42 protein-coding genes, 1 rRNA gene and 5 pseudogenes are annotated in these 47,495 nt (G+C 36.6%); 44 read left to right on the forward strand and 4 right to left on the reverse strand.

Annotated elements, in window-relative coordinates; genetic code table 11:
- The 36 genes and pseudogenes from BGM26_RS19815 to hpf form a co-directional block, all read left to right on the forward strand.
- A pseudogene (locus BGM26_RS19815) lies at positions 1-2,106 on the forward strand (hypothetical protein); the annotation flags it as partial.
- A complete protein-coding gene (locus tag BGM26_RS19820) occupies positions 2,103-2,402 on the forward strand; it encodes an EscU/YscU/HrcU family type III secretion system export apparatus switch protein (RefSeq protein ID WP_217041999.1) in 300 nt (99 codons plus the stop codon). The pseudogene BGM26_RS19815 and the gene BGM26_RS19820, both read left to right, overlap by 4 nt.
- Before the next feature lie 58 nt (positions 2,403-2,460).
- A complete protein-coding gene (gene fliS, locus BGM26_RS19825) occupies positions 2,461-2,889 on the forward strand; it encodes a flagellar export chaperone FliS (protein WP_217042000.1) in 429 nt (142 codons plus the stop codon).
- Between the two features lie 25 nt (positions 2,890-2,914).
- Positions 2,915-3,274 (forward strand): annotated as a pseudogene (locus BGM26_RS22040) (flagellin N-terminal helical domain-containing protein); the annotation flags it as partial.
- An 801-nt stretch (positions 3,275-4,075) separates the two neighbouring features.
- A pseudogene (locus BGM26_RS22045) lies at positions 4,076-4,327 on the forward strand (flagellin); the annotation flags it as partial.
- 227 nt (positions 4,328-4,554) lie between these two features.
- Positions 4,555-4,992, forward strand: a complete 438-nt coding sequence (locus tag BGM26_RS19835) for a YaaR family protein (RefSeq protein ID WP_217042002.1) — start codon at positions 4,555-4,557, stop codon at positions 4,990-4,992.
- 221 nt (positions 4,993-5,213) lie between these two features.
- Positions 5,214-5,477: a flagellar biosynthesis anti-sigma factor FlgM gene (gene flgM / locus BGM26_RS19840; protein WP_217042003.1), complete on the forward strand. Its 264-nt coding sequence runs from the start codon at positions 5,214-5,216 to the stop codon at positions 5,475-5,477.
- A gap of 11 nt (positions 5,478-5,488) precedes the next feature.
- Positions 5,489-5,983 (forward strand): flagellar protein FlgN, encoded by a 495-nt coding sequence (locus tag BGM26_RS19845; protein ID WP_217042004.1) that lies wholly within the window; start codon positions 5,489-5,491, stop codon positions 5,981-5,983.
- A 13-nt stretch (positions 5,984-5,996) separates the two neighbouring features.
- Positions 5,997-7,610, forward strand: coding sequence for a flagellar hook-associated protein FlgK (gene flgK, locus BGM26_RS19850; RefSeq protein WP_217042005.1), 1,614 nt, complete (start codon positions 5,997-5,999; stop codon positions 7,608-7,610).
- A 5-nt stretch (positions 7,611-7,615) separates the two neighbouring features.
- Entirely contained in the window at positions 7,616-8,782 is a 1,167-nt protein-coding gene (flgL, locus tag BGM26_RS19855) for a flagellar hook-associated protein FlgL (protein WP_367949372.1), read from the forward strand.
- Between the two features lie 378 nt (positions 8,783-9,160).
- Positions 9,161-9,739, forward strand: a complete 579-nt coding sequence (locus BGM26_RS19860) for a DUF6470 family protein (protein WP_217042006.1) — start codon at positions 9,161-9,163, stop codon at positions 9,737-9,739.
- A 19-nt stretch (positions 9,740-9,758) separates the two neighbouring features.
- Entirely contained in the window at positions 9,759-10,208 is a 450-nt protein-coding gene (gene fliW / locus BGM26_RS19865; RefSeq protein WP_217042057.1) for a flagellar assembly protein FliW, read from the forward strand.
- A gap of 3 nt (positions 10,209-10,211) precedes the next feature.
- Positions 10,212-10,439: a carbon storage regulator CsrA gene (gene csrA / locus BGM26_RS19870; protein ID WP_217042007.1), complete on the forward strand. Its 228-nt coding sequence runs from the start codon at positions 10,212-10,214 to the stop codon at positions 10,437-10,439.
- A 158-nt stretch (positions 10,440-10,597) separates the two neighbouring features.
- Positions 10,598-11,653: a flagellin N-terminal helical domain-containing protein gene (locus BGM26_RS19875; RefSeq protein ID WP_217042008.1), complete on the forward strand. Its 1,056-nt coding sequence runs from the start codon at positions 10,598-10,600 to the stop codon at positions 11,651-11,653.
- A 157-nt stretch (positions 11,654-11,810) separates the two neighbouring features.
- Positions 11,811-12,404 carry a hypothetical protein gene (locus tag BGM26_RS19880; protein ID WP_217042009.1) on the forward strand — a complete coding sequence of 198 codons (594 nt, stop codon included), beginning with the start codon at positions 11,811-11,813 and terminating at the stop codon, positions 12,402-12,404.
- Positions 12,405-12,418: 14 nt separating this feature from the next.
- The gene (locus BGM26_RS19885) at positions 12,419-13,429 is read left to right on the forward strand and encodes a polysaccharide biosynthesis protein (protein ID WP_217042010.1); all 1,011 of its coding nucleotides are present in this window, start codon (positions 12,419-12,421) and stop codon (positions 13,427-13,429) included.
- Positions 13,430-13,531: 102 nt separating this feature from the next.
- Positions 13,532-16,399: a 6-hydroxymethylpterin diphosphokinase MptE-like protein gene (locus tag BGM26_RS19890; protein WP_217042011.1), complete on the forward strand. Its 2,868-nt coding sequence runs from the start codon at positions 13,532-13,534 to the stop codon at positions 16,397-16,399.
- Between the two features lie 181 nt (positions 16,400-16,580).
- Positions 16,581-17,753 carry an SDR family NAD(P)-dependent oxidoreductase gene (locus BGM26_RS19895; protein WP_217042012.1) on the forward strand — a complete coding sequence of 391 codons (1,173 nt, stop codon included), beginning with the start codon at positions 16,581-16,583 and terminating at the stop codon, positions 17,751-17,753.
- 313 nt (positions 17,754-18,066) lie between these two features.
- Positions 18,067-19,515, forward strand: a complete 1,449-nt coding sequence (locus BGM26_RS19900) for a CDP-glycerol glycerophosphotransferase family protein (RefSeq protein ID WP_217042013.1) — start codon at positions 18,067-18,069, stop codon at positions 19,513-19,515.
- Positions 19,516-19,606: 91 nt separating this feature from the next.
- Positions 19,607-19,918: pseudogene (locus BGM26_RS21610) on the forward strand (nucleotidyl transferase family protein).
- 13 nt (positions 19,919-19,931) lie between these two features.
- Positions 19,932-21,374, forward strand: a complete 1,443-nt coding sequence (locus BGM26_RS19905) for a CDP-glycerol glycerophosphotransferase family protein (RefSeq protein WP_217042014.1) — start codon at positions 19,932-19,934, stop codon at positions 21,372-21,374.
- Positions 21,364-22,053 carry a CDP-alcohol phosphatidyltransferase family protein gene (locus BGM26_RS19910; RefSeq protein WP_217042015.1) on the forward strand — a complete coding sequence of 230 codons (690 nt, stop codon included), beginning with the start codon at positions 21,364-21,366 and terminating at the stop codon, positions 22,051-22,053. The genes BGM26_RS19905 and BGM26_RS19910 overlap by 11 nt, the downstream gene beginning before the upstream one ends.
- A 119-nt stretch (positions 22,054-22,172) precedes the next feature.
- A complete protein-coding gene (locus BGM26_RS19915) occupies positions 22,173-22,841 on the forward strand; it encodes an HAD family hydrolase (protein ID WP_217042016.1) in 669 nt (222 codons plus the stop codon).
- A gap of 84 nt (positions 22,842-22,925) precedes the next feature.
- Entirely contained in the window at positions 22,926-23,885 is a 960-nt protein-coding gene (locus BGM26_RS19920) for an ATP-grasp domain-containing protein (RefSeq protein ID WP_217042017.1), read from the forward strand.
- A 48-nt stretch (positions 23,886-23,933) separates the two neighbouring features.
- Positions 23,934-24,659 carry a cytidylyltransferase domain-containing protein gene (locus BGM26_RS19925; RefSeq protein WP_217042018.1) on the forward strand — a complete coding sequence of 242 codons (726 nt, stop codon included), beginning with the start codon at positions 23,934-23,936 and terminating at the stop codon, positions 24,657-24,659.
- A 1-nt stretch (position 24,660) separates the two neighbouring features.
- Positions 24,661-25,707 (forward strand): UDP-2,4-diacetamido-2,4,6-trideoxy-beta-L-altropyranose hydrolase, encoded by a 1,047-nt coding sequence (pseG, locus tag BGM26_RS19930; RefSeq protein WP_217042019.1) that lies wholly within the window; start codon positions 24,661-24,663, stop codon positions 25,705-25,707.
- The gene (gene pseI, locus BGM26_RS19935; RefSeq protein ID WP_217042020.1) at positions 25,704-26,756 is read left to right on the forward strand and encodes a pseudaminic acid synthase; all 1,053 of its coding nucleotides are present in this window, start codon (positions 25,704-25,706) and stop codon (positions 26,754-26,756) included. Before pseG ends, pseI begins: the two co-directional genes overlap by 4 nt.
- Before the next feature lie 11 nt (positions 26,757-26,767).
- A complete protein-coding gene (locus tag BGM26_RS19940) occupies positions 26,768-27,709 on the forward strand; it encodes an SDR family NAD(P)-dependent oxidoreductase (protein ID WP_217042021.1) in 942 nt (313 codons plus the stop codon).
- 27 nt (positions 27,710-27,736) lie between these two features.
- Positions 27,737-28,918 carry a UDP-4-amino-4,6-dideoxy-N-acetyl-beta-L-altrosamine transaminase gene (gene pseC, locus BGM26_RS19945; protein WP_217042022.1) on the forward strand — a complete coding sequence of 394 codons (1,182 nt, stop codon included), beginning with the start codon at positions 27,737-27,739 and terminating at the stop codon, positions 28,916-28,918.
- 377 nt (positions 28,919-29,295) lie between these two features.
- Entirely contained in the window at positions 29,296-29,991 is a 696-nt protein-coding gene (locus tag BGM26_RS19950) for a hypothetical protein (protein ID WP_217042023.1), read from the forward strand.
- A gap of 559 nt (positions 29,992-30,550) precedes the next feature.
- On the forward strand, positions 30,551-30,943 hold the full coding sequence (flaG, locus tag BGM26_RS19955) for a flagellar protein FlaG (protein WP_254119785.1): 393 nt from the start codon (positions 30,551-30,553) through the stop codon (positions 30,941-30,943).
- A 19-nt stretch (positions 30,944-30,962) separates the two neighbouring features.
- Entirely contained in the window at positions 30,963-32,825 is a 1,863-nt protein-coding gene (gene fliD, locus BGM26_RS19960) for a flagellar filament capping protein FliD (RefSeq protein ID WP_217042024.1), read from the forward strand.
- A gap of 237 nt (positions 32,826-33,062) precedes the next feature.
- On the forward strand, positions 33,063-33,461 hold the full coding sequence (gene fliS, locus BGM26_RS19965) for a flagellar export chaperone FliS (protein WP_217042025.1): 399 nt from the start codon (positions 33,063-33,065) through the stop codon (positions 33,459-33,461).
- On the forward strand, positions 33,404-33,808 hold the full coding sequence (gene fliT, locus BGM26_RS19970; RefSeq protein WP_217042026.1) for a flagellar protein FliT: 405 nt from the start codon (positions 33,404-33,406) through the stop codon (positions 33,806-33,808). The genes fliS (BGM26_RS19965) and fliT overlap by 58 nt, the downstream gene beginning before the upstream one ends.
- Before the next feature lie 139 nt (positions 33,809-33,947).
- Complete coding sequence (locus BGM26_RS19975) at positions 33,948-34,148, forward strand: YjfB family protein (RefSeq protein WP_217042027.1); 201 nt, start codon at positions 33,948-33,950, stop codon at positions 34,146-34,148.
- 306 nt (positions 34,149-34,454) lie between these two features.
- The gene (gene hpf, locus BGM26_RS19980) at positions 34,455-35,006 is read left to right on the forward strand and encodes a ribosome hibernation-promoting factor, HPF/YfiA family (RefSeq protein WP_217042028.1); all 552 of its coding nucleotides are present in this window, start codon (positions 34,455-34,457) and stop codon (positions 35,004-35,006) included.
- 46 nt (positions 35,007-35,052) lie between these two features.
- Here the strand turns inward: hpf and BGM26_RS19985 are convergent, their stop codons facing one another.
- Complete coding sequence (locus BGM26_RS19985; RefSeq protein WP_217042029.1) at positions 35,053-35,331, reverse strand: YkvA family protein; 279 nt, start codon at positions 35,329-35,331, stop codon at positions 35,053-35,055.
- A gap of 717 nt (positions 35,332-36,048) precedes the next feature.
- On the opposite strand from BGM26_RS19985, the gene secA reads away from it, so the two are divergent.
- Complete coding sequence (secA, locus tag BGM26_RS19990; RefSeq protein ID WP_217042030.1) at positions 36,049-38,556, forward strand: preprotein translocase subunit SecA; 2,508 nt, start codon at positions 36,049-36,051, stop codon at positions 38,554-38,556.
- Positions 38,557-39,386: 830 nt separating this feature from the next.
- A protein-coding gene (gene prfB, locus BGM26_RS19995; RefSeq protein WP_217042031.1) for a peptide chain release factor 2 occupies positions 39,387-40,488 on the forward strand; the annotation gives its coding sequence in 2 pieces (ribosomal slippage) (positions 39,387-39,458 and positions 39,460-40,488; 1,101 coding nt in all).
- 92 nt (positions 40,489-40,580) lie between these two features.
- Here the strand turns inward: prfB and BGM26_RS20000 are convergent.
- Entirely contained in the window at positions 40,581-41,036 is a 456-nt protein-coding gene (locus BGM26_RS20000) for a hypothetical protein (RefSeq protein ID WP_217042032.1), read from the reverse strand.
- Between the two features lie 228 nt (positions 41,037-41,264).
- Here BGM26_RS20000 and BGM26_RS20005 point away from each other — a divergent pair, with 228 nt between their 5' ends.
- The 5 genes from BGM26_RS20005 to ftsX all read left to right on the forward strand — a co-directional run bounded on the left by BGM26_RS20005 (position 41,265) and on the right by ftsX (position 44,614).
- Entirely contained in the window at positions 41,265-42,092 is an 828-nt protein-coding gene (locus BGM26_RS20005) for a YitT family protein (protein ID WP_217042033.1), read from the forward strand.
- Positions 42,093-42,144: 52 nt separating this feature from the next.
- Positions 42,145-42,486, forward strand: coding sequence for a cytochrome c551 (gene cccB / locus BGM26_RS20010; RefSeq protein ID WP_217042034.1), 342 nt, complete (start codon positions 42,145-42,147; stop codon positions 42,484-42,486).
- A 77-nt stretch (positions 42,487-42,563) separates the two neighbouring features.
- The gene (locus BGM26_RS20015; RefSeq protein ID WP_217042035.1) at positions 42,564-42,731 is read left to right on the forward strand and encodes a hypothetical protein; all 168 of its coding nucleotides are present in this window, start codon (positions 42,564-42,566) and stop codon (positions 42,729-42,731) included.
- Positions 42,732-43,044: 313 nt separating this feature from the next.
- Positions 43,045-43,731 (forward strand): cell division ATP-binding protein FtsE, encoded by a 687-nt coding sequence (gene ftsE / locus BGM26_RS20020; RefSeq protein ID WP_217042036.1) that lies wholly within the window; start codon positions 43,045-43,047, stop codon positions 43,729-43,731.
- On the forward strand, positions 43,721-44,614 hold the full coding sequence (gene ftsX / locus BGM26_RS20025; protein WP_217042037.1) for a permease-like cell division protein FtsX: 894 nt from the start codon (positions 43,721-43,723) through the stop codon (positions 44,612-44,614). The genes ftsE and ftsX overlap by 11 nt, the downstream gene beginning before the upstream one ends.
- A gap of 407 nt (positions 44,615-45,021) precedes the next feature.
- On the opposite strand, the gene BGM26_RS22050 is transcribed toward ftsX, so the two are convergent.
- On the reverse strand, positions 45,022-45,723 hold the full coding sequence (locus tag BGM26_RS22050; RefSeq protein ID WP_483297829.1) for a methyl-accepting chemotaxis protein: 702 nt from the start codon (positions 45,721-45,723) through the stop codon (positions 45,022-45,024).
- A 111-nt stretch (positions 45,724-45,834) separates the two neighbouring features.
- Positions 45,835-46,209: pseudogene (locus BGM26_RS22055) on the reverse strand (protoglobin domain-containing protein); the annotation flags it as partial.
- A gap of 1,226 nt (positions 46,210-47,435) precedes the next feature.
- On the opposite strand from BGM26_RS22055, the gene BGM26_RS20040 reads away from it, so the two are divergent.
- Positions 47,436-47,495: ribosomal RNA gene (locus BGM26_RS20040) — 16S ribosomal RNA — on the forward strand; the annotation flags it as partial.

Consider the following 47,495-nt stretch of genomic DNA (forward strand, 5'->3'; position numbering starts at 1 on the left):
CGTGAACAAATTGTGCAGCATCCAAAAATGGACCGTGAAGTAGCGAAAAAAGTGGAGAAAGCCCTGAGTGAAGCTGCTCAGCTACAAAAAATAGACCAAGAATCATCCGGCCGTGAACGCCTACAACAAGCTTTAGCAAAAGCAGAAACGGAACTACTGGAAGCTCGTCATCCATCCCAGCCGATTCAGTCAACTCAGACTAATAGCGATACAATCGAGCAACGCGTGCTTCCGAAACAAGATTCCCAATTAAGAGAATCAATCAAACAAGTCCGCGAGCAAATACTAACCGAGCCTGATCCAAAGAAAATTTTACAAAAAGTTCAGGATCTAGTAACGAATAATAAAAACGTAGACCCAGAAATGTCACGCAATATCGAACGTGTAGCAAATCAGGCAAATCAATTGGACCAAGCGGGCCGTGAGCGATTAATAAAAATGCTGCAGCAAGTTGAGGCAACTATAAAACAGAACGAGACGCAAACCAAGCAGCCGGAAACCGCAATCAATCAACCTGTTAAACAGGGAGAACAGCCTAGCTTAAATAATATGCAGCAAAACAACTCTTTGAAAAATATCGAAATGACAGAACAGGCAAAACAAGCTGAAATCCGCCCTTCTGAATCAATTAAACAAGCCATAAAGCAATTTCAAAAAGAACCTGATTTAGAACAAGCACTCGACCAAGTACGGAAAGAAATCTCGAGCAATCCTAACATCGACATGAAAACAATCGATAAGGCTGAAAAAGCACTTAGCCAAGCCACAAAACTACAAGATAAAGGCCGTGAAATTGCAGCCCGACAACATATGACAAAAGCACTTACAGAAATTGAAAATGAAATTGTAAAATCAGAGCCAAGTCATCAACACGAACAAAAGGCAACACAAGACGCGCTACAATACGACCTAAATGAACAGCTGCAATCTTTATCAATCCAGTCAAAAGATATTTTAGTAACAAAAATCACGCAAAAACTGGCACAAGCAACCCATGATTTCCGTGAACTCAAACGAGAAATTTCTAGGAATCTTGACAATGTGGAGCGGCTAATTGATACATTCAAGAGAAATGCCTATCCACAGGCGAAACAAATGCTCGAAACAGCGATCAGCAAGCTTGATAACGCCATTTTAAAAAGTGAAATGATGTTGTTTACAGATATGAAAACGGAAAAGCAGCTTATGCATGCGAGCTCCCAATTAGCCGAAGCGAAAAAACTTCTTGCAAAAGGGGATCATTCCCAGGCAGGTAAAATAGTCAATGAGGTCAAAACTTTAATTGACAAAGTCATTTTCAAGCCATCAGATCAAAAGGTGATGCATTTTGTTAATAAAGAAAGCATGGCTATGGAAAATCGCTCACCGGGACAACAAATGCTGTCCCAATTTGGAGAAACAGCCAGTGGCTATATGAACCAAGAACCATCCGCTAGGCAAATGTTCGAAATGGTTCGATCACTCGGACTGAACCATGATAGCGATGTCGCAAATTCGCTCGTTTTCCAAAAAAATGATCAATCACAACAAGAACAGCATCAGCAACAGCAGCAAAATTTAAAAGCGGCTCTTTTGAAATTGGCCCAAGGAGAAGAAACAAATTCAAAGGTCGCCCAGCAAGCAGAACAAGCCTTAACAAACCTAACTGGCCAGCAATTATTAAGCAAATCTGATGCGAGCGGAACTTTACAAAGCATGTTTTTTAACCTACCCCTGCTGCTAGGTGGGAAGCCAGAAAACCTGCAAGTTTTTGTGAATTCTAAAAGCGAAGGTCAGCAAGTCGATTGGGAAAACTGCAATCTGTATTTCTTGCTGGAAACAAAGAAACTTGGCGATGTCGGAATCATGCTGAATTCAACTGATCGAAATTTATCCATTACCATAAAAAACGATCTGCCAGGCTTTAAAGAAAAAATGGAGCCATTAGCAGTTTTAGCAAAAGACAAGCTCCAGGAAGTTGGCTATAACGTCAATAGCATCAACTTTACAAGAATGAGTCCGATCAATAGCTCTTCCGTTTCCCAAAATGAGTCCGAAAATAAAGCTCATGAGACAAAACCATCAAGACCAGTCTTCACTGAGAAGGGAATGGACTTTAAAATATGAGAGTTTCAAGCTTTTATAACCAAAAAAAACGCAAAGAAATCAACGGTCCTTCCGCAGCTGTTATTAAATATGACGAAGAAACAGGAAAGTCACCAACTATAGTAGCCCAAGGAAAAGGCCAAGTTGCCCAACAAATTATTGCATTGGCGCAACAAAATAACATCCATATGCAAGAAGACTCTTCGCTTGTAGCAAACCTACTAGATATGGACTTGGGGGATAACATTCCCCCTCAGCTTTATTCCGTTATGGCGGAAATTCTCTTACTTATTGAAGAAATGGAAAAAAACTATTAAACACTTAAAATAATAGGCCGATAAAAGAAACAGGTAATCAATTTGGAGGTGCAAATACGTGACTGGTATTTTCACAGAGTCAGCCATCCATCAAAAATCACCTCAAGAAATTACAGCGCTCTTATATGAAGCCTGTTTAACGAACTTAGAGGAAGCAATCGAAGACATAGCCAACAAAGACTTAGTTTTTGCAAATAAAAAACTACAGAGAGCAAACGATATATTATTTCGTTTAGGAGCGGGACTCAACTACGAAGCCGGAATCATAGCTGACCAGCTTGATATGCTTTACAACTATATGGCAGATAAAATTGTCCAGGCAAACTTAACAAAAGATGTCACAATCATTAAAGAAGTCATCCAAACTCTAGAAGAGATAACAACTGCTTGGAACAAAGCAATGAAGAATAAATCTGCTAACCTTGCTGCAGGACTGCGGCAAAAGGCATTAGCCTATGAAAAAAGTGTATTAATGGAAGATAACTAATAAATAGACTTTAAGGAGCAAGAAAATGAGAATAAATCATAATATTCAAGCATTAAATGCATACCGTAACCTTTACCAAAACCAATTTAACACTTCTAAAAACTTAGAAAGACTATCTTCTGGTCTACGCATCAACCGCGCAGCTGATGACGCTGCGGGTCTAGCAATCTCTGAAAAAATGCGCTCACAAATCCGTGGACTAAAACAAGCAGAGAGAAACTCGCTTGATGGTGTCTCCTTAATGCAAGTGGCTGAAGGGGCAATGACAGAAGTGCATTCCATGCTACAGCGTATGCGTGAGCTAGCGGTACAAGCGGCGAATGATACGAATACGACTGACGATCGTACTGCAATTCAAAAAGAAATTGATCAACTGCTTTTAGAAATTGATAGCATTGCATCAAAAACAGAGTTTAACACTCGAAAGTTGTTAGATGGTTCAAGTGCTGCTGATACTCAATTTGCCGCAAATAACGACAGTAATTTAACAGTAGTTCCTGTCGTTACAAATTCTGCTATGGCAACAGGTAATTATCAAATTACTGTTGCTAGTGGAGTTAATTTAGTAACAAAGCTTACTCAACCTGAAGCTGGAGTTCAAAATACAACTGTTATTGCTAGTGATTTATCAGACTTTCAGGCTCAACAATTAAAATTAGGTGAGTACTCAATCGTAGTTACTAATTATGAGAGTGCAAATGGAAAAACAAGCGCTACAATAGAGGTTTTTGATCCAGATGGATTCTCATTAGGATCTAAAGCGGAGGAAATTGGTGCATCATCTGGAGCAACAACGATAGGCATTGGTGAAATTCCAAAACAGATTAAAATAGATACAACTCAAATAACAAAGGCTGGTACTGCTAAGGTGAAAGTTGAGTATGCAGCTGAAATATCAGTTCAGAGGGAAAATAGTGGTAATTATAATGACATCACATTTAATAAAAAAATTACAACTGAAAATGGAATCATAAAACATGGTGGATTAGAACTTAAATATGATACCAGTATGAAACAAGGTGAAACAGAGTTTACTTTAACAAATAAGGCACTAGCATTCCAAATCGGTGCGAATACAAACCAAAATGTTAACATTGATGTTCCGCAATTAAGTACCGTAAAACTTGGTATTGATGAAATTAGCGTTCTAGATCATAAATCAGCTAATGAAGTTATTTTTAAACTTGATAAAGCGATCAATCAAATTTCATCTACACGTGCAAAACTAGGAGCAACTCAAAACCGCCTAGAGCACACAATTAATAACCTACAAACAACACACGAAAACTTAACAGCTGCTGAGTCTCGTATTCGTGATGCAGATATGGCACTAGAAATGACTGAGTTCACGAAGAATAATATTCTTAACCAATCAGCACAGGCAATGCTAGCGCAAGCTAACCAGTTGCCACAAGGCGTACTTCAATTATTACAATAATCATTTTAATAAGGAGGCAAGTCCTACACTTCGGGCTTGCCTCTGTTTTTTTACCTGTTTGAAAACTAAATTGTCGTCGGATTCGGCAGAGTTTGTCCTTGTGTAAGAAGTAATCACTAGCGCAGTGAAATGAAGTCGACAACATTTATATACTCGGTTGAGATTGCAATATCAGAAATGTTTTGTGATAAAATAATTCTAAACCACTTGAAAAAGGCGTGAAGTTTATGGAAGTCCAAAAAATTAGCCCATTAGGAATGGATAAAATTCAAAGCAAAAACAATCTGCCTACAGAAAGCATTTCCTTTCAAGAAGTAATCGCCAAGAACCGTCAGCAAACGGTCTATGACAAGATGACTAAAATGGTTGCGGAAATTGAAGAACAAGGTAAAGCCTTAGCGGAAAACCGCACCGTTGATCATCTTCGGAAATACAAAAAAATGGTGAAAAACTTCATGGAAGAGGCTGTTCAAAACGGTCTGCAGCTTGAAGAACAGCGTGGATTTAATCGCCGTGGACGGACAAAGGTCTATAAAATTGTGAAAGAAATCGATAAAAAGCTAATTGATTTAACAAATGTTGTCCTTGATAAAGAGAAAAAGACGTTAGATATTTTAGGCATGGTCGGCGAGATTAAAGGTTTAATGATCAATATTTATACGTAAGGACTATTAGGAATAAGCCTAATGGTTCTTTTTATATTCAGAAGGCAATCAAAACTTATAATTATTGAGATAATCGCATCATAATATAATTGTTAAAATTTCTTCATTTATTTAATTATCAACCGATATAAAATACAAATAACAGATTTTTTCGTCCGAACTGAATTAGATTTTAGGGAAAGATAAAATATATGTAAAGAGAAGATAAAGGAGGGCACAAAGTGAAAATTAACAATATTGGCCGCGTCGGTATGAATCCTTATAATAAACAACTTGAGAAAATGGAAAAAGTCGCAAACACCAGTAAGAAGGACAAAATAGAAATTTCCACTGAAGCATTGGAGCTTCAAAAAGGAAACCCGATCGAAGCGCAGCGTCAGAAAATAGTGGAAGAACTAAAAGATAAAGTCAAATCGGGTGAGTACGAAATTGAACCAGCAAAAGTGGCGGAGAAAATGTATTCCTTCTGGAATGACAAGTTTTAGGAGGGAAATCAATGCCTCTTGAAAAAATGATGCATACCTTAGAAAAAACGCTTGTTTTGCATAAAAGCTTGAATGAAATTGCGAAGAAAAAAACAGACATAATCGTAAAAGGTGATATCGAATCCCTGCAAACGATTTTAAAAGATGAAAATAAACATATCCAGGTCATTAAAAAATTGAGCTTAGAGGTCTTGAAAGAGGGGGAAAGTTTTTTATTGCAAAACGGCATCTTAGATCCCCCTACACTATCGGCTATTATTGCATATGCCGAGGATATTGAAAAGGATCGACTTATTCAGTTGAAAAGAGAATTGGATGATCAAATCGCTATTTTACAATGGCAAAATCATTCGAATCAGGAACTTCTTCAACAATCCTTACAATTTGTTAATCTCTCACTCGATCTGTTAATTCCAGATTTAGATTCCTTAAATTATAGTAGATCGGATCATAACGCTCAGGATACTCAACAAAAATCTCGCTCAATTTTTGAATCAAAGGCTTAACGGAGGTAATAAAATGATTTCTACTTTTCATGGGTTAGAAGTTGCTAGAAGAGGGATGATGACCCAACAGGCGGCTCTTTATACGACAGGTCATAATATTGCAAATGCAAATACACCAGGATATACAAGGCAACGTGTAAATTTCACACAAACAGAACCGTATCCTCCAGCATCCATGAATCGTCCGCAAATACCCGGCCAAATGGGAACGGGGGTAAAAGCGGGCGATATCCAGCGAATTCGGGATAGCTTTACGGACATGCAGTTTCGAACAGAGAATAGTAAGCTGGGATACTGGCAAGCAAAGGCAGAGATGCTTACTCAAATGGAAGATGTAATGAATGAGCCATCCGATACAGGACTTTCTAGTACATTAGATCAATTCTGGAATGCCTTGCAGGATTTAGCTGTCCAGCCGCAAAATGATGGGGCGAGACGGGTGGTTCGTGAACGTGGGATTTCATTAGCGAATACATTTAACTATATGTCAAATTCCCTGAAGGCTATTCAAAAGGATTATCGGAATGAGATTGATGCATCCCAACAAAGAATTAATTCGATACTAAGACAGATAAACGCAATTAACAAGGAAATCGGTTCCATAGAGCCTCATGGATATTTACCAAATGATTTATACGATGAACGTGATCGCTTGATTGATGAGCTATCTAGTATGATGAATATTAGAGTAGAAGTGAAACCAAGTGGGGGATTAGCTTCTGCAAATGCGGAAGGAATCTATGATATTTATTTAGCTACTCCTCAAGGGGACAAATTAAATGAGATTAAGCTTATTGATGCTGAATTTGGAAAAGCTATAGGCATTCAAATTCAGTATCAGAATCCAGACGATTTAGATAGCCCAGTAACGTATATTGAGTTTTTGGAGCTTAATGATAAAGAGGGCTTTGCTAATTCAAACGATGTCAAAGCCACTTTAGAATTCAGTACCTTCAATACGAACGGAAAGTTAAAAGGATATATTGAAGGGTATGGTTATAAAGATGGTGCAGATGTAAAGGGAATATACAATGAAATGCTGGCTGATTTAGATGAGATGGCATTCGAATTCGCAACTAAATTCAATGAAGTACATCAATCGGGATGGAGCTTAAATGATATTCGCGAGAAAGTTCAAAGTGGACTTCCTTTCTTTGCCTTTGGATCCGGTATAACATCAGGAGATACAAAAGGGGCCGCAGCTAGTCTAAAAGTTGCTGATGAAATTTTAAAGGATGTACAAAATATTGCTGCAGCTGCAGCTGCAGCAGGCCCAGATGGTGAAGCTTTCATTGGAAACGGCTCAAATGCACTTAATCTAGCAAATGTGAAGGATATACCGATTGATTTTGGTGTGAAAAAAACGAATGTACAGTCTTTCTATCAAGGAATGATCGGTAAATTAGGCGATAATGCATCAGAGGCTCTTCGGATGACAAAAACGGCAGGGATCCTTAAAGATTCTGTTGAACTTAGACGCATGTCAATAAGCAGTGTTTCTTTAGATGAGGAAATGACGAATCTAATCAAGTTTCAGCATGCTTATAATGCAGCGGCTAGGAATATTACAATGATTGATGAAATGCTTGATAAAATTATCAATGGGATGGGCATTGTAGGAAGATAAGGTAGGTGAATCCATTGCGTGTTACACAATTAATGTTATCTAATAGCAACTTAAAATATATTAGTCAAAGCTATGGCCGATTAGGTAAATTGCAAGATCAAATTATGTCTGGTAAAAAAATCACAAAACCGTCCGACGATCCAGTTGTGGCGATGAAAGGAATGCGCTACCGAAGCCAAGTCGTTGAGGTCGATCAATTTAAGCGAAACTTGAATGAAGGCTTTAACTGGATGGATAATGCGGATGCGGCTCTTGATGAAACAACTCAGGTTTTACATCGAATCCGTGAATTAGTTGTTCAAGCCTCTAATGATAGCTATGATGCTGATGCACGGAAAAACATCTCAAAAGAGATTGAACGTCTGCAAGAGCACATTGAAGCACTTGCTAATTCGCGAGTTGGCGAGAATTATATTTTTAATGGGACAGACACGAGTGAAGCACCAATAAAGGAAAATCAATTTAATATGGACTTTAATACCTTTTTGACAAACGTAGCCACTAAGGCTGGTGATTATGTCCTTAGCTATAAAGGGCAAAGTTATAAATTCGATGATGTTCAAGAGATTAATGGTGTGGATTATCACATATTTAAAGCTCCATCTGGAGATAATTTAATTTTAGATGCATCTTCTGGAGTGATTAAACACGAATATGAAGAAGAGCAAAAACATATGGATGGCACTCCGATTTCTATTAAAGAAACAATAAATACTGATGATTTAATTGTTTCAAATAAAAATGCCGTTTCAACAAACACACAAGATGTTAGAATCGAAGTCATGAAAGGTGTTACCATTCCAATTAACATTAGAGCCCAAGATGCTTTCTCAATTGAATTATTTGGGAGCCTAGAATCAATTAAAAAAATGTTAACAAATCCAGATACAAAAGGATCGGAAATTACGAAAGCTTTAGATTCGATAGATGGATTCCTAGGTGATATTGTGTCAACAAGAGCAGAACTCGGTGCTCAAACAAACAGAGCGGAAATGGTACAAAGCCGTCTCCTTCAACAAAAAGTCGTGGCAGTCCAAACACTTTCAGATAACGAAGACATCGATTTTGAACAAGTTATTATCGATCTAACGATCCAAGAAAGTCTCCACCGTGCAGCTTTAGCAGCCGGGGCAAGAATTATTCAGCCAACTTTAATGGACTTTTTACGTTAAATGATTCCTAAGTCTATGGGACTGGGCAGTCGTGGACAAAAATTAGTATTTGTATATAAGAATAAGACATGAGATGAAGAGTTAGCTTCCTATTGGGGCTAGCTCTTTTTACGGATGATTAGCCGAATGGGATTAAACCCAGCGAAAATGTAACTCATTTATGGATTTTTTGAATCATACTTAAAGTTAAATGAAGAGGAAGAAAAACAGATGAGAGAAGAAATCACCAAGCCCCCACAAGAAGAAGCAAAAGATGTGCTTCGCCTGACGAATTCGTATTTTGAAAAGGGAATAGAATAAGGAATAAAATAAAGTTTTATTAAATCCACAACTTAGCTAAAATAGATATAAAGTCTCGATAATAAAGGAGGACAAGCCATGAAGCTTCCTTATCTACAAATAACCAATACAAATGCCCTAATTGGAATCCAGCAACATAGAGCGACTATCGAAATAAAACAACCAATGGCTGAAATAAAAATGAAACAGCCTCAGCCAGTAGTAGAAATAGATCAATCAAAAAGCGAATTAGAAATTGACCAAACAGAAGCATTTGCGGATGCGAATCTTAAACATCCATTCAGAGTAGTGAATGAATGGGCGGCAAAAGCAAAGCAGAAAGTACTTCAAAACATTTCTAAAAAGGTGAGCGAAGGGAATCGCCTAATGAGCATCGAGCATCAGCAGAAAAGTGTCATTCCGCAAATTGCTAAAGAAAAAAGCGAGCCGCCACCAAAAGAAATAAGCATTGATTATCTTCCGAAACCTGGAAATGTAAAGTTTCACTACCAACCATCGGAAATTAAAATAAAAGTCCCTACTAAAAATCTCGATTTAGAGGTTCAGACTCATCATCCTATCATCAAATTCAATCCAGGTGATCTCCAAATCTACTTGAGGCAAAAAGCTTCTATTCATATACAAGCAATTGGAGCAGCCCTTGACGAAAAAATATAAAATAGAAACGGTGGACGAAATGAAAATTCAAACGAAATACCATGGTGAAGTTCAAATAGAAGAATCAAAGATCATTCATTTTCATCAAGGAATCCCAAGTTTCCTAGAAGAGCAACAATTTTATATACTCCCTTTCGCTGACGAAGGTCCATTCTTAATTATGCAATCTGTCCAAACACCAGCACTAGCTTTTGTCATTGTCAGCCCATTCGACTTTTTTAAGGATTACACAGCAAAACTTTCCGACCAAGTGATTGAAACATTACAAATCGAAAATCAAGAAGATATTGCGCTTTTTGTCATCCTAACGGTTCAAGAACCATTCCAAAAAACAACAGCTAACCTGCAAGGTCCAATCGTTATTAATGATGCGAAAAAGCTAGGAAAGCAAGTCATCTTAAGTGACTCATCCTACAAAACGAAGCATCTGTTAATGAACCAACTTTCCTCCGCAGGCAAGGAGGGTTAAACTATGCTCGTACTAACACGAAAACTAAACCAATCGATTCAAATTGGTGATGATATCGAAATCAAAATCCTTTCCGTAGAAGGTGAACAAATAAAAATCGGAATCCAAGCACCAAAAAATATTGACATCCACCGCAAAGAAATATACCTTGCCATCCAAGAGGAAAACCAAAAAGCAGGAAACACATCCTTTGACCTATTGAAGAAATTCACAAATCAGCTAAAAAAATAAATATTTTAGCTAAAAATGACTAAACAACCCCAAAAAGATGTCGATATAAAAATTGTAAACCAGCAATCCAATTAGGGCGGCCGACTTAATTGGATGATCTGACTTAACAAATAACCACATGGATGTGGAACAAACCAATTTCAAGGAGGAAACAAACGATGATTATCAATCATAATTTACAGGCGATGAACTCATACCGCCAAATGGGTGCAAACCAAACAAACTCTGCAAAATCTATGGAGAAACTTTCTTCAGGTCTTCGTATTAACCGTGCTGGAGACGACGCTGCTGGTCTAGCAATCTCTGAAAAAATGCGTGGACAAGTTCGTGGCTTAAACCAGGCTCAACGTAACTCTCAAGACGCTATTTCTTTAATTCAAACAGCTGAAGGTGCGTTAAACGAAACTCACTCTATTCTACAACGTATGCGTGAGCTAGCTACTCAAGCATCGAACGATACGAATACTGATCAAGATCGACAAGAGCTTCAAAAAGAGTTAAATCAATTAACTTCTGAGATTAACCGTATTGGTAATAATACTGAGTTTAATACTAAGAAACTTTTAAATGGTGATCAAAAACTTGATGGAACAGCTTATACTGCTCAAGCAGGTGTATCTGGTGGCGGCGGATTAAAAATGCAAATTGGTGCCAACACATTACAAAACTTTACAGTTGATATATTTGATATGAGGGCATCAGCATTAGGTGTTGCTGGTGATGCTAATGGTAAAGCTGACCTAGCAACAACTTTTAGTACTGGAATATCTGCAATTGGAGCTAGTGGAACTACAACAAATGGTACTACGATTTCTAAAGAACTTTCTTCTGGCTCAAGAAGTGCAACATTTGCAGCTGGTAACCAAAATATCTTAACTGATGGTGCAGATGGCAAAGAGAGAGCAACTTTTGCTTTAGATATTACTAGTCATGGAAAAGCAACTGCAGCTATTTCAGTAATCGATTCAGCTATTAACCAAGTATCTGCAGAACGTTCTAAACTCGGGGCATTCCAGAACCGTTTAGAGCACACTATCAGTAACTTAGGTAACTCTGCTGAGAACCTACAAGCAGCTGAGTCTCGTATCCGTGACGTAGACATGGCTAATGAAATGATGGCGTTCACTAAGAACAATATCCTTTCTCAAGCTTCTCAAGCTATGTTAGCTCAAGCTAACCAACGTCCACAATCAGTATTACAATTACTACAATAATAATATTTATTGAACCCTGGCAAATTTTGCTGGGGTTTTTTTATATTAAATAATCTAAAGTTGTATCAAATTCCAATTACTACCTGTTGATATTTTCTTAACTTTTGTTGAAAAATGTCGATATAATGGTTACTTAGATACGACGGAGGAACTAAAAATGATTTTAACAATATTAGATAAATGCTTTACTTTTGATAACAATCATGAAGGAACACAGGAATTAATCGAAACAATCCAAAATGTTCTATCTACCGAAAATATATTTTTAAGTCACTTAATTATCAATGGGCAAGAGGTATACAAAGAACACGAAGAATATATTCTTGATAACATTGCTAATATCAATGAGGTTGAAGTAAAAGTACAGACGATTAAAGAATTTATTGGCAGTTTATTAGTTTCATTAAATACATATACGAATCGTGCCATTCCAGAAATAGGATCTTTAGTCAACCAATTTTATCAATCCCCATTAGAGCAAAGCTGGATCACACTGAACCAGCTTTTGGACGGAATTGGATGGATATATGAAACGATAAAAAGCATTGATCAAACACAGCATGACATTAAAGATTGGGATGAGTTTATCAAGATTGCGGCAATCTTTGAGGTTGAGCTATCCAATTTACTAGAAGCAATCGAAAATAAAGATGCCATTCTCATTGCGGATATCATTCAATATGAAATATTATCTCAATTCCAATTAATTTATGATGTGACAGAGCAAGTTTTTGAAGCAAATAACATATGAAGTAGGGCGGAAAAATGAAGGCAAGTATGTATGCTCAAAAAAAAATCCTTATTATTGGTGGGACAGGAACAATCGGACGTTATTTGACTGCAGAGTTACTTTTACACAATCCGAGTGTGATACGAATTTTCAGCAGAGATGAGTACAAACAGTTCGAAATGCAGCAAGAGTTTCAAGAATACAAAAATATAAGGTATTTAATCGGAGATGTACGTGATGAGAATCGGCTTCTTCGAGCGATGGAGGAAATTGACTATGTTTTTCATCTTGCTGCAATGAAGCATGTTCCTGCATGTGAATACAATCCATTCGAAGCGGTGCAAACGAATGTTTTAGGTACCCAGAATGTAATTCAGTGTGCATTAACGATGGGTGTGAAAAAAGTGTTATTCACTAGTACAGACAAGGCAATTGCTCCAACTAATACATATGGAGCAACAAAGCTCACAGCTGAACGTCTTATTTCAGCTGCTCAATATCAAAAGGGGCCAAAACATACGATATTTAGTTCTGTTCGATTTGGGAATGTGATGGGATCAAGGGGTTCGGTTATTCCGTTATTCTTAAAACAAATGAAAGAGAAAGGCAAAGTGACTGTTACCGACAAAAGTATGCTGCGCTACATGATGACCCCCACTCAGGCTATTTCTCTCATGTTAGAAGCAAATGAGATGGCGCAGGGCGGTGAGGTGTTTGTTTTAAAAATGCCTATTATAAAATTGAGTGATCTTATTGAGGTATTGGTCGAAGAAGTAACGAAAAAATGCTTAATTAGTAGCAAAGTTGAAATTCAACAAATTGGCCTCCGTCCAGGGGAAAAGATGTATGAAGAGTTAATGACAGAAGACGAAATTAGAATCGCTCATGAGATGGAGAACATGTATATTATTAATTCACCCTATGCTGGTCGAGCATATTATAAAGAAACCTATCCGATTCAACATATTCCAACGGTGTCTTATGAAGAAGCAATTGACAAAGAAATGTTAAGAGAATGGATTTTAAGAGAACAATTAATTAAATAAGGGATATTTTTGTGGATTTGCCGCTACTAATAATAAATGGAAAGAAATAAGAGGTAGGCAATAAAACTGATTTTCTAAATAAAAGCAAGGAGGCATATTTGTGTGATTGAAGGAAATATATCCTTTCTAAAAAGTAATTTTCCTAGTGTATATACTAGTTTAGATAATAATCTAATAAATAAAAATTCAGAATACCATCTTATTGAAACTCGATCAGGTCTATCGACGATTCAAGCTGAAATAAATGGAAATCCCCAATTAGTCCATAGTAAATATGATCCAAGAAAAGAGGCTGAAAAATTTATTGAGCAATTTGCTGATAGCGTGAAGAACTATGAGCATGTGCTATTTTATGGGATAGGACTTGGTTATCATATTGAGGAATTCATGAAAAAACATCCTGAATATCATTTTTCAATGTATGAACCGAACCATGAAATATTTACATTATATTTGCATGAAAAAAATATTACTCAATTACCTATCCATAGGCTAAAAAATATTTTCATAGAGACATCAGATGAAGCAGGAAAAGGATTTTTAGAGAGCATCACTCATAATATTCAAGAGCGGATATTACTAGTTGTATTACCAAGTTACAGGAAAATATTCGAAGAACAGTTTCTGCGATTCTCTGAAAATTTTAAGGTTGCGGTTGGATCAAAGAGACAATCGTATTATATAGATAATTTATTTAGTGCCCGTTGGACTTTGAATAGTGTGCTAAACTTTTCGAAGACTATTCAATCGCCAAATATATTAAGTGATGAGTATAAGCAACATTTTAAAGATAAACCTTTGATTATTGTTTCAGCTGGACCTTCTTTGGAAGAGGAATATGAAAATTTAAGATATATTAAGACAAATAAGTTAGCTTATATTTTTGCAGTGGGCTCAGCCAACAAGGCTTTAATTGCTCAAAATATAATGCCAGATGCTGTTTGTACCTATGATCCGCAAGGTCATAATCATAAAGTTTTTTCTAGTATCATTGAGCAAGGTATTACGAATATTCCAATGATATACGGAACGAGTGTCGGGTATGAAACTTTAGACATATATCGTGGACCGAAGTTACATATGATTACCAGCCAAGACACTATAGCCCAATACTATTTAAAAAATTCAGATGATAGTAGTATTGATTATGTAGATGATTCACCTACAATAGCAGCAGTAACTTTTCAATTAGCAGCTAAATTGGGGTGTAATCCCATTGTATTTGCTGGGCAGAACTTAGCATTCAAAAATAATCAATTTTATTCGAAAGATGTTGAATATAGAAATACCGGACGTACTATATTCTTGAAGGAATCTGAAAAGAGTGAAGTTCTAACAGTTGAAGATGTATACGGAGATAGAGTCCAAACAAACTCATCGTTTAATAATATGCGTGAATTCATTGAATTCCAAATAAAACAATATGACAAAATCGAAGTGATAAACACGACAAAAGGCGGCGCAGCAATCGCAGGCACAAAGTTCGTGACACTTGAACAACTAATAAAAGAAAGATTTAGTTCACCTATAGTATTTGAAAATTGGTATTCTAGTACTCAAAACAAATATGATAGAAGTTACATATTAGAACGTTTAAAAAGAATGGAAAGATCAATTGATAGCTTCCGAAAGTTATATAAGGAAATTTTTCCTATTTTTGAAGAAATGGATAAAAATATATCTTTAGAAAAGGAAATGAAGTTATCAAAAAACATTCATAAATTCGATAAGTTAATGAAAAAGCTTATCATTAATGAAAGTTATATTTGTTACATTCAGCCAATTAATCGAAGTCAATTTCAAGCATTGACAATCAGGGCAGCAAATATTCGAAAGCAAACGAATGAAATTGATAAAGCAAAATATATCCTAGGTTCATTTTCTGAATACTTACAAGGGTGTAAACAGACTTTAGATCAGATTGCCGCATGTATTTATAAAGTTCATTTTGAAGTTGAAAGAACCATCAACGATAAAGTATTAAAATTTTATCAAAGTAATTGTGGTGGTTTTCATTACGTTGGTAACTGGAAGAGATTAAATTATACTGCTGGAAACTATGTTGGATATTCAATAATGAATCAGAATAATGAAAACCAATCACCATGTATAAGTTTTAGATTTACTGGAACAAAGTTAAGAATTATTGGTCGCCCTTTAAATAGCTTAAACGGGATTCAAGTGTTAATTGATGAAAAAGCTGAAAAATTAACAAATAAATCTAGTATAGATAGTAAGGGAGAATCAGTAATTTTTGAAAAACATGGGTTATCCGATAGTGAACATTTAGTCGTTATTAGAATAGTAGGTGATTCTTCTTTTCTATTCTTTGGGGTTGAGTTGGAAAATGGAGGTAGATTATTTCATGTATGCGAAGTAACTAGTATAGAGCAATTAGAGATTGGTAAGCGAATTCGCTGTCATTATGAGGCAAAGTTAAATGCAGTTGGAGAATTCAATAATCTAGGTAAAGGAACTAAAGGATATCTAAATCCTGTATTAGAACCATATCCAAATGGAGACTTTTATTTCATTATGGTGGATGAAATTAATGGAGTGAAAAAGTTAATAGCTGATCGGAATATTCAAAACTATATTAGCTTTAGTAACATATTAAAGAGTTTAAACAAAAATTTAAAAATTAATGATTTGGCAGGTTCTGACACAAGAATTCGTTTATTAGAAGTTAATGAGGCCCAAGATTTAGATGAATGGCTATTATATTTACATGACTCTAATTTAAATAATGTGGTTAACCCTAATGATGAAAAAGTATGGCACCATGAAAGAATTGTAAAAGGTGATCAAGGTTTGCATAGTTTTATTCAGTATACAAATGGTGCGGCAGGTGCGTATAGTAAGTACACGAACGAGAAAATGCAAATAAAAAGTGTAAATAAAATTATTAACGTCTCATCCGAAGAAGTGCATAGGCTATGGGGATTTAGACCAGTATTATTAATACAATAGAATAGCTTTATTTTATATCCATAATCTCTTTGTTGAATTATTAAATACGAGATCTGTAGGAAGATAGTCGATTATTTACTTTAAAATGTATATATCAGAAGTTCAGAAATTAAGCTTGAAAGGTACAGGACGAGACCTTGAAGAATTCATATACTAAAAAAACAGGGAGGAATAGAGAGAGTTGAATTCTAAAAGAGCATTAGTAGTTGGAGGAAGTAACGGTATAGGTCTATCAATTGTTAAACAATTATTAGAGCGGGATTATTCGCGCGTTTATATTATTGGACGTAGTTTACCGGATATATCTTTAGACGATAGAGTTGAGTTTATTCGTTTCAATTTATTGAACGATGATTATTCATTGTTCGATGAGATTAAGGATATTGATACATTAATTATTACAGCGGGTTTTGGACGTATAGCCCCTTTTGAGAATATTAATGAAAATGAAATAATTAATAGTTTTAAGGTGAATAGTATATCAGTACTAAGAATAATAAAAAAATACTTTCAGTTAATAAATAGCAATAAGGATTTCTACTGTGTTGTTATGGGTAGTATAGCCGGATTAGTATCTTCCCCACTTTTTTCCGTATACAGTGCTACTAAGGCAGCTTTAGGCAAGTTTATTGAAAGTACCAACATTGAACTAGGTCAGAATGGCTCATCTAATAGAATATTAAATGTTTCTCCAGGTTCAATTAAAGGTACAAAATTTAGTAATGGAGAAAATGATTATACGCTTACTAAAGACTTGGCAATTGAGATTCTAGATAAAATGAATAGACGTGAGGAACTATTTATTCCAGAATATCATAATATATATAAAGATGTTTTAAGACGATACCACGAAGATCCCCGTGAATTTGGAATAGACAGTTATAATTATAAACAAATCAGTGGTAGAGTTAATATAAAACCCCAGCTCAAAATTGGTTACTTAAGTGGTACCTTTGATTTATTTCATATTGGTCACTTAAATTTACTTCAAAAAGCCAAAGTTTATTGCGATTATTTAGTCGTAGGTATTCATAAGGATGCAACTCATAAAAATAAACAAGTATATGTACCTTTTGAAGAGCGTGTAGCTATTTTGGAAAATATTAAGTATGTTGATAAAGTAATCCAGGCAGACCCTGAAGATAGTGCAGTCTTTAATAAAGTAGGATATGATTACCTTTTTGTTGGAAGTGATTATAAAGGAACAGAACGTTTTAATAGATATGAAAAATATTTTAAAGATAAGGACGTAGAGATTATATATTTTCCTTATACCGAAGGCACTAGTAGTACAAAGCTTAGGGCAGTGGTAGATAGAGCTATTGATCAGAAGATAGAATGCGCTTTGACTTAAGTCTATTCACAATCTTTCATGCTTACCATACAGCCCAGAAATATATTAGCTAAGGAGTTAAGAAATCTATTAGGTTGTTTTTGTGCAGAAAAATCCAGGGTATGTTCTATGTTCCCTAAGCGACTATTTTGTAAGTATAGTCATTATTAAATTAAGAAACCGAAGGCTAGGAATATAATCTTTATTTTTAAAAATCTAGGGGAATAAAATAGGTGAAAGAAATGGAAAATCTCTTCATCAGTTAATTTTGTTATTACACCTAAAAATAAGTTTCTTTAGATAGCAATGAAGATAAAAAGAAAAGAGTGTAATTATGTCGAAAATTGGCTTTGTCTGTACGACAATTTTTCACCATATTCATTTTAAAAGCATTTACGAACAGTTTGAGCAAGAAGGGATATTTATTATAGTCCCCAATAAATTTAATGAAAATAGATATAAAAGGTTAGTAGAATACTTTGAAGTCAACCAAATTCCATTTTGCAGTGTTTATGATATTGTTGCTGAACAGGTCAAAATTGACACGATCATTGCACCTTACTGGTTTCCCTTTTTTCAGTTTATCCCCTCAAAGATAAAAAGAATTCGTTTGTTATATGGATATGCAAAAGATGCTTGGAATTATGCGGATTGGAATAAAGCGTTTGATTTGGCACTTGTTTATGGGGCATATGCTGAGGAAAGATTGAAAGATAAAGTGGATTGTGTATCAATAGGACATCCGCGTTTCTTTCCAGAAAACCTCCTTCAAATAAATACAGATATAAAGGATGTTAAAGGAAGATCATTAAAACAGTGGTATTCTTCGAGTAACGATAGTTTTTCAACAGTACTATATTGTCCAACTTGGGGGAATTTAACGTCAATTGAAATCTTTCAACAAGTAATAGAAAAAATAAACTTGAATAATAGAATTATTATTAAGTTACACCATAATAATGTGCTAAATGAAAAGTTAGACCTATCAGGTATATATGAAAATAATAATTTATTTGTTTGTGACGAAAAGGTTGATATATTTGATTTATTTCCAGCGGTTGATGTAGTCCTCAGTGATTATAGTGGAGCAATTTTTGACGCAATTTTGGCAAGAAAAAAAATTTTATTACTTGATGTAATTTCCTCAAATATTAGGGATACTGGTATAGAAAATTTACGTTTAATGAAAAACATTTCAAGTGTTGTTTATGATAATGAGAGTTATGAAAAGACTAATAGTGTAAGTCTCGATATAGCAATACGATCTTTTACACCACATATTTTTGATCTCTCTGAGTTGAATGATAAATTACAAGATGTAATCTATAGTGAAAATCAAACACCAGAAAAAATTATTAATCATCTATATAGATTTCAAGATGGACACACACCTGATCGAGCTAAATATGAGATTTTAAGAGTTAAAAGAGGCGAACTACAAGTTTATCGAAAACATGAGTATGACTTATTTGAAAATCGATTAGATCCTCAAATTACTAAGATGAAAAACCGGGATATTGTCATATGGGGAGCAGGAGAACTTGGCCACTTTGTATTTTATTGGCTATTTCAGAATAAATTAAAGCCTACAATGTTTGTAGATAGTGATATTAATAAGATAGGGGAAAAAGTCGAAGACATTTCAATATTTACTCCTAGTTGGATATCCGATATAGAAAAACCTTTTATTATTGTTGCAACATCATATGGGAATAAGGATGTATCTTTTAAATTAAAAGAAATGGGTTATGAAGAAAATTTAGATTATTTTTGCCCATTCTAAAATATATATTATTTAATAGCTATCTTTAAAACCTTGAATGTGGGAGAGTAATTAACATTATATCATGCAGTTGGAAAGTGAGAAATATAGCATGAAATTTAATAACTTGTGTAACGTTGATCTATGTCATTGGGGCCATATTCATTAATTAGAAAAGGCCTGTTTACTTGGAGATCATTTACTGTCGCATACCTATCACTCTTATAACATAGAAAGTATATATTTCAGATACATCATGGGTACAGATGATAACGGATATTAAAAATAGGATAATTGATATATTTGTAAAGGGATTGACTAGGAAGGTAAATTTGATTTCACAACATTCTATTATGAAGTCGTTTATTTACCAAGGACGGAAAGTATATCCACAACAAAAATTAAAGCTGATTTAAAAAGCTAGGGAGGAAGACTATGTGAAGAAAATAGGAGTAGCTTGTACAACAATTTTTCACTACGTCCATTTTAAATGGATTGCTAAAGAATTATCTTCCAATGGGTTTTCTGTAGTATATATTATTTACACTCCCCGCCATGTGAATGAACGGTTTGAAAGGTTAGAAAAATTTTTTCGGGATAATGGCATAAAATATTGTAGCTTTGAGGATTTATTTAATGGAAAAGCTTCTTATGATATAATCTTAGCCCCTTATTTCTTACCCGGGTTTCAACTTCTAAATCCTCATATAAAAAAAGTAAGAGGATTATATGGATATGCGAAGGATCGTTGGAATTATGCGGAATGGAATGAAGGATTTGATTTAGTATTAAGCTATGGTCGATATGCAGAACAGAGACTATCGAGATATGGTAGAGTCGTGAATATAGGGCATCCGAGAAAAAGGGCAGCGTATGCAGAACGATTAATAGATATCCACGGTAAGGTTTTTGAAAAAACAAATAAAAGTAAGCCGGTGCTTGTCTATTGTCCAACATGGGCGAACCTCTCTTCTCTCAATACATTCGCACAGTATATTGAAGATTTTAGGAATAAATTTAACATAATTGTAAAACTACATCATGGAAATGTTTTATCCGATCATGCTTCAACTTGGCAATCAATAATAAATACGAAAGAACTTTTTTTGTTTGATGAACAGACAGATCTTTTTGACTTATTATATCATGCTGATGCCGTATTAAGTGATCATAGCGGTGCGATATTCGATGCGATGCTTTTCCGTAAACCAATTATTCTAATCGATATCATAGATGAAAATATAAATAATACCGGGTTGGCCAATTTAAACAATATGCAAAATGTTGCACTGTATAATAGGGAAAAAAAGAGCTTTGAGGAATTAAGTCTTGATATTGCTGTCCGTCAAATATTACCACATGCCCAAAAATCCAAAGATTTAATTTTACTAATAAATAACACACTAGAAGCCAAGGGTATTCCATATGAAGAACTCTTGTCGGAACTTTATAGTTTTGAAGATAATCAAGCTCCAAAACGTGCAGTTCAGGCAATCAATGAATTGTTAGATCTACCAGTGGATAGGGAAAAAAAGAACGAAAGTTACTTTATTATTGATTCTAATAAAATTATTGAATTTATCGAGAAAAATAAACATGAACATGTCTCTATTTGGGGTGCTGGTGAAATGGGCCAGATTATTTATGCTTGGCTGAAGGGGCAAGGATATTCGATAGATCGGATATATGATGTAGACAATAATAAGCATGGTAAAGTCATCGATGAAATTATAATTGAATCTCCAAAAATAATAGGAAAAACAATTATTACAGTGGCTAGTCATCAACAAGAAATTATAAACACTTTAAAGAATAGTGGATTAAAAGAAGGATTCGATTACATAACAGTATTTCGAAGTGTGGATAGAAATGATAGTTAATAAATACAAAGCTTTCCGCTCTCGATATGTTGTTCAGAAAAGAAGACCCGAAGAATATCTTTTTAATAAATACTATGCCCATTTAATAGATCCCTTTTTTACAAAATTAGCATATGATTTAAATTTGAAACCAAATACCGTGACGGTCTTTTCAGGAATCCTAGGAATTTGTAGTGGAATTGCTTTTATATTTGGATATTACATCTTGGGTGGAATTCTTCTGCAACTACATCATTTAGTTGATGGTGCAGATGGTAATTTGGCCCGCTTAACAAATCAGTGTTCTGATTTTGGTGCAAAGTTAGACTCCTATACTGACCAGCTTGTTCGCGTGATAGTCTTGGTAGGGATTATATTTGCAGCGAATGCTCCGATTTGGGTAGACCTTTTATTAATTCTTACATTTCTTTTAGACATTTTAGTAGTACATCAATTTGTTTTACCTTTTATGAGAAAGAATGGGATTGTACGTTCTGCTTGGAAACAATGGTTTCTAAATAGAGGAGTTATTCCTGCCTTTGATATTTTTACTATATATTTTATTATATCGGTTTTTGCTGTTATTCAGAGAATAGATATCCTTATTTATGTACTTATCGTGCTAAAGAACATTGATTGGATGTATCGAGTTTGGGAATGTGTAAAAACAACCATTCTATTAAAAAGAAAAGCTATATAGATTAGAAAGTTATTAATAAAGGGTTCTATCATACATGCCATATTCATCTTTAAAAAAAATACTAGAATAATGGCTCATAATGAATTTAAAGAACAATAAAACTTTAAGTCTGGTGAAGTATGAAAGGTAATTTTGAAGGCTATATATTTGATCTTGATGACACATTATATTGTGAACATGACTATGTTAAATCTGGTTTTTTGGCTGTAGCAAATGAAATAACGAAATCTTATAAAGAAATAGATGAAAATATTATTCATAAAATGCTTATAGAGGAATGGAAAAAAAACGGGCGTGGGAAAATATTCAATGAGGTCTGCGGAAGGTTAAAAATTGATTTGGATATTTTTAAATTAGTTTCTACTTATCGTTCGCATAGACCACAAATCTCCCTATATGAGGATGCAAGACAGTTGTTAGAGGCTTTAAGAGGTAAAAATGTCAAATTGGGTATGATTACCGACGGGGATTCGAAAATGCAATGGAATAAGATTAAGTCATTAGGTCTGGAAAGGTTATTCGATTGTATAGTTGTCACAGGGGATTTAGGTACTTCACATTGGAAACCGAGTGATACGCCTTATCGGAAAGTGACCCAATGTTTGAATTTATCACATGGTCAATGCGTCTATATTGGTGATAATCCTAACAAAGACTTTATAACGGCTCGTAAACTTGGAATGGGTACAATTCGTATTGTAAGATCAGTCGGTGATCATATGAAAACAAAACTTTCAAATGAATATGAGGCAGATAGAGAAATTAACTCGTTAAAACAACTACTTTGAAACTAGAATCATAAAGGTTTAAATAACTGATCATAGAAGGATCAAATTCGTATATAAATAATTTTCCGATACAATGAGGTCGAAATGAAGAGAAATAATAAGAATATTTTAGTAACGAGTATCTCTAAGAAAGTACCTTTACTTAAAGCGGTGAAACAAGCAATACATAAGTTTAATCCAGCACAATCCCTATATGGAGCAGACATAGAAAATGATGTAATTGGCAGGTTTTTTGTAGATGAATTCTGGGAAATGCCTAAATTAAACGAAATAAGCATAGACGATTTTATTTATTATTGTACTTCTAATAATATTTCTTATGTGATTCCAACAAGGGACGGAGAACTTAAGTTTTTTTCACAAAATAAGAACAAATTAGTTGAACACGGCATTTATACCATGGTTTCTCAAATACAGGCTGTAGAAGCATGCTTGGATAAACTTTGTTTTTTCAAAACTCTTATTAAGTACAGTTTCCCAGTAATACCAACATATCAAACAGTAGATGAATTATCTTCGCATACCCAAGTTGTAGTTAAAGAACGATTTGGTGCAGGTTCAAAGTCAATTGGGATAAACCTATCTATTAAGGATGCCATAGAACACTCTGAATTACTTAATTTCCCAATCTTTCAACCCATGATTGAGGGAATAGAAGTAAGTGTAGATTTATATTTAGATAAGTGGGGGAAAACAAAAGGTGTAATTAGTAGAACAAGAGATAAAGTTGTTAACGGCGAATCTCAAATGACTAAAACAAAGTGTATCCCCGAATTAGAAAAAACATGCTCTGATGTTGCAGAAAAGCTTAAACTATATGGGCATGTGATTTTTCAAGTAATCGTAGACAGGCAAAATAAGTTTCACATTATAGAATGTAATTGCCGATTTGGCGGAGCTTCGACGTTAAGCTTAGCTGCTGGGTTAGATAGTTTTTATTGGTTTTTATTAGAATCAAAAGGAAATGATCTTGCAAATTTTCCTTTTGAAAGAAATACAAAGGAATTATCATTAGTGCGCTACCCTCAAGATTACATTTATTGATAAATTTGCGAAATATATTCCCGAAGTTAACTAAAAGGTTGTGTGAAAATGAAAACAATCGCCATCATCCAAGCCAGAATGGGCTCATCACGTTTGCCAGGAAAAATATTAAAGCCACTGGGCAACTATGATGTTCTTACATATGTTGTGGAACGATGCAAAAAAATGAATGGTGTTAGTGAAGTGATTGTTGCAACTTCTACACTTCCACAAGATGACATGGTGGAAGTTTGGTGCAAAAATAAAGGGGTTTCGTATTTTAGAGGGTCTGAAGCGGATGTTCTTGACCGTTATGCACAGGCTGCTACAAAATATACTCCGGATTACGTCATGAGGGTTACTGCGGATTGTCCATTTGTAGATTATGAGCTTGCTGCACAAATGGTAGAGACGATGAAGGAAGATCCGGCTGATTTTATGAGTATTGATGGAGTGCTGCCGAGAGGATTAGCTGTTGAATTATTCTCATACAAATCATTAGAATATATTCATAAGAACGGCAAGGAACCTCGGCATCGGGAGCACGTTACATATTATGCTTATGAGCATAGAAATGAGTTCTCTTGGACGTCTATTAAAGCAAACGATGCCATTCAAAAGCCTAAATTTCGGATTACTTTAGATACTGCAGAGGATTATGAGTTATGTAAGCGTATAGCTGAACATTTTGAAGATCATCCGTTTGTAACGGCGGAAGAGGTTGTTAATTATTTGAAAGATCATCCTGCCATTGCCCAAATTAATGCCCATATTGAGCAAAAGCCGGTAGTTTAATATGAATATCATAATTCGAGCTGATGCTTCTATTGATATTGGCACTGGACATATTATGCGTTGCCTTACCTTGGCCAATTTTTTAAAAGAAAAAGGCGCTGAGGTTAAGTTTATATGCACTGAAGTACAAGGGGATTTAGTAAATCATATTAGGCATGGAGGTTATGAAGTTTATACATTTCCGGAGTGCCGCGATATCTTATCAGATGCAGAGAATACAATCAATATTCTCCAAGATCTGAAAGTTGATTTATTAATTGTTGATCATTATCAAATCGATTCTGTATGGGAAAGGATATTGAAAGAGTCTTTTGGTCATATGAAAATCATGGTGATTGATGATCTAGCCAATAGGCAACATCATTGTGATTTGCTTCTGGATCAAAATTACTTTAAGGATTTTGAGAATAGATATGATCATCTAGTTTCGAAAGAATGTACGAAGCTTCTTGGACCGAGAAAAATTTTGCTTCGGCCGGAGTTTTATCATGTCAGTAAAAAAGAAGACAATAATCACTCGATTCAAGATATTTTAGTTTTTTATGGTGGATCAGATCCAACAAATGAAACATTAAAAGTGCTTGATGCTCTTGATGCGATCGATTTATCGAGCATTACGATTCATGTAGTTGTAGGATCGTCGAATAGCAATAAAGAACGAATTAAAAATATATGTGCTGATAAAAATATTAATTTTTACGTTCAAATCAATTATCTTGCACAGTTGATGGCTAAAGCTGATCTCTCTTTAGGAGCTGGTGGAGTGACGATGTGGGAACGTTGCTTCCTTGGATTACCGTCGATTGTTACAGTAGTGGCTGACAACCAAAAGGAATCAACAGAAGCCGCAGCCGATTACGGTGCCGTTTGGAATCTAGGCTGGCATGAAAGTGTAAATGTGTCTGATCTTGTCGATATAATTGAAAGAGCAATAGAACATCCTGAAGAGCTTAAGGATATGTCTATTAAAGCAAAACAGTTAATGCAGTCAGAGTTTCAAAATGAAACTCATCCTGTTGTAGACGTAATCTTGGAGGTTTTATCATGACAAACACGATAAATATAGCAGGCCGATTAATTGGGACGAATCAAAAGCCTTTTATAATTGCAGAAATGTCGGGAAACCATAATCAATCATTGGAGAAGGCATTACAAATTGTAGAGGCAGCTGCTGAAGCTGGTGTAGATGCTCTTAAACTGCAAACTTATACTGCAGACACAATGACTTTAGATATAAATGAAGGGGAATTTTTTATTGATAACCCCGATAGCTTATGGAAGGGCCAATCGTTATACCATCTATATCAAGAAGCTTATACTCCTTGGGAATGGCATGAACCGATTTTTAAAAGATGCCGAGAATTGGGCTTGATCCCCTTTAGCTCTCCTTTTGACGAGACAGCTGTTGATTTTTTAGAAGAACTTGAAGTTCCTTGCTATAAGATCGCGTCTTTTGAAAATACAGATATTCCACTTATTGAAAAGGCGGCTGCTACCGGAAAACCTTTGATTATTTCTACTGGTATGGCGACTGTAGCCGAATTGGATGAAACAGTGAGGGCAGCAAGAGATGCGGGTTGTAAGGATATCATTCTTTTAAAATGTACAAGCACATACCCTGCTTCACCGGAAAATTCCAATCTTTTAACGATTCCTCATATGAAGGAAATGTTTCAATGTGAAGTCGGTTTATCCGATCACACAATGGGTACAGGGGTTGGCGTTGCGAGTGTCGTTTTAGGTGCAACAGTAATTGAGAAGCATTTCACCACTTCAAGAGCAGCTGGTGGCACAGATGCGGCTTTCTCTATGGAGCCTGATGAGATGAAAGCTCTCGTCGTTGAGACGGAAAGGGCTTGGAAAAGTCTCGGCCAAATTAGTTTTGGACCAACAAAAGCGGAGGTTCCGTCCTTAAAGGATCGTCGATCATTATATGTTGTTAAAGATACTATGGCTGGAGAAACTTTGACAAAAGAAAATATTAGAGCTATACGACCTGGTTTTGGTCTAGCTCCTAAGCATTATAAAAAGGTGCTAGGAAAAATGGCTAAAACAGATATCAAGAAAGGTACCCCGTTATCGTGGGATTTACTATAGGGTGAGATCGAATGAATATACTACTTACTGGTGGAGCGGGTTTTATTGGTCGTGCAGTTGCCAAAAGACTGCTCGCTGATGGGCATAAGGTTTGGGCATTAGATGATTTGTCGAATGGCAGAGAAGAGAATATAGAAGAGTTCAGACAAGATTTGCAGGATTTTATCTTAGGTGATATAAAAAATGAAGAACTGCTAGAAAATCTTTTTAATGAAATAAAATTTGATATTTGCTATCACTTAGGTGCATCGATTAATGTACAAGATTCGATTGATGATCCTAGAACGACATTTAATAATGACACCGTTGGAACGTTCTATATTCTTGAACAATGCCGTAAGCACAATGTAAAAGTGGTCTTTATGAGTACATGCATGGTTTATGACCGTTGCTTGGACGAGAACGGAATAACTGAGGAGCATCCAATCAAACCTGCTTCTCCATATGCAGGATCAAAGATTGCCGCTGAAAATATGGTTTTATCCTATTATCATGCTTACGGGCTTCCTACTGTCGTTATTCGCCCGTTTAATACATATGGTCCGTTCCAAAAAACGGGAGGAGAAGGTGGCGTCGTCGCCATTTTCATCAAGAAAAAGCTTGCTGGTGAAACTTTGAGTATTTACGGAGATGGAACGCAAACAAGGGATCTTCTGTATGTGGATGATTGTGCAGACTTTGTCGTACAGGCGGGTTATTCGGATCGGGTAAACGGTGAAATTGTTAATGCCGGGCTAGGCAGGGATATTTCTGTCAATGACTTAGCCATGTTGGTTGTAGAGGATTCTTCTAGAATTGAACATGTGGAACATATTCATCCGCAAAGTGAAATTCAAAAACTCTTATGTAACTTTGTAAAGGCTAAGAGACTTCTAGACTGGGAGCCTAAAGTGAGCTTAGAAGAGGGAATAAGAAGAACAGAGGAATGGATTAAAACGAGTCACCTTATTTAAAAGGTGGCTTTTTTTGGAGGGAATTGAATGACACTTGCTATTTTTGGTGGAAAACCAGTTCGTGATACATATTTAGCTTATGGGCAGCAGTGGATTGATGAAGAAGATGTTCAAATTGTGGTCGAGACATTGAAAAGTCCGTTTATCACACAAGGACCGAAAATTGAAGAGTTCGAACAATCAGTGGCGCGATATGCAGGGACTAAATATGCTGTGGCGTTTGCGAATGGGACGGCCGCCTTGCACGGGGCTTGTTTTGCTGCGGGAATCGGTACTGGTGACGAGGTGATCACCTCACCAATTACCTTTGCAGCTAGTGCGAATAGTGTTTTGTATTGTGGAGGAAAGCCGGTTTTTGTCGATATTGACGAGAGAACCTACAATATTGATCCTCATAAAATTAGTGCTGCTATCACACCAAACACAAAAGCGATTATCCCTGTAGATTTTACTGGTCAGCCTGTGGATATGGATAAGATTTGCAAAATAGCAAATGAGCATAATTTAGTCGTTATTGAGGATGCAGCTCATTCTTTAGGTTCTTCCTACAAAGGAAGAAAAGTGGGTACGCTAGCCGACATGACTATGTTTAGCTTTCACCCTGTGAAGCATATTACAACAGCTGAAGGCGGAATGATTGTCACTGATTCTGCGGAATATGCTGAGAAACTGCGTTTATTTCGTTCACACGGAATTAGAAATTATGATTTATCCAAAGATGAAGGTCCCTGGTATCATGAAATGGTTGAACTAGGATATAACTATCGAATGACCGATCTACACGCGGCACTAGGGATATCTCAAATGCAAAAGTTGGATGCCTTTGTCCAAAAAAGAAGAGAAATTGCAAATGTCTATAATCAAGAGTTTTCGAAACTGGAAGGCGTTAGAGTTCCTTTTCAATTAGAGGGTACCAAATCTAGTTGGCATTTGTATATGCTTTCGCTTGAATTAGAAAAGCTCAAAGTTGGCAGGAGAGAAATATTTGAAGCTATGCGCGCGGAAAATATAGGTGTCCATGTTCATTATATACCTGTTTATATGCATCCGTATTATCAAAAATTGGGATATGAAAAGGGCCTATGTCCAATTGCTGAGCAGTGGTATGAGACAGCTTTGACCATTCCGTTGTATCCGAAGATGTCTAGTTATGATGCTGAGTCGGTGGTTGAGGTAGTTGGGAAGGTTGTTGGGTATTTTTTGAAATAAATAACTTAAATAAAATGTAATCGAAAAGTTTTTTTACACCCTTTCTTTATCTCTTATTATGGAATAATTTGGTTTACTGAAAGAGGTTAGGAGAGAATAGTGTAAAAAAGCAGCTTGAAAGTTGTTAGCGAGAATAGAAAATTAAATTTTACCCCACTTTCTTTTATTAGGATTGGGGTTTATTTTTGTTGAAAAACGATAGTCCATCTTTAACTATCGATAACTTTTCGTACTTTCAATCGAGAAAAAGAAGAGCTTTGTTATTGTGAAGAGTATTTTGATATTCATTCATACTGTTTTTATAGGACTTTCAAAACGTATGATTGTAGTATATTCTTTGAGTAGGTACTTTTAACTATTTTAGTGGAGGTTTTTAGATGAGTTTTTTAAAAGAATTAGGTTCTTTCGTTGGGCAAGTTGCAGGTGATGTAGTAGGAGGAACTGTAAAAGTAGTAGGAGAAGTGACTGGTAGCAAACTAATTGAGGAAATTGGCGATGGCGTGAAACAGGCGTCATATTTTGCAGGTGATAAATTAGGAGAGGCAGCAAGTGGGACGTGGGACATTGCTTCTGGAATCATTACTCAAGATGAAGCAAAGTTAGATGAAGGGCTTGGTGATATCGGTAAAGCAGTTGGGGATACCGCTAAAGCAGCTGGACATGCAGTTTGCAATGTAGTTGATAATGGATCTAATGTTTTGGGAGGCTTATTGGATGGGGATAGTGACAGAATAGTTGAGGGTACAAAAGGGTTAGTAAAAGTTGGAGCTGTAGGCGCATTATCTTTTGGTGTTATTGATCTAATCGATGGGGTAGATCATTCAGTTTTGGAAAATGGCGATTCTGGAATGGCTGCCGTCGATCATTCACTACCAACTTCAAGCGATACAAGTCTCGTAGCTTCTGAGAGTGATGTAACTCTGGTAGAAAATCCTAATACGCATCATGTTGAACCACATTGGAGAACATTGTCAGATGGAACAAAGATTTGGGTTGATGGAGATGGGGACACGTCAATTAATACTTATGAAGGTTGGGAACAATCAAATCCGGACTATAGAATAAAAGGATAATTTACCTAATGGCAATTGAAGGCTAGTGGGTCTGATCCCACTAGCCTTCAAAGTATAAAAAAGTGATAACTGCATTCAGACCTTGTTCTCCTTTTGTCCTATAATGATTTCATCTTACCTTTAGCACTTTTCTGTAGACCTGTTAATACGATCAGGTTGAAATCGATTCTCCTAGAGAATTTCTACTCAACATAATAGCTCGTCTAATTTTCTCTTTCATTTAAAGCAAAAGTTTTAGTTGCTTTTTTAATGATTTGAAGAAACTTAGATGCGTTCATTCCGATCATTGGTTCGGGTGTTGGAAAGTGATAAGGTCCCTTTCTTCGCCTTTACACACGGCCTAGTAGCTAGAAAAAGCAATGGATCAATTATGACTTCCCCGAAAGACTATAGCCCCACATGCTACTCAACTGTATCTTAAGGTTTCTTGTCACTGATATCACCCGGAAATAATGTAAACAAGTTCCTGCGATTTGTTAAAAACAAAGACTTTTATTAAAAAACACACTCCCCTAGCCGATATAACCATTAGGATCATAACAGGGAGTTGTTCAAAAATATGAAAATTAACGGCATGGTTTCCTCTACTCGACCATTGGATGTTAATTCCAGTGCTCTAAAAGAATCGGTAGCAAAGATAGTAGAGGTAACAACTTTAAAAGAACAACATCAAGATAAACAGCTGAGTATACAGAACGATATTGATAAAGAAAAGAAAAAGGAATTAACGAAAGACGAGGCAGAACAAATTGTAAATGGAATAAATGAGTTTTTGAAGCCGAAATTTACTTCCTTAAACTTCAAAATGCACGAGGAATTAGATCGATACTATGTTGAGGTAATAGATAAGGAAACAAAAAAAGTCATTAGGGAAATTCCGTCAAAAGAGTTATTGGATATGTACGCGAAGATGACAGATTTTTTAGGATTGATTATTGATAAAAAGTTTTAGTTAGGAGTGTTGATTAACAATGGATTCTATTCGCTTTTCAGGTTTGGCAAGTGGCATGGATACACAGTCTATCGTAGAGTCGATGATGAAAGCTCGGCGTATGCCATTGGATCGAATTTTGCAAAAAAAGCAAGTGCTAGAGTGGCAACGTGATGATTTTCGTAACATGAATAAACTGCTAAAGGAATTTGATCAATTTATATTTGATGGGATTTTTAAACAATCGAAAATGTTAACGAGAAGTGCGGCTAGTTCAAATTCAGACTTTGTTGCTGCTACCGCTTCGGCTGAGGCAGGGAATGTTTCGTATAAAATTGAGAATGTTACTTTAGCTACGGTTGCTAGAGTTCAAAGTTCAGGGAAAATTAGTACCGACCAAACGAAAAAAATTGATCCTACAAAAAGTATATGGTCACAGCGGGATAAAATGGTGGGTGCAACATGGAAACAGGAAGAGGTTTCTAATAGTTTTACTGTACCTAAAAATGGTGCATCGGAATTTCAGCTTAATAAGGGAGCTATTTCAGCACTTAAAGGATTAAATACAGATGGAAAATTAGAGGTTCTAGAGTCAGATGGTACCAGTGTGGCTAAAGCTTACACGGTTTCATTAGGAAAAATCCCTAGTGCTCAATCACGTAATGCTGATACAGTCTATATAGATGAAGACACAGGAAAGGTGGTTTTTGGGGAGTCTCTTGCTGAAGGTAATAAATTTAATGTTAAATTTGACCATAATTATATGGAGTTTAATATAAAAACATACAATGAAGATGGGACTGCTAATACAAAAGCAGGTAATTTTAAGATGTCGGGTACGACATCACTGAATAGCATGTTTAACGAAATAAATAAATCTAATGTAGGTATTAATATTTTTTATGATAGTGGATCAGATTCGGTTGTTGCCCAGCGAAAAGATACCGGTGATTTAAGTGTTGGTGGAAAATCAATTGAATTTCTCAATGCTTCAGGAAATACGAGTGATTTCTTTTCTAGTACATTGAAATTATCTAATGTAGAATCAGGAACTAACGCTAAATTTACCATTAATGGATTAGAAACCGAACGAAAATCCAACACGTTCACCATGAACGATGTAACTTTTACCTTGAAAAAAAGTTCAACAACAGAATCCGCATCAATTAACGTCAAAACCGACACAGAAGAAATCTACAAAAATATTAAAGACTTTATCGATAAGTACAATGAGCTAATCGGAAAAATAAACGGGAAATTAACTGAAGACCGCTATCCATCCTTTACACCGTTATCAGATGAACAGAAAGCGGGCATGAAAGAGAAAGATATTGAGAAATGGGAAGAAAAAGCGATGAGTGGGCTGCTGCGCCGTGATACGCTTCTATCTTCGGGACTTTCAAAATTGCGTATGGATTTATATTCACCAGTCAAATCAAATGCAAACACCTTAATAAATCCAAAGTACAATCAATTAGCGCAAATTGGAATTACCACTTCAAAGGATTACTTAGAAAATGGGAAATTAGAAATTGATGAAAGTAAGTTAAAGGCTGCCATTGAAGATAATCCTGAAGCTGTCTATCAGCTGTTTATGGCAGATACAGCTGATCCGAAAAAACATGATCAAAAGGGCTTAGCACGCCGCTTACGTTCTACAATTGACGAGACAATGCGTAAGATCGAAGAAAAGGCTGGAAATACATTCAAAACCGAACATAACTACTCGATGGGTAAAGATTTGTTAAGAATGAAGAGTGATATTGATCGCTTTGAAGACAGATTAAAAATGATCGAAAAACGTTACTGGGATCAATTTAATTCAATGGAAAAAGCCATGCAGCGGATGAACGATCAATCATCCCAACTATTTGCACAATTAGGGGCAATGATGCCTAAATAGGTAATAATTTAAAGGAAGTCTGTTTTCTAAATGATTGTTGTATTTAAATAAGTTTTGTATAAAGTTGATTGAAGTGGAAGGTGCGAGACTCCTGCGGGAGAAGCGGGACAGGTGAGACCCCACAGGCGCAGAGCGCCGAGGAGGCTCATCGCCCGCCCCGCGGAAAGCGAACACCTGGAGCGGAAACCAACAGTTCAGATTTACAGAACCAACGGAATAAAAAAGAGGGTGAGTACCATGTCAGTACATAAACCATATCAAGCTTACAAACAAAATTCAGTCAATACAGCTTCACAGGGAGAATTAACTTTACTCCTATATAATGGCTGCTTAAAATTTATTAAGTTAGCCAAATTAGCGATTGAAGACAATAACATTGAACAACGTAATACAAATCTGATGAAGGCTCAGGATATTATCCATGAGCTGATGATCACTTTAGATATGAAAGTAGAGATTTCTAAGAGTTTGCTGCAAATGTATGATTATATGCATCGGAGATTAATTGAGGCCAATACAAAAAACAGCCTTGAAATTCTTGATGAAGTTGAACGATATGTGAATGAGTTTCGTGATACTTGGAAGCAGGTTATGCAGTTGGCGAAGAAACCACTTGTAGAGAGCGGACAAGCGTAGTGGAAATATTAGTGAAATTTATTAAAAAGACAAAACTGCTTTTGACGCATCTTGAGACAGAATCTCCATCTATTGAACGCGAAGAGTATATCGGCACGATTCATCAATTACTGGATGAAAGAGAGCAATTGCTTAGCCAATTACCTGATTTACATGCGCTAAATGAAAATGTAAAAGAAGAACTAATTCAACTAGAAACAAAAATTCAGTCCTTATTGTCTAACCAGAAAAGTGCAATCAAGCAAGACTTACAATTGTTGCAATTGCAGAAGAAAAAAACGAATAAATATGCAGACCCATATGGAAATGTATCCGTCGATGGGATGTTTTTAGATAAGAAAAAATAATTATCATTATAATCCGGCTTAGTTTTAAGTCGGATTTTCCTTTGTATAAAGCGTTTAGGTTTTGAGAATGGTTTTAAGTATGAATTATAGGGTAAGTCAATAATATTTCCAAGATGAATAAGATTAAGGAGGTATTCAAGTGGATATATCATTACTGTCGACGGCACTAAGCCGAGTTCAAGTCCAACAACAAGCTTCGATTTCGGTTATGAAGAAAGCGATGGATCAAGGGGAAGCGAATGTTAACCTGCTTAATAAGATGCTAGAGGAAGCAGATCTGCAAGCACTACAACATCTCGTACAGCCTCATTTAGGTGGTAATATTGATTTGAAACTGTAAAGAGAAACGTGGAGTAGCCAGAAGAAATGACGCAGATCGACAAAAACCAAGTTAATCTGTGAAGATGCAAAAATAATCTCGGTTTAAAAGAAAGGGATTTATTCTAATGAATTTCCCTTCACCATTCCGACAAATCCTCAAACTTTTTTCCAGTTTCAGCAGGAGTTTTATAGGGTAATATAGAATTGTACCTACATAGTCTTAATTGTTAAGACTTGGCGCTTTTGAAGGGCTGGCCATTTTAATTAAAAGGCCTGTCGGACGAAGGCGTACAGCATTTGTATAATGAAAAGGAGGAGTTCACTTATGAATTATAACATTCGTGGTGAAAACATTGAGGTAACTCCAGCAATTAGAGAATACGTAGAGAAGAAAATTGCTAAATTGGAAAGGTATTTTACTGAAACTCCTGACTCGAACGTACATGTCAATTTAAAAACGTATCAAGATAAAAGCTCTAAAGTGGAAGTGACGATTCCGATGCCGAATTTGGTGCTGCGTGCAGAGGAAGTTCATAATGATATGTATGCAGCGATTGACTTGATTACGGATAAATTAGAACGTCAAATCCGCAAGCATAAAACAAAGGTGAACCGTAAATTCCGTGAAAAAGGCAATTTACCGGCAATGTTTGTTACTCTGGATGATTCTGAAAGACCAGCAATAGAAGAGGATCACGATCTTGAATTGGTCCGTCAAAAGAGCTTTGATTTGAAGCCGATGGACAGTGAAGAAGCGATTCTGCAAATGAATATGCTTGGACACAGCTTCTACGTATTCACAAATGCGGACACAAGCTTAACTAATGTTGTTTATAAACGTAAAGACGGTCGTTACGGATTGATTGAAGCGCAATAATGTAAATGGGGGACCCTGCCAAATTGGCAGGGTTTTCTCAAGCCTGTTATCCATCTAGCATCTTATACTTCTCCTTCAAGGATTCCGGGGCCATTTTTACCATCTGCTGTAGAATAAAGGATGTAACAACGATATCATCTGTGACTCCAAAAAACGTTATGAAGTCTGGGATGAGATCAAGTGGAAGTATAAAATAAGCTAGTCCAAATAAAACTGGGAATAGCTTCCTCCTCATCGGCACTTCCCTCGAGAAAAAATATTCCTTCATAAAGGGAACGAATTTCCAAAACTTCAGGATAAATTTCAATCTTTTAATGAATTTCATTTTTTTCACCTTTTTCTATTCAGTCATCATGTTTTGATGGAAGGGAACAATGCTCCAAGGAATGGTTGCTACTTGTGGATCCCGGACACTGCTGGATGGAATACCTGATTGATTTAAGTGTTGTTCAAAATATAAAGGTTAATAGTAATCTTTGCAATGTTACAGTTTTCTGTTGTAAATGGACAAAGCCTAGTCAAATGAGTTAACAGAACCATGAAATTCAAAAAGAATAGTTCTATATAACGAAGATTGAATCCGCTCGGCTTCCTTGTGATGATTTCATTTTAAAATCTTATCACTAAAATAGCTAAAGGCAACATTACACAACTTTTTCCACTTCTACCCCACTATTGCAATTTTATCCTAAGCCACACTTTTGACGCCTTCAAGAAAATTCATCCTTGTTTACAACGGTTTGTCCGTGCCCCCATTCACCCCACTCCCGCATAAGTTGTCACTCCAAAGCGGAAGTGGTAATATTAATAAGGAATAATACGAATTTTTATGAGAGGGTTCTGCTGGTTAAAAGGGAATCTTTTTTTGTAGAGCTAATTTGAAAAAGAGGCGGAGTTACGCTGAAATTTGGAAGTTGTGCAAATTACTTTTTACAAAAAAACTGATCTCTATACTACAGTTGTCACGGTTTTTCTTTTTAAAGGAAAAGGTTGATTTCAATGCTAATTATCCTCTCATATCCAATATAAAGGAGCGTTTTCCATGCTTGGGATTTTAAATAAAGTGTTTGATCAAAATAAACGCGAAATAAAACGTCTCACGAGAACAGCGGAACAAATTGAAGCATTGGCTTCAGATATGGAAAAGTTATCTGATGATGAGCTTCGTGATAAAACGGAGGAATTCAAGGCGCGCTATCAAAAAGGTGAGTCATTGGATAATTTACTTGTCGAAGCATTTGCCGTTGTTAGAGAAGGAGCAAAACGGGTCCTCGGATTGTACCCATATCCTGTTCAATTAATGGGGGGCGCTTCTCTTCACGATGGAAACATTTCCGAAATGAAAACAGGGGAAGGGAAAACCTTAACTGCTACGATGCCAGTTTATTTGAATGCATTGTCAGGTAAAGGGGTTCACGTTGTAACTGTCAACGAATACCTTGCCAGTCGTGATGCCAGTGAGATGGGCCAGCTGTATGAATTTCTCGGACTGACTGTCGGTTTGAACTTAAACGGTCTTTCAAAAGAGGAAAAGCAAGCGGCTTACGCAGCAGATATTACGTATGGTACGAATAATGAACTGGGCTTTGATTATTTACGTGATAACATGGTTCTTTATAAAGAGCAAAAAGTTCAGCGTCCGCTATATTACGCGGTTATTGACGAAGTGGATTCGATCTTAATCGACGAAGCGCGTACACCATTAATTATTTCTGGTTCGGCCCAGAAGTCAACTGCCCTTTATATTCAAGCAAACGCTTTTGTCCGAACGTTAAAAAAAGAAGATGATTATACGTATGACGAAAAAACAAAAGGGGTTCAGCTGACGGAAGAAGGAATGACAAAGGCTGAGCGAGCATTTGGAATCGAGAATCTCTTCGACATTACACATGTTACCTTAAATCATCATATTACACAGGCGTTAAAAGCACATTCCAGCATGCATCTTGATGTCGATTACGTCGTTCAAGAAGGTGAAATTGTCATCGTTGACCAATTTACTGGGCGTCTGATGAAGGGCCGCCGCTATAGTGATGGTCTCCACCAAGCGATTGAGGCAAAAGAAGGCCTTGAAATTCAGAATGAGAGCATGACGCTTGCAACAATTACGTTCCAAAACTACTTCCGGATGTATGAAAAACTTGCCGGTATGACCGGTACGGCGAAGACGGAGGAAGAAGAGTTTCGTAACATTTACAATATGAATGTTATTGTGATTCCAACGAACCGAACGATCGCACGTGATGATCGAGCGGACTTGATTTATTCAACGACGGACGGGAAATTCCGTGCGGTTGTTGAGGATATTGCTGAGCGTAATAAAAAAGGCCAGCCAGTCCTTGTCGGTACGGTGGCTATCGAAACATCTGAAGTGATTTCTAAATATCTGACGAAAAAAGGAATCCGTCACAATGTCCTGAATGCTAAAAATCATGGTCGTGAAGCAGAAATTATCGCTGATGCCGGTGAACAAGGCTCGGTAACGATTGCGACGAATATGGCTGGGCGTGGTACGGATATTAAACTTGGCGAAGGGGTAAAAGAATTGGGGGGGCTAGCCGTTATTGGTACGGAACGACATGAGAGCCGTCGAATTGACAACCAGCTTCGCGGACGCTCGGGTCGTCAGGGTGACCCAGGGGTGACACAATTCTACCTTTCCATGGAAGATGAATTGATGCGCCGATTCGGTTCAGATAATATGAAATCGATGATGGAGCGTCTCGGAATGGATGATTCACAGCCGATCCAGAGTAAAATGGTCTCAAAAGCGGTTGAATCTGCTCAGAAACGGGTCGAGGGCAATAACTTTGATGCTCGTAAACAGCTTCTTTCTTACGACGATGTTCTTCGCCAACAGCGGGAAATTCTTTATACACAACGCAATGAAGTTTTAGAATCTGAAAATCTTCGTGAAATTATTGAGAAAATGATTATGACTTCCATTCAGCGTAATGTGGAGGCCTTCGCGCCAGCTAGTGAGGATGAGGAAGAATGGAATTTGCAGGGACTCATTGATTACGTCAATGGCAACCTTTTACATGAAGGAGATATCACGATTAATGATCTCCGCGGGAAAGAATCAGATGAATTAGCGGAGGCCATTTTTGCAAAAGTAAAAGAACGTTATAATGAAAAAGAAGAGATTTTGCAGCCCGAGCAGATGCGTGAGTTTGAAAAAGTCATCGTTCTTCGTGCGGTTGATTCGAAATGGATTGACCATATTGATGCGATGGATCAGCTCCGCCAAGGGATTCATCTTCGTGCATATGGCCAAATCGATCCGCTTCGTGAGTATCAGCATGAAGGCTTTGCGATGTTCGAAAATATGATTGAAGCGGTTGAAGAAGATGTAGCCAAGTACATCATGAAAGCCGAAATCCGCAACAACCTTGAGCGCCAGGAAGTAGTGAAGGGCCAGGCGGTCAATCCGAAGGAAGACGGAGAAAAGCTGAAGAAAAAGCCGGCAGTTAAACAGATTAATGTCGGCCGCAATGATCCATGTATTTGCGGAAGCGGGAAAAAGTATAAAAACTGCTGTGGGGTCTGATTGGATTTAACTTTATTTAGCAGTAGTCTCCGACTTCTATAAGTGAAGGGCTGGATGTAAACGGGTGTTCAATTCAGTGGGAGTTTGAACCCTGGCTGAATAAAGTTAAGGCTTCGGCGGATGCCTGAGATTTTTTAAAGGAATTTATTGAGCAAGCTAAGGTAAAAATCTGGGCGTAAATACACCAATCGCGAATTTGATTCATATTGAAGTGTATATTTGTATTTTTTAAGGGGGCCGGCGAGCCGTTCAATACAGCTTTGCCGGCTTTCTTTTTTTCTTTAGGCTATTTTCGTGAACTTTGTTGTTTGCAATTACTGCAATAAAGAAACCGCTTGAACAGAGTTTTTCGCGAGAAGAGAGTCAATAGGACTGCTCTATAAGCCCTTAAACCGAGTTTTACGCAAGAAGAAGGTCAATAGAACCGCTTTATAAGCCCATGAACTGAGTTTTACGCAAGAAGAAGGTCAATAGAACTGCTCTATAAGCCCATGAACCGAGTTTTACGCAAGAGGAAGGTCAATAGAACTGCTCTATAAGCCCATGAACCGAGTTTTACGCAAGAAGAAGGTCAATAGAACCGCTCTATAAGCCCGTGAACCGAGTTTTTCGCTAGTAGCTGTCCAATAGAACCGCTCTATAGGCCCATGAACCGAGTTTTTCGCAAGAAGATGGTCAATAGAACTACTTTATAAGTCCATGAGCAAAGTTTTTCTCTAGGAAGAGCCTTTCATTATTACGAAAAACGGAATGGAAGTTTTATTTAATGTGTGAATTTATTGTTTGAAACAGTATAATAAGTAAATACAATTTTTTAAGAGGTGACGGAAATGGAATTAGCAGATATTCGGCATGAATTGGAAAAAACCGCTAAGCGATTAGCGGACTTTAGGGGGTCTCTTTGACTTAGAAAACAAAGAGGCGCGGATTGCAGAGTTGGATGATACGATGCTTCACCCTGGGTTTTGGGATGACCAGCAGCAAGCGCAGGTTGTCATCGGCGAGCTAAATGGGTTAAAAGATCAAGTTCATGAGCTTTACGATTTAAATGAGACATTTGAAAATCTTGAATTAACGTATGAGCTTGTGAAAGAGGAAGACGATAAAGAGCTGCAGGAAGAGCTTGAGGATGAGTTGCAGGAAATGGCGAAGCGCCTCAACGAGTTTGAGCTCCAGCTTCTTCTTAGTGAGCCTTATGATAAAAATAATGCGATTATCGAGCTTCACCCAGGAGCTGGGGGGACGGAATCACAGGATTGGGGTTCTTTACTTCTTCGTATGTATACGCGCTGGGCGGAAAAGAAAGGCTTTAAAGTGGAAACTCTTTCCTATCTCCCGGGTGATGAGGCTGGAATTAAAAGTGTTACACTTGGAATAAAGGGTCACAATGCCTATGGTTATTTGAAAGCGGAAAAAGGCGTGCATCGCCTCGTAAGAATTTCTCCGTTCGATTCTTCGGGACGCCGTCACACTTCGTTCGTATCGTGTGATGTAATGCCAGAATTTAATGATGAAATTGCGATTGATATCCGAACGGAAGATTTGAAAATTGACACATACCGTGCGAGCGGGGCGGGTGGCCAGCACGTAAACACGACAGACTCAGCTGTCAGGATTACTCATACGCCAACCGGGGTTGTCGTCACTTGCCAGACAGAACGCTCGCAAATTAAAAACCGGGATCGCGCGATGAAAATGCTCCAAGCCAAGCTATATCAAAGAAAAATTGAAGAGCAGGAGCAGGCATTAGCCGATATTCGCGGTGAACAAAAGGAAATTGGCTGGGGAAGTCAGATCCGTTCATACGTTTTCCATCCTTATTCAATGGTAAAGGATCATCGTACAAACACAGAGTCAGGGAACGTTCAAGGCGTAATGGATGGAGAAATTGATCCATTTATTGATGCTTATCTACGTTCTAAATTAAGCTAATAGAAAAGCCTTTGCCAAATCGGATGAATTGGCAAAGGCTTTTTAAAATTGGAAAAATTGGCGATTGCCCTTTGATGAGAGAGAAGCGATTACTAGACGTGGATTCTTTTCTTAAGCTGATTAATTTCTGTATCATGAACACCGCTCTTTTCACTGAGGTGTTTAATATCAATCTTATTCCCTTCTAGTTCACTAGAAATAACGCGGAAGGTTTCCTTATCCTTATCTAAAAATATTTCAAGCTGCCTTAAATGACTTCTAAACTCAGTGGCATTATTTTTAGCTGCATCTTCGAGTTTGTGAACACTATCCTCAACATTCTCTAATCGACCTTCAACGTTCTCTAATCGATTTTCGACATTCTCTAATCGTCCTTCAACGCTCTCTAATCGATTTTCAACATTCCCTAACCTACCCTTTACTTCATTGAGTTCTTTTTCGATTCCATCAAATCTTTCATCAACTTTATCGAACCTTTCATCAATAGCATCGAATCGCTTAGAGTGCCCCTTTACCTGTTCCAAAATTTCATTAAGAATCTTTTCCATCTGATTTTCACCTCCTTTTTCGACATTATACCACAGCGTAGGAATAACAATTCTTAATAAGATTCAAAAATTGTTAATAGTTTATGGCAATAATCCACAACCTACTGAAAAAGGTTTTTGCAAACTATATTGTTATTTACCGTAATGCAATCTCGGTCAAAAAGAACAGCTTTAATAGACCTTAAACAACATTTAAGGAGCCCTGAAAAAGGAAGGTGGTGCCTGTGGATGAAGGTTTCACGTGAGTATGTTTTGGTGCTGGCAGGTGCGGCTTTTATTGCGATTTCTTTTAATGTTTTTCTGCTTCCGAACCGGGTAGCTTCTGGCGGGGTGAGTGGGATTAGTACGATCTTGGATGCTACGATGGGCTGGGAGCCTGCCTATGTGCAGTGGGCTTTTAATATTCCGCTTTTTATCGCGGGTGTTATTTTTCTAGGAAAGCAGTTTGGTGCAAAAACGCTAGCGGGAACAATTTTTTTGCCGTTTGTTGTATTTTTTACAAAGGATATTGGGCCATGGACACAGGACCCATTGCTTGCTTCATTATTTGGCGGTATCGGGGTTGGCCTCGGTCTTGGCATTGTGTTTCGGGGAAAAGCGTCAACTGGTGGAACGGATTTGGCTGCTCAGATCATTAATAAATACACGGGTCTCACATTAGGTACTTGTGTGGTGATTCTTGATGGGTTAATCGTTTTAGCGGCAGCGATTGTGTTTGATATTGAAAGAGGGCTATATGCCCTGCTAGCCTTGTACGTTACTAGCAAAACGATTGATATTGTTCAAGTTGGATTTAGCCGTTCGAAGATGACGATAATAATTACGGAAAGACAAAATGAAGTTCGCGAAGGAATTTTGCATAAAATTGATCGTGGTGTGACAAAACTAACAGCATACGGTGGTTATACTGATCATGAACGCCCAATTCTTATGTGTGTCGTCGATCAAACGGAGTTCACAAAATTGAAACAACTAGTTAAAACCATTGATCCGACTGCGTTTATCATCGTTACGGATGCCTACGAGGTAGTAGGTGAGGGTTTCAAACGGGCTTAAGATTGGTATAATATAGCTGTAATATGTATTTTTACCAGAGGGGGATAATTAAGTGAAAAAGAAGTTTCTAGCATTATTAATGGGTACTTCTCTTGTTCTTGCTGCATGTGGTGGCGGCGCGGCTACTGATAAGAACAAGGATACAGGCACTGCTGGTGAGACAACTACTGCTGGTGCAGGCGATGCCCAAAAGCTTTATGATCAAAAATGTTCAAGCTGCCATGGCGGAGACTTGTCGGGTGGCGTAGGACCGGCACTTGATAAAGCTGGTTCACATCTTTCAAAAGAAGATATTGAGGGGATCATTGCTAGCGGTAAAGGTGCGATGCCTGCAGGCTTGCTTAAAGGCGATGAAGCAACTCAAGTTGCAGATTGGTTAGCAAGTAAAAAGTAATAACAATAAATATTTTTTCGAGAAGCGTTCTGTAATACAGAACGCTTTTTTGTATTTATTTTACTAGGAGCAGAAATATGGAGAATATTGTTAATGAACTTATTTGTTTGGGGGAGTTGTACATGTATACAGAAGATTCACTTTATTATTTCTTGGCTGTTTTAATGGACTTATTCCCAAATACAACTTTCCACTATTACTTTACATCAAAAGGCTTCCATCTAATTACACATGCTTACATTTAGGAAAACAAGTCGTAATGTCATTTTATTTTTGAGGGCGGTGACAGAACCCAAATGCTTTGAAAAGAAACTGTAATATTTTTTCAGGCATTTTGACGAATTATGATGTTATAATGGGGTGTATGCAAATGGGAAGAGATTTCATGTTGGAAAAATTGGCGTGAGGTTTTTGTCTAATTGCTGTCGTTTTTTGGCGAATGATATAATTTGAGAATGATTGCTTTTGATTACTGGTGGGTTGCTGCTTGATTTTCTTTTAAAGAGTGTGTTTGCGCATCAAGCCATTCATTAACACAATAGATATTGGGTGATATAAATGATAGAAATGCAGGACGTATTTAAGAAGTATCCAAATGGGGTAATAGCTGCCAATGGCATTGACGTACGGATCAAACCTGGAGAGTTTGTGTACGTTGTTGGTCCAAGTGGAGCGGGTAAATCGACCTTCATCAAAATGATGTACAGGGAAGAAAAGCCTTCTAGTGGAACGATTACGATCAACGGGGTAAACCTCGCTAGTTTAAAATCGAGTAAAGTGCCGCTTTTAAGGCGCAATATCGGAGTTGTCTTTCAGGACTTTAAACTGCTCCCGACTTTGAATGTATTTGAGAATGTGGCCTTCGCCCTTGAGGTAACTGAAGAGCAGCCTAAATACATAAAAAAACAAGTAATGGAAACGTTGGAGCTTGTCAATCTGAAACATAAAGCTCGAATGCTTCCTACAGAACTGTCGGGTGGGGAACAGCAGCGTGTCTCCATCGCAAGGTCAATCGTGAATTCACCGAAAGTTGTGATCGCTGATGAGCCAACAGGAAACCTTGACCCAGACACATCATGGGAAATTATGAACATTTTTGATGAAATTAACACAAGGGGAACTACCGTTGTCATGGCGACGCATAATAAGGAAATTGTAAATAAGATAAAACATCGTGTCATTGCCATTGAAGATGGAAGAATTGTACGTGATGAGCAAAGAGGTGATTACGGCTATGAAAGCTAGAACCTTACGCCGTCATTTTAAGGAAAGCTTGAAAAGCTTAGCAAGAAATGGCTGGATGACATTTGCCTCGGCTAGTGCTGTTACGGTAACTCTTATTTTAGTGGGTGTTTTTTTCGTCATTATGATGAACTTGAATAAAGTAGCAACAACGCTTGAAGAGGAAGTGGAAATCCGCGTCCATATCGATGTTGCGGCAAATGAACAAGACCGAAAAGTTTTAGAGCGAAAAATCGAACATATTCCTGAAGTGAAAACTGTGCAATTTTCTCCAAAAGAAAAAGAGCTGAACAACATGATCGAAAGCTTTGGGGAAGATGGAGAAGCATTCAAACTGTTTGAACAGGACAATCCGTTAAACGATGTATTGGTTGTAAAGACGAAAAATCCGACTGATACAATGAATGTAGCGAAGAAAATTGAAAAAATGAACTACGCAGCTAAGGTGAAATACGGGCAGGGAAAAATTGAAAAACTATTCTCCGTCATTAATTTTAGTCGGAACGTCGGGCTAGTTCTCATCGTTGGCTTGTTATTTACGGCGATGTTTCTAATTTCTAACACGATTAAGATTACAATTATGGCCAGAAGAAAAGAAATTGAGATTATGAGGTTAGTAGGAGCGACGAATTCTTTTATCAGGTGGCCGTTCTTCCTTGAAGGGTTATGGCTCGGAATCCTTGGAGCGATCCTGCCAATAATCCTTATTTCAACATCCTATCGCTATGTCTATGATTACCTAGAGCCAAAGCTTAGAGGGAATTTTATGGAATTGCTCGAATTTAATCCGTTTGTATTTCAAGTGTCCGGTTTACTTCTCTTAATGGGCGCGTTAATTGGAATTTGGGGCAGTTTAATGTCGGTTAGGAAGTTTCTGAAAGTATAATTTGTGGGGGGAGCTTAGCTTCTCCCGCTTTTTTTTGTCTTTTTTAAAGGCGATAAAATGCACTATTTTGCATATAAACAAGGGATCGATCTGGCCGTGGTCCAGAAGTTACGAAACCATTCAAGTCAGGCAGAAACTTTGCGGTATATCGGGATTACGCAGGAGCAGATGGATGAGGTTGTGTTGAAGTTGGATTAAAAAATAAAGTTAACTAATAAAAATTAGGTTAACCATATGTTAAAAATATATTTATTAGTTAACTAAAATATTCAATATGATATAGGACGAATTGCTCCATTAAGTGAATTGTCTAATATTACATAAATTTGGCCCCCGATCAATAGATAGTTGTTCTCGGCTCTGAAAAAACAGATTACTCATTTTTCATTGTCACCTTCCTTCAGAGGTTAGTTCATTTCTTGTGTAAACATTGTGAGATTATCCGCAGATAAGGCAACATCTTCAAAGGCCTTCCCTAATTCACTTACTACCTTAACAAGCGAAACAAGTTCGTTTTCAATTTTGTTATTTTGTAGCTTCGTTTCACCCATCGTTGTGAGAATTTGTTCAAAGTGATCTTCTGTTTCTTCCATACTATTATTGCCGTCTTTCACGGCATCCCTTATCATTTCAAGCGATTGTGTTAACCTCTCTGCTTGTGAATTAGTATTTAATATTAGAGTAGCTACGTTCGTTACAGATTTCTTTGTTTCTTCGGAAAGTTTACGAACCTCTCCGGCTACAATAGAGAAACCTCTACCGTGTTCTCCGGCTCTTGCTGCTTCAATTGCTGCATTCAATGATAACAAGTTAGTTTGATCAGCAATACCAGTTACAATATTAACGATTTCCTGCATTTGTTTCGAGATTCCCAATAATACTTGTACATCACTTGATATGTTGTTAACGGAATTTTGGATGTTTGACATATTAATGTTCTGTTTATGTAGTTGTTCTTTGCCCTTTTGAGCACGTTCTTCTGCAAGTGTAGATAACTCTGCCCCTTTATTTGCAAAGAAAACAATTTCATTGGATTGAGCATTTAATTGTTGAAAAGAAGCATTCGTTTCTTCAGAGATTGCAGCAAGGTTTTGTGATGCACTTGCCACATGGTCTCTTATCAATGCCTTTTGCTCTTCTATTTCTCTTTTTAATCTGTCAGATTCAGAGTCATATGCTTCAAGAACTAGTTGTTGCTCTAGGTTTAAAATTTTTGATACAGATCTAATTGTTGAAAAATAATCATCCTTATTGATTAAGTTTTCTTCGATAATGTTCACAAGCGAAAGGAACAAGTCTTGAAATGCACACATATACCACTTTGTTTGAAGACCGACTCTAACATGAATATGAGCAATGCGAATTCTCTTTTCAAAATAAGTTGCATTTATGACCCCTTCAAACATTTCAGAAATGTGTTGTTTAAGTGTGTTTTTTAACCTATCAATGGAACTGTTATCATTAATAATCGTAAGTAATGAAGGTTCGTTTTCTAGGTTCTTGTAAAACCGATCAACGATATAATCAATTTTTTCAATAACAAATGGTTGAATATTATTAATTAGCCTAAGATCTTCTTCTGAAAGCCCTATCATTTTTAGTTGCTTTTCAACATCACTGCCCCTGTCTATGTTTAATTCTCCTTTTCTTTTTACTTCTGCTCCTTTTTCGATCGATTTCCTGAACTTGTTAAAAAACACTAGGTAACCCCCTATTATTCTCCTAATATATACGGGTAAATAATACCATAACTATGATGTTTAAGTAGTCTTTTTTACCAAACGTTTGTATTTTCAGTGAGTAGTCCCTATTGCAGGAAAAACAAAGGTATTATTTTTTAATTAATGTGCTAAGCGCATAGTATCTGAAAAATGCCGGCTTGAAACCTTGAAGATCATAGTGTGGTGTTTACCTCAGGTGCTGTGTAGTTTAAAATAATCTATTTATATGTCTAAATTCGAACTATAGTATTGATTGTATATATAAGCGCTTTCTATCAATATCCAAATTAGGTTGGATGGCGTGTGTGGCTTATACAAAGGATAATTAGAAATGTCCGTTGGGTATTAACCATGTAGATAAGATCGAAAGTGTGTGAAATTTACTTTAAAGAGACTTTGAACGAAAACAAGAAATAGATAATAGACATACATATTTAAAAAGACCCTGGTCTAATTATTTAATGCACTAAGTCTTTTTTTATTTGGAAAGGCTGTTTTCGTAAACTTTGTTGCTTTAATAGTGTGATTTTATATAAATCTGAGTTGATTGGAGCGGAAAGCAAGTGCCCGCAGCGGAAATCAACGGGAAACTTTTAAAGCCAAAAACAACAAACTATGCGAAAAGAGTTTGGGGAAGTAGGGTTGTTATCTCAAAACTGATTTATTTGTTGCGCTCTCCTAATTGGTATTAGGATAGAGATTTTTTTTCTTTAAAATGTGTTGACTTTTATTTATGCGGATAGTAATATTGTAAGTCCCGCTAAGGATATGTGATAAAAGAAATTTAGATATCACATAAATATTTTATATTAATAGTTGTTGACTTTACTATATCAATATAGTAATATAGGAAGTCCGCTAGTTAAAAAAGATATTATCTTTTTGCGGTAGAAGTTAAGGTGTGTATTGGATAAGAAGCTTTTTAACGCTAAATTAAAGAAATTTAGTTTTTTAAAAAAATATTTGACAATACAAATGACAAGATGGTATGATATAATCCTGTCTTAGAAAATAGTTCTTTGAAAACTAAACAAAACAGAAACGTCAACGTTTATTTTAAGTCTTTTTAATAAGACATTTTATGAGCAAGTCAAACTACTTTATTGGAGAGTTTGATCCTGGCTCAGGACGAACGCTGGCGGCGTGCCTAATACATGCAA

This window comes from Bacillus sp. FJAT-29790, assembly GCF_019039215.1.
In the GTDB taxonomy this organism is placed as follows: domain Bacteria; phylum Bacillota; class Bacilli; order Bacillales; family Cytobacillaceae; genus Cytobacillus.

Excerpts from the sequence above, each read along its gene's own strand:
- BGM26_RS19820 (WP_217041999.1), top strand. The coding sequence starts at position 2,103 with ATGAGAGTTTCAAGCTTTTATAACCAAAAAAAACGCAAAGAAATCAAC.
- BGM26_RS19835 (WP_217042002.1), top strand. The coding sequence starts at position 4,555 with ATGGAAGTCCAAAAAATTAGCCCATTAGGAATGGATAAAATTCAAAGC.
- BGM26_RS19845 (WP_217042004.1), top strand. The coding sequence starts at position 5,489 with ATGCCTCTTGAAAAAATGATGCATACCTTAGAAAAAACGCTTGTTTTG.
- flgK (WP_217042005.1), top strand. The coding sequence starts at position 5,997 with ATGATTTCTACTTTTCATGGGTTAGAAGTTGCTAGAAGAGGGATGATG.
- BGM26_RS19860 (WP_217042006.1), top strand. The coding sequence starts at position 9,161 with ATGAAGCTTCCTTATCTACAAATAACCAATACAAATGCCCTAATTGGA.
- fliW (WP_217042057.1), top strand. The coding sequence starts at position 9,759 with ATGAAAATTCAAACGAAATACCATGGTGAAGTTCAAATAGAAGAATCA.
- csrA (WP_217042007.1), top strand. The coding sequence starts at position 10,212 with ATGCTCGTACTAACACGAAAACTAAACCAATCGATTCAAATTGGTGAT.
- BGM26_RS19875 (WP_217042008.1), top strand. The coding sequence starts at position 10,598 with ATGATTATCAATCATAATTTACAGGCGATGAACTCATACCGCCAAATG.
- BGM26_RS19880 (WP_217042009.1), top strand. The coding sequence starts at position 11,811 with ATGATTTTAACAATATTAGATAAATGCTTTACTTTTGATAACAATCAT.
- BGM26_RS19885 (WP_217042010.1), top strand. The coding sequence starts at position 12,419 with ATGAAGGCAAGTATGTATGCTCAAAAAAAAATCCTTATTATTGGTGGG.
- BGM26_RS19900 (WP_217042013.1), top strand. The coding sequence starts at position 18,067 with ATGTCGAAAATTGGCTTTGTCTGTACGACAATTTTTCACCATATTCAT.
- BGM26_RS19910 (WP_217042015.1), top strand. The coding sequence starts at position 21,364 with ATGATAGTTAATAAATACAAAGCTTTCCGCTCTCGATATGTTGTTCAG.
- BGM26_RS19915 (WP_217042016.1), top strand. The coding sequence starts at position 22,173 with ATGAAAGGTAATTTTGAAGGCTATATATTTGATCTTGATGACACATTA.
- BGM26_RS19920 (WP_217042017.1), top strand. The coding sequence starts at position 22,926 with ATGAAGAGAAATAATAAGAATATTTTAGTAACGAGTATCTCTAAGAAA.
- BGM26_RS19925 (WP_217042018.1), top strand. The coding sequence starts at position 23,934 with ATGAAAACAATCGCCATCATCCAAGCCAGAATGGGCTCATCACGTTTG.
- pseG (WP_217042019.1), top strand. The coding sequence starts at position 24,661 with ATGAATATCATAATTCGAGCTGATGCTTCTATTGATATTGGCACTGGA.
- pseI (WP_217042020.1), top strand. The coding sequence starts at position 25,704 with ATGACAAACACGATAAATATAGCAGGCCGATTAATTGGGACGAATCAA.
- BGM26_RS19940 (WP_217042021.1), top strand. The coding sequence starts at position 26,768 with ATGAATATACTACTTACTGGTGGAGCGGGTTTTATTGGTCGTGCAGTT.
- pseC (WP_217042022.1), top strand. The coding sequence starts at position 27,737 with ATGACACTTGCTATTTTTGGTGGAAAACCAGTTCGTGATACATATTTA.
- BGM26_RS19950 (WP_217042023.1), top strand. The coding sequence starts at position 29,296 with ATGAGTTTTTTAAAAGAATTAGGTTCTTTCGTTGGGCAAGTTGCAGGT.
- flaG (WP_254119785.1), top strand. The coding sequence starts at position 30,551 with ATGAAAATTAACGGCATGGTTTCCTCTACTCGACCATTGGATGTTAAT.
- fliD (WP_217042024.1), top strand. The coding sequence starts at position 30,963 with ATGGATTCTATTCGCTTTTCAGGTTTGGCAAGTGGCATGGATACACAG.
- fliS (WP_217042025.1), top strand. The coding sequence starts at position 33,063 with ATGTCAGTACATAAACCATATCAAGCTTACAAACAAAATTCAGTCAAT.
- hpf (WP_217042028.1), top strand. The coding sequence starts at position 34,455 with ATGAATTATAACATTCGTGGTGAAAACATTGAGGTAACTCCAGCAATT.
- BGM26_RS19985 (WP_217042029.1), bottom strand. The coding sequence starts at position 35,331 with ATGAAATTCATTAAAAGATTGAAATTTATCCTGAAGTTTTGGAAATTC.
- secA (WP_217042030.1), top strand. The coding sequence starts at position 36,049 with ATGCTTGGGATTTTAAATAAAGTGTTTGATCAAAATAAACGCGAAATA.
- BGM26_RS20000 (WP_217042032.1), bottom strand. The coding sequence starts at position 41,036 with ATGGAAAAGATTCTTAATGAAATTTTGGAACAGGTAAAGGGGCACTCT.
- BGM26_RS20005 (WP_217042033.1), top strand. The coding sequence starts at position 41,265 with ATGAAGGTTTCACGTGAGTATGTTTTGGTGCTGGCAGGTGCGGCTTTT.
- BGM26_RS20015 (WP_217042035.1), top strand. The coding sequence starts at position 42,564 with ATGGAGAATATTGTTAATGAACTTATTTGTTTGGGGGAGTTGTACATG.
- ftsE (WP_217042036.1), top strand. The coding sequence starts at position 43,045 with ATGATAGAAATGCAGGACGTATTTAAGAAGTATCCAAATGGGGTAATA.
- ftsX (WP_217042037.1), top strand. The coding sequence starts at position 43,721 with ATGAAAGCTAGAACCTTACGCCGTCATTTTAAGGAAAGCTTGAAAAGC.